Origin of the sequence: Pseudomonas frederiksbergensis, from assembly GCF_003732275.1 — a bacterium.
Taxonomy (GTDB): Bacteria; Pseudomonadota; Gammaproteobacteria; order Pseudomonadales; family Pseudomonadaceae; genus Aquipseudomonas; species Aquipseudomonas frederiksbergensis_H.
This window is the reverse complement of record NZ_MOBM01000044.1, coordinates 1-57432: the sequence shown is the minus strand read 5'-3', so window position 1 is coordinate 57432 and position 57432 is coordinate 1. Positions and strand designations below refer to the sequence as shown.

At 59.4% G+C, this 57432-nt stretch carries 53 protein-coding genes (1 of these 53 only partly in view); 30 read left to right on the top strand and 23 right to left on the bottom strand.

Going from position 1 to position 57432, the window contains the following annotated elements:
* A protein-coding gene (locus BK662_RS34255) for a tetratricopeptide repeat protein (protein WP_123361257.1) crosses the window boundary here: on the bottom strand, positions 1-491 show its 5' portion. It extends 244 nt beyond the left edge of the window; only the first 491 of its 735 coding nucleotides appear in the window; its start codon is at positions 489-491; its stop codon lies beyond the left edge, outside the window.
* A gap of 16 nt (positions 492-507) precedes the next feature.
* Complete coding sequence (mrcB, locus tag BK662_RS34260) at positions 508-2832, bottom strand: penicillin-binding protein 1B (protein ID WP_123361258.1); 2325 nt, start codon at positions 2830-2832, stop codon at positions 508-510.
* Between the two features lie 118 nt (positions 2833-2950).
* Here mrcB (BK662_RS34260) and BK662_RS34265 point away from each other — a divergent pair, with 118 nt between their 5' ends.
* From BK662_RS34265 to BK662_RS34275, 3 genes are all read left to right on the top strand, one after another.
* Positions 2951-4507, top strand: a complete 1557-nt coding sequence (locus BK662_RS34265) for a bifunctional aminoglycoside phosphotransferase/ATP-binding protein (protein WP_123361259.1) — start codon at positions 2951-2953, stop codon at positions 4505-4507.
* A gap of 91 nt (positions 4508-4598) precedes the next feature.
* A complete protein-coding gene (locus BK662_RS34270) occupies positions 4599-4943 on the top strand; it encodes a pentapeptide repeat-containing protein (RefSeq protein WP_123361260.1) in 345 nt (114 codons plus the stop codon).
* A gap of 240 nt (positions 4944-5183) precedes the next feature.
* Positions 5184-5456, top strand: a complete 273-nt coding sequence (locus tag BK662_RS34275) for a TfoX/Sxy family protein (RefSeq protein WP_007902045.1) — start codon at positions 5184-5186, stop codon at positions 5454-5456.
* Between the two features lie 265 nt (positions 5457-5721).
* Here BK662_RS34275 and BK662_RS34280 read toward each other — a convergent pair whose 3' ends face one another.
* Genes BK662_RS34280 through BK662_RS34290 form a run of 3 tightly spaced genes read right to left on the bottom strand, consistent with a single transcriptional unit; the run spans position 5722 to position 8360 of the window.
* Complete coding sequence (locus tag BK662_RS34280) at positions 5722-6588, bottom strand: ChaN family lipoprotein (RefSeq protein ID WP_123361261.1); 867 nt, start codon at positions 6586-6588, stop codon at positions 5722-5724.
* A 21-nt stretch (positions 6589-6609) separates the two neighbouring features.
* Positions 6610-7377, bottom strand: a complete 768-nt coding sequence (locus BK662_RS34285) for a heme ABC transporter ATP-binding protein (RefSeq protein ID WP_123361262.1) — start codon at positions 7375-7377, stop codon at positions 6610-6612.
* On the bottom strand, positions 7377-8360 hold the full coding sequence (locus BK662_RS34290; protein WP_185047228.1) for a FecCD family ABC transporter permease: 984 nt from the start codon (positions 8358-8360) through the stop codon (positions 7377-7379). Before BK662_RS34290 ends, BK662_RS34285 begins: the two co-directional genes overlap by 1 nt.
* A 278-nt stretch (positions 8361-8638) precedes the next feature.
* On the opposite strand from BK662_RS34290, the gene BK662_RS34295 reads away from it, so the two are divergent.
* Complete coding sequence (locus tag BK662_RS34295; RefSeq protein WP_123361264.1) at positions 8639-8956, top strand: Rieske (2Fe-2S) protein; 318 nt, start codon at positions 8639-8641, stop codon at positions 8954-8956.
* Here BK662_RS34295 and sfsA (BK662_RS34300) read toward each other — a convergent pair.
* Entirely contained in the window at positions 8953-9666 is a 714-nt protein-coding gene (sfsA, locus tag BK662_RS34300; protein ID WP_123361265.1) for a DNA/RNA nuclease SfsA, read from the bottom strand. The two genes, BK662_RS34295 and sfsA (BK662_RS34300), sit on opposite strands and share 4 nt — an antisense overlap.
* Positions 9666-10838, bottom strand: coding sequence for a pyridoxal phosphate-dependent aminotransferase (locus BK662_RS34305; protein WP_052967680.1), 1173 nt, complete (start codon positions 10836-10838; stop codon positions 9666-9668). The genes sfsA (BK662_RS34300) and BK662_RS34305 overlap by 1 nt, the downstream gene beginning before the upstream one ends.
* A gap of 333 nt (positions 10839-11171) precedes the next feature.
* On the opposite strand from BK662_RS34305, the gene dksA (BK662_RS34310) reads away from it, so the two are divergent.
* From dksA (BK662_RS34310) to pgi (BK662_RS34365), 11 genes are all read left to right on the top strand, one after another.
* Positions 11172-11615: an RNA polymerase-binding protein DksA gene (dksA, locus tag BK662_RS34310; protein WP_030130357.1), complete on the top strand. Its 444-nt coding sequence runs from the start codon at positions 11172-11174 to the stop codon at positions 11613-11615.
* A 204-nt stretch (positions 11616-11819) separates the two neighbouring features.
* Positions 11820-12716, top strand: a complete 897-nt coding sequence (gluQRS, locus tag BK662_RS34315; protein ID WP_123361266.1) for a tRNA glutamyl-Q(34) synthetase GluQRS — start codon at positions 11820-11822, stop codon at positions 12714-12716.
* 76 nt (positions 12717-12792) lie between these two features.
* A complete protein-coding gene (locus BK662_RS34320; RefSeq protein WP_003176118.1) occupies positions 12793-12969 on the top strand; it encodes a hypothetical protein in 177 nt (58 codons plus the stop codon).
* Complete coding sequence (locus tag BK662_RS34325) at positions 12953-15907, top strand: sensor histidine kinase (RefSeq protein ID WP_185047227.1); 2955 nt, start codon at positions 12953-12955, stop codon at positions 15905-15907. Before BK662_RS34320 ends, BK662_RS34325 begins: the two co-directional genes overlap by 17 nt.
* A 22-nt stretch (positions 15908-15929) precedes the next feature.
* Complete coding sequence (locus BK662_RS34330; RefSeq protein WP_123361268.1) at positions 15930-17366, top strand: sigma-54-dependent transcriptional regulator; 1437 nt, start codon at positions 15930-15932, stop codon at positions 17364-17366.
* A gap of 843 nt (positions 17367-18209) precedes the next feature.
* Positions 18210-19610, top strand: a complete 1401-nt coding sequence (locus BK662_RS34335) for a polynucleotide adenylyltransferase PcnB (RefSeq protein WP_123361269.1) — start codon at positions 18210-18212, stop codon at positions 19608-19610.
* Positions 19611-19613: 3 nt separating this feature from the next.
* Positions 19614-20099, top strand: coding sequence for a 2-amino-4-hydroxy-6-hydroxymethyldihydropteridine diphosphokinase (gene folK / locus BK662_RS34340; protein WP_123361270.1), 486 nt, complete (start codon positions 19614-19616; stop codon positions 20097-20099).
* A gap of 380 nt (positions 20100-20479) precedes the next feature.
* Positions 20480-21280 carry a 3-methyl-2-oxobutanoate hydroxymethyltransferase gene (gene panB, locus BK662_RS34350; protein ID WP_123361272.1) on the top strand — a complete coding sequence of 267 codons (801 nt, stop codon included), beginning with the start codon at positions 20480-20482 and terminating at the stop codon, positions 21278-21280.
* On the top strand, positions 21277-22137 hold the full coding sequence (gene panC / locus BK662_RS34355) for a pantoate--beta-alanine ligase (protein WP_123361273.1): 861 nt from the start codon (positions 21277-21279) through the stop codon (positions 22135-22137). The genes panB (BK662_RS34350) and panC (BK662_RS34355) overlap by 4 nt, the downstream gene beginning before the upstream one ends.
* Positions 22138-22333: 196 nt before the next feature.
* Positions 22334-22714 (top strand): aspartate 1-decarboxylase, encoded by a 381-nt coding sequence (gene panD, locus BK662_RS34360; protein ID WP_003228271.1) that lies wholly within the window; start codon positions 22334-22336, stop codon positions 22712-22714.
* Between the two features lie 231 nt (positions 22715-22945).
* Entirely contained in the window at positions 22946-24610 is a 1665-nt protein-coding gene (gene pgi / locus BK662_RS34365) for a glucose-6-phosphate isomerase (RefSeq protein WP_038981528.1), read from the top strand.
* A gap of 218 nt (positions 24611-24828) precedes the next feature.
* Here the strand turns inward: pgi (BK662_RS34365) and pgi (BK662_RS34370) are convergent, their stop codons facing one another.
* The 11 genes from pgi (BK662_RS34370) to dksA (BK662_RS34425) all read right to left on the bottom strand — a co-directional run bounded on the left by pgi (BK662_RS34370) (position 24829) and on the right by dksA (BK662_RS34425) (position 38267).
* On the bottom strand, positions 24829-26493 hold the full coding sequence (gene pgi / locus BK662_RS34370; RefSeq protein ID WP_038981528.1) for a glucose-6-phosphate isomerase: 1665 nt from the start codon (positions 26491-26493) through the stop codon (positions 24829-24831).
* Between the two features lie 231 nt (positions 26494-26724).
* On the bottom strand, positions 26725-27105 hold the full coding sequence (gene panD, locus BK662_RS34375) for an aspartate 1-decarboxylase (protein WP_003228271.1): 381 nt from the start codon (positions 27103-27105) through the stop codon (positions 26725-26727).
* 196 nt (positions 27106-27301) lie between these two features.
* The gene (gene panC / locus BK662_RS34380) at positions 27302-28162 is read right to left on the bottom strand and encodes a pantoate--beta-alanine ligase (RefSeq protein WP_123361273.1); all 861 of its coding nucleotides are present in this window, start codon (positions 28160-28162) and stop codon (positions 27302-27304) included.
* Entirely contained in the window at positions 28159-28959 is an 801-nt protein-coding gene (gene panB / locus BK662_RS34385; RefSeq protein WP_123361272.1) for a 3-methyl-2-oxobutanoate hydroxymethyltransferase, read from the bottom strand. Before panB (BK662_RS34385) ends, panC (BK662_RS34380) begins: the two co-directional genes overlap by 4 nt.
* 380 nt (positions 28960-29339) lie before the next feature.
* Complete coding sequence (folK, locus tag BK662_RS34395) at positions 29340-29825, bottom strand: 2-amino-4-hydroxy-6-hydroxymethyldihydropteridine diphosphokinase (protein WP_123361270.1); 486 nt, start codon at positions 29823-29825, stop codon at positions 29340-29342.
* 3 nt (positions 29826-29828) lie between these two features.
* Complete coding sequence (locus BK662_RS34400; RefSeq protein ID WP_123361269.1) at positions 29829-31229, bottom strand: polynucleotide adenylyltransferase PcnB; 1401 nt, start codon at positions 31227-31229, stop codon at positions 29829-29831.
* Positions 31230-32072: 843 nt separating this feature from the next.
* Complete coding sequence (locus tag BK662_RS34405; protein WP_123361268.1) at positions 32073-33509, bottom strand: sigma-54-dependent transcriptional regulator; 1437 nt, start codon at positions 33507-33509, stop codon at positions 32073-32075.
* Positions 33510-33531: 22 nt separating this feature from the next.
* Positions 33532-36486 carry a sensor histidine kinase gene (locus BK662_RS34410; protein WP_185047227.1) on the bottom strand — a complete coding sequence of 985 codons (2955 nt, stop codon included), beginning with the start codon at positions 36484-36486 and terminating at the stop codon, positions 33532-33534.
* Positions 36470-36646, bottom strand: a complete 177-nt coding sequence (locus BK662_RS34415) for a hypothetical protein (protein ID WP_003176118.1) — start codon at positions 36644-36646, stop codon at positions 36470-36472. The genes BK662_RS34410 and BK662_RS34415 overlap by 17 nt, the downstream gene beginning before the upstream one ends.
* Positions 36647-36722: 76 nt before the next feature.
* Positions 36723-37619 (bottom strand): tRNA glutamyl-Q(34) synthetase GluQRS, encoded by an 897-nt coding sequence (gene gluQRS / locus BK662_RS34420; RefSeq protein ID WP_123361266.1) that lies wholly within the window; start codon positions 37617-37619, stop codon positions 36723-36725.
* Between the two features lie 204 nt (positions 37620-37823).
* The gene (gene dksA / locus BK662_RS34425; RefSeq protein WP_030130357.1) at positions 37824-38267 is read right to left on the bottom strand and encodes an RNA polymerase-binding protein DksA; all 444 of its coding nucleotides are present in this window, start codon (positions 38265-38267) and stop codon (positions 37824-37826) included.
* A gap of 333 nt (positions 38268-38600) precedes the next feature.
* On the opposite strand from dksA (BK662_RS34425), the gene BK662_RS34430 reads away from it, so the two are divergent.
* Positions 38601-39773 carry a pyridoxal phosphate-dependent aminotransferase gene (locus tag BK662_RS34430; protein WP_052967680.1) on the top strand — a complete coding sequence of 391 codons (1173 nt, stop codon included), beginning with the start codon at positions 38601-38603 and terminating at the stop codon, positions 39771-39773.
* Positions 39773-40486 (top strand): DNA/RNA nuclease SfsA, encoded by a 714-nt coding sequence (gene sfsA / locus BK662_RS34435; protein WP_123361265.1) that lies wholly within the window; start codon positions 39773-39775, stop codon positions 40484-40486. Before BK662_RS34430 ends, sfsA (BK662_RS34435) begins: the two co-directional genes overlap by 1 nt.
* Here the strand turns inward: sfsA (BK662_RS34435) and BK662_RS34440 are convergent.
* The gene (locus BK662_RS34440; protein ID WP_123361264.1) at positions 40483-40800 is read right to left on the bottom strand and encodes a Rieske (2Fe-2S) protein; all 318 of its coding nucleotides are present in this window, start codon (positions 40798-40800) and stop codon (positions 40483-40485) included. The two genes, sfsA (BK662_RS34435) and BK662_RS34440, sit on opposite strands and share 4 nt — an antisense overlap.
* Positions 40801-41078: 278 nt before the next feature.
* On the opposite strand from BK662_RS34440, the gene BK662_RS34445 reads away from it, so the two are divergent.
* The 3 genes from BK662_RS34445 to BK662_RS34455 are packed head-to-tail and all read left to right on the top strand — an operon-like array spanning position 41079 to position 43717.
* Positions 41079-42062 carry a FecCD family ABC transporter permease gene (locus tag BK662_RS34445; protein WP_185047228.1) on the top strand — a complete coding sequence of 328 codons (984 nt, stop codon included), beginning with the start codon at positions 41079-41081 and terminating at the stop codon, positions 42060-42062.
* On the top strand, positions 42062-42829 hold the full coding sequence (locus BK662_RS34450) for a heme ABC transporter ATP-binding protein (protein WP_123361262.1): 768 nt from the start codon (positions 42062-42064) through the stop codon (positions 42827-42829). Before BK662_RS34445 ends, BK662_RS34450 begins: the two co-directional genes overlap by 1 nt.
* 21 nt (positions 42830-42850) lie before the next feature.
* Entirely contained in the window at positions 42851-43717 is an 867-nt protein-coding gene (locus BK662_RS34455) for a ChaN family lipoprotein (protein ID WP_123361261.1), read from the top strand.
* A gap of 265 nt (positions 43718-43982) precedes the next feature.
* On the opposite strand, the gene BK662_RS34460 is transcribed toward BK662_RS34455, so the two are convergent.
* The 3 genes from BK662_RS34460 to BK662_RS34470 form a co-directional block, all read right to left on the bottom strand.
* Entirely contained in the window at positions 43983-44255 is a 273-nt protein-coding gene (locus BK662_RS34460) for a TfoX/Sxy family protein (RefSeq protein WP_007902045.1), read from the bottom strand.
* 240 nt (positions 44256-44495) lie between these two features.
* On the bottom strand, positions 44496-44840 hold the full coding sequence (locus tag BK662_RS34465; protein WP_123361260.1) for a pentapeptide repeat-containing protein: 345 nt from the start codon (positions 44838-44840) through the stop codon (positions 44496-44498).
* Positions 44841-44931: 91 nt separating this feature from the next.
* Positions 44932-46488: a bifunctional aminoglycoside phosphotransferase/ATP-binding protein gene (locus tag BK662_RS34470; RefSeq protein ID WP_123361259.1), complete on the bottom strand. Its 1557-nt coding sequence runs from the start codon at positions 46486-46488 to the stop codon at positions 44932-44934.
* Positions 46489-46606: 118 nt separating this feature from the next.
* Between BK662_RS34470 and mrcB (BK662_RS34475) the strand changes: the two genes are divergently transcribed.
* The 3 genes from mrcB (BK662_RS34475) to BK662_RS34485 are packed head-to-tail and all read left to right on the top strand — an operon-like array spanning position 46607 to position 50017.
* Complete coding sequence (gene mrcB, locus BK662_RS34475; protein ID WP_123361258.1) at positions 46607-48931, top strand: penicillin-binding protein 1B; 2325 nt, start codon at positions 46607-46609, stop codon at positions 48929-48931.
* Positions 48932-48947: 16 nt separating this feature from the next.
* Entirely contained in the window at positions 48948-49682 is a 735-nt protein-coding gene (locus BK662_RS34480; RefSeq protein ID WP_123361257.1) for a tetratricopeptide repeat protein, read from the top strand.
* Positions 49682-50017, top strand: a complete 336-nt coding sequence (locus BK662_RS34485; protein ID WP_123361256.1) for a YqcC family protein — start codon at positions 49682-49684, stop codon at positions 50015-50017. The genes BK662_RS34480 and BK662_RS34485 overlap by 1 nt, the downstream gene beginning before the upstream one ends.
* Before the next feature lie 125 nt (positions 50018-50142).
* On the opposite strand, the gene BK662_RS34490 is transcribed toward BK662_RS34485, so the two are convergent.
* Complete coding sequence (locus BK662_RS34490; RefSeq protein ID WP_123361255.1) at positions 50143-50565, bottom strand: DUF4124 domain-containing protein; 423 nt, start codon at positions 50563-50565, stop codon at positions 50143-50145.
* A gap of 401 nt (positions 50566-50966) precedes the next feature.
* On the opposite strand from BK662_RS34490, the gene BK662_RS34495 reads away from it, so the two are divergent.
* The 7 genes from BK662_RS34495 to BK662_RS35070 all read left to right on the top strand — a co-directional run.
* The gene (locus BK662_RS34495; RefSeq protein WP_123361275.1) at positions 50967-52691 is read left to right on the top strand and encodes an acetolactate synthase 3 large subunit; all 1725 of its coding nucleotides are present in this window, start codon (positions 50967-50969) and stop codon (positions 52689-52691) included.
* Between the two features lie 2 nt (positions 52692-52693).
* Positions 52694-53185, top strand: a complete 492-nt coding sequence (ilvN, locus tag BK662_RS34500) for an acetolactate synthase small subunit (protein WP_003176102.1) — start codon at positions 52694-52696, stop codon at positions 53183-53185.
* Between the two features lie 48 nt (positions 53186-53233).
* Positions 53234-54250, top strand: a complete 1017-nt coding sequence (ilvC, locus tag BK662_RS34505) for a ketol-acid reductoisomerase (RefSeq protein WP_007948647.1) — start codon at positions 53234-53236, stop codon at positions 54248-54250.
* A gap of 146 nt (positions 54251-54396) precedes the next feature.
* Positions 54397-55254: a CDP-diacylglycerol--serine O-phosphatidyltransferase gene (pssA, locus tag BK662_RS34510; protein ID WP_008006914.1), complete on the top strand. Its 858-nt coding sequence runs from the start codon at positions 54397-54399 to the stop codon at positions 55252-55254.
* Positions 55255-55317: 63 nt separating this feature from the next.
* The gene (msrP, locus tag BK662_RS34515; RefSeq protein ID WP_123361254.1) at positions 55318-56331 is read left to right on the top strand and encodes a protein-methionine-sulfoxide reductase catalytic subunit MsrP; all 1014 of its coding nucleotides are present in this window, start codon (positions 55318-55320) and stop codon (positions 56329-56331) included.
* A complete protein-coding gene (gene msrQ, locus BK662_RS34520) occupies positions 56331-56951 on the top strand; it encodes a protein-methionine-sulfoxide reductase heme-binding subunit MsrQ (RefSeq protein ID WP_123361253.1) in 621 nt (206 codons plus the stop codon). The genes msrP and msrQ overlap by 1 nt, the downstream gene beginning before the upstream one ends.
* Before the next feature lie 271 nt (positions 56952-57222).
* Positions 57223-57432: hypothetical protein (locus BK662_RS35070; protein ID WP_221179123.1), on the top strand; the 210-nt coding region annotated here is incomplete at its 3' end.

The window sequence follows — 57432 nt, the reverse complement described above, 5'->3', positions numbered from 1 at the left end:
CTGGAGGATGCGCCATTAAGGTCGCCGCTGGCCTGTTGCTGCTGGGCAGTGGTCAACAACGCCAGGACTGGACCGTCCAACTGCTCATCGGCAGACAGCCCGCCGGAGCTCGCCGAAGGAATCCCGCTCGGCGTCGATGGCATGCTGTAGCTGCCCTGGTTGATCGGTGCCGACTGGACCGGCGAGGTATCGATCGGCCCCGGAGTGATCGGGCCAGGGGTAATCGGCGAAGTGCTGATCGGGGCCGAGGAAACCGCGCCACCACCCGGCACCATCACCACAACGCCAGTGTCGCCTTGCGGGATTGCCTGAGTCTGGCCTTGCACAGGACGTTTTACCGTCGTCTGACGGTAACCGCCATTTGTCTGTATCCGTTCACTGTTCGAAACGGCGCTGCCGGAATCCACAACCGGAATCGAACCGCGCTGTACGGTGGAGCAACCGCTGAGCAAAGCCACGGCGGTAACCGCTGGAATCAACCACTTGTTCACTTGAAACCCTCTTTGCTTAATTCATCCAGCCCTTGACCCAATCCATCACCGATTCGCCGGAAGCTGGACTTTCGCCACCGCAAGCAGCACCGGGAGGCGGTTCGCTGCCGCGAATATACGGCATCTGCACCGCGCCTGGGCAGCTGCCTTCAGAACCTTGCCCGGTGCGCGAATCGACCCAGGCCTGAACAATGTTGTCCGGCTGCGGCATGTCCAGCGGCAGCGGATCGGCCTTGCGCATGAAACTGGTCCAGACCTGCAACGCACCGGTGGCACCGGTGAACGGCGTCTTGCCGTTATCATCGCGCCCCAGCCAGACCACTGCCAGCAGATCCTGACTGAAACCGGCGAACCAGCTGTCCCGCGAATCGTTACTGGTACCGGTCTTGCCGGCCAGGGTCAGGGTTTTCGGCAACACGTTATAAACCGAACTACCGGTGCCTTCACGCATGACTCGTTGCATGGCGCTCTGGATCAGGTAAATGGACGCTGGATCGAATTGCTGCTGAATCTGGAACGGATAACGCTTGAGCGGTTCGCCCTCGGCGGTCAGCACGCTGCGAATCCCGCGCATCGGCGTATTGAATCCGCCGTTGGCCAGTGTCTGGTACATGGTCGCCACTTCGATCGGGGTCAAGCCACCGGCACCCAGCAACATCGACGGGAACGCCGCGAACTCGCGACTCACCCCCAGACGCGCCAGGGTCTTCAGGACATTCGGTACACCCACCGCCAACCCGAGACGCGCGGTCGACAGGTTGTAGGAATGTGCCAACCCTTGATAAAGGAACACCGTACCGTGGGAACGACGATCATAGTTCTGCGGTTTCCAGACCTGACCGTCCGCGCCTTTGACCGAGAAGGATTCGTCTGACAGCCAACTGGTCAGCGTGTACTGGCTCGGCTTCTCAAGCGCTGTCAGATAAACCGCCGGTTTGATCAACGACCCGATCGGTCGTACCGCATCCAGCGCCCGGTTGAAGCCGGCAAAACTCGCCTGACGACTGCCGATCATGGCCTGGACTTCTCCGGTTTCCGGATTGGTCACGACCATCGCAGCCTCAACCTCATCGGCCCCTTTGCGCCCGGACAGACGCTTGAAGGTGTCGTTGACCGACGCTTCGGCTTTCATCTGCAGGATCGGGTCGAAACTGGTGAAGATCCGCAGACCTTCTTCGGTCAAGTCTTCGTCGCGATAGTCTTCGCGCAACTGACGTTTAACCAGGTCGAGGAAGCCCGGGAACGAGCTGTCGGCCAACTTGCCGCGAGTGGTCACACCCAGTGGCATTTTCTTCGCCGCCTCAACCTGCTCGGCGGTGGCAACGCCTTGCTCACCCAGAACATCGAGCACCAGATTGCGCCGCTCCAGCGCCCGCTCAGGGTTGCGACGCGGGTTGTAATAGGACGGCCCCTTGACCATGCCCACCAACAAAGCGACTTGATGCAGTTTCAGTTCGGACAATGGCTGCCCGAAGAAGAATTGGCTGGCCAGACCGAAACCATGCACCGCGCGCTGACCATCCTGGCCGACGAACACTTCATTGAGGTAAGCCTCAAGAATTTCGCGCTTGTCGTAATGCAGCTCAAGCAACAACGCCATCATGGCTTCGGTGAGCTTACGGGTCAGGCTGCGTTCGCTGGTGAGGTAGAAGTTCTTGACCAACTGTTGCGTCAGCGTACTGCCGCCCTGGGTCATCTTGCCGCCCGAGGTGTTGACGTAGATGGCTCGGGCAATCGACTTCGGCGATACACCCCAGTGGCTGTAGAAGTCCCGGTCTTCTACGGCAACTAGGGTTTCGAGCAGATACGGCGGAACCTGATCGATCTTGATCAGGATGCGGTCTTCAAGGTTTTTCGGGTAAATCCCGCCGATCAGCAGCGGTTCCAGTCGCACCACAGAAAGCTTCGAACCGTTGGTCGCCGAGAGCTCGGCCACGTAATCGCCGGAGAAGCGCACACGCACGGGCTGGGCCTGCTCCATGCCTTCATAGAACTGGAAGCCTCGGGTATTCAAGTCGACGGTATTGCCATTGACCGCCGCCGCGCCGGGGCCGTTGCTGACGGCTTCGCGTCGGTAACCCAAGGCATCGAGCTCGGTGAGGAAGTCTTCCTTGCTCAGCTTTTGGCCAGTGAACAGTTCAAGCGGGCGCGCGTACACCTTGGCCGGGATGGTCCAGCGCTTGCCGGAGAACTTCTCCTGGACCACAGCGTCGAGGTAAACCGCGAACCCGGCAAGCACCACAAGGCCGACCAGGCTGAGTTTAAGGGCCCAGCCCAGCCAGGGGCGCAGGCCCTTGGAAGGTGGTTTTTTGGGGGTGCGGGGGGATCGAGTACGAGTCATGGCGGCGGATTATACGCACTTTATTCATCCTCAACAGAAGCCCGCTGAGGTTTGCGTCGGGCGGACTTGCGGCCATAATGACGGCCTTGAATTTTCCCCAGACTCTGAAGGATCGCCTGTGAGCCAGTCCCTGATCGCTGCCCTGCAAAACCCGGCCCTCTACCCGCATCCCGTAGAAGGGTTTCAGGTCATCGAAACCCATATTTCCTGGGTGCTGCTCACCGGCCCCTATGCTTATAAAGTGAAGAAGCCAGTGAATTTCGGCTTCCTCGACTTCACCAGCCTCCAGGCTCGCGAGCATTTCTGCGCTGAAGAGCTGCGCCTGAACCAGCGCCTGACCCATGATTTGTATCTTGAAGTGTTGCCGATCACTGGTAGCGCCGAGGCGCCACAACTGGGTGGCGATGGTCCGGTTGTCGATTACGCCCTGAAAATGCGTCAATTCCCACAAAGCCAATTGCTCAGCACCTTGCAAGCCAACGGTGAATTGACCACCACGCACATCGACGAGATGGCCGCGCAGATCGCTCAATTCCACCTCAGCGCGCCGAAAGTACCTGCCGAACATGAAGCTGGCACACCGGACAGCGTCATGGCGCCGGTACGGCAGAACTTCGAACAGATCCGCCCGTTCCTCAGCGACAAGGCCGATCTGCTGCAACTCGAGGCGCTGCAAGCCTGGGCCGAAAGCAGCTTCGAACGCCTCAAGCCGCTGTTCGCCCAGCGCAAGGCCGACGGTTTCATTCGTGAATGCCACGGTGACATTCACTTGGGCAACGCCACCGTCATCGACGGCAACGTGGTGATCTTCGACTGCATCGAGTTCAACGAACCGTTCCGCTTCACCGACGTTTACGCCGATACCGGCTTCCTGGCCATGGACCTGGAAGACCGTGGCCTGAAGTGCCTGGCGCGCCGTTTCATCAGCCAATACCTGGAACTGACCGGCGACTATCAGGGCCTTGAGCTGCTGAACTTCTACAAAGCCTACCGCGCACTGGTTCGCGCCAAGGTCAGCCTGTTCAGCATGCCCGCCGAGGCCGATCCGGTGCAGCGCGCCACCACCCTGCGTCAGTACCGCAACTACGCCAACCTAGCGGAAAGCTATAGCACCATTCCTTTGCGCTTCCTGGCGATTACTCATGGTGTTTCCGCTGTCGGCAAGAGTCACGTGGCCATGCGCCTGGTGGAAGCGCTGGGCGCCATTCGCTTGCGTTCCGATGTCGAACGCAAGCGTATGTTCGGCGAGCAAACCGTACCGAATGACCCGCAGGCCGGCATCTATAGTGCTGACGCCAGCGCTGCCACCTACAGCCGTCTGCATGAAGTTGCCGGTGTGATTCTGCGGGCCGGTTTTCCGGTGGTGGTCGATGCCACGTACCTCAAGCGCGACCAACGCGATGGCGCGGCAAAAATCGCCGAAGCCACGGGCGCGCCGTTCCTGATCCTCGACTGCGACGCACCGCAAGCGGTGATCGAGAGCTGGTTGAAGCAACGTCAAGCAGACAATAACGATCCGTCCGACGCCAACCTGACCGTTATCGCCGCCCAGCAAGCCAGCCGCGAGGCCCTGACGCCAGCAGAAATCCTCTGCAGTAAACGCGTCCAGACCAATGAAAGCGGCACGCTCGATACCGTCGTTGCGCAGATTCGCCAACGTCTGCCAGGCCTGTAAGAAACTATTTCAACCGTGAAGCCTTTACCGGCTTCACGGCCGTCAAATAGTGGCACTATACTGGCGTCATAAAACCATCAGGTGATGCGACATGAGCCAGCCGAAACTTCTCGACACCCCGCTTTATGCCTTGCTGCACAAAGACGACATCACAGGCTTTAACAATGAACGCCCGAAAGATGGACCTATCGACATGGTCGGTGGCGACTTCCGTGGTCTCGATCTTCGTGAGCTGAACGCCGACGGTATTGACTTCACAGATGCCTATTTCCGCTCTGCCGACTTGCGCGGTATCGACTTTCGCAACTCGTCCCTGGAAGGTGCGAGCCTGGCTCACGCGCAGATCTCAGGCGCCTACTTTCCGCCTGAGCTGAGTGCCGATGAGATTCTGATGTCGATGAATTTCGGGACGCGACTGCGTTATCGCACCCACTGAAAGCGACGTTCTATCAAGTCCGGCGCCCCTGCTTTGCGCCGGACTCTGTACTTTTTTACCCTGAAACTCAATCCTCCGCCCGTCTTCCGACGGCACTCGCAGCCTTTTCACGCCGCTTCTTGAGCCCGCTTCTTAGAAGCTTTTGCGTCGAAACCGACCAAACAATCACGCTTTTCTTACTGATGGCTACACTGCTGAGAGGCTCGCCCACGCACCGTTCGGCTGTCGCAAGGAGGCTTGATGAATGATGAACTGCAACACCTGAAAAATCTTGGCAAGACGTCGGCGCAATGGCTGCATGCCGTGGGCATCCACAGTGCCTCGGACTTGCGTCGGCTGGGAGCTGTGGATGCTTATCGGGCTGTGCGCACGCGCGGTTTTCGGGCTTCCAAGGTGTTGTTGTATGCGATCGAAGGCGCATTGATGGATGTTCACTGGAACGACATTCCCGCCGAACGCAAGGAAGCCTTGAACAAACAGCTGGACGCTATCTCGTCACGCCACAAGATTTGAATAGGTAATTACGCTTACACACAGCCTGAAGACTAATGATTGCAGGGCCTTCACCAAGGGAACTGGTGAGATCCACAGAAATTAAAAATCAGCGGTTGACTTGGTAATGAGAATCGCTATGATTATCACAACTGGTCGCGAGACTGGTCGATATTCTGAAAAGCCCTTGGTTCGGACTCTCAGATTATCTCCTCATCAGGCTAATCACGGTTATTTGACCCGGCTCTTGCCGGGTCTTTTTTTGCCTGTGGAAACTTGCCAGGTTTTACTGCCCTGACTGCTTGCCGAACTGTTTACGCATTTGCGCGCAGTAATCCTGCGGTGGCGTGGCGGGCGTATACCAGACGTAATCGGCCATGACCGGCGTGACCTCAGCACCTTCCTCTGCCAGCATCAATACCGTTGGCGCTTCAGGTCCACCCAGATCCAGCACATGGATCGGCACCCCGACATCCTTGCGTGCGTGGTACGCGCCGGCAAACAGCAGTGAAGGCGTCGGTGCGGCCAGGAATCGCCCGGCCATCCGCCGATCACGCTGCTGCTGGACGGCCAGCATCGCGGGCATTTGCGATGTGGGCAGCAAGCCGCAGTGGGAATCGCTGATTTGTGCCAGCAACGCCTCCTTGACCATCGGGGCGTTGGAGCGCGAACCGCTCAATGTCGGCGGTTTGACATAGACAGCACGGACTTCAAGCGAATCCAGATTGGCCGCCAGCAACGGGTACGGCTGAGTCAGGGCAAAACCAACAATCGGCCCGTACAGATTCCAGTCCCAACCCGATTGCCAGGCCAATGCATTGGGCAAGTCAGCGGGTAGCGGTGAAGAGTGCCTGACGTGATCGACGCGCGCTTGCTGATCCGGCGTGAGCATTTCCAGCAGCAAACTGCCTTGGGGGCGCCGCTCACCCAGTGCCTGTAATAACCACAATTGCAGTTGATGGTGATCACGATTGTCATGCTGCTCGCCGACGATCAACCGCGAAGGCTTGGCTAACCGTGCAAGCAGTTCCTGCGCGGTCAGGGTTTGACCGCTGCGCAGGTCCCGGATCTCACCGCTGACGGGTGGCGGTACCACCGGCACATGCTGACAAGCACTCAGTAACAGCACAGCCAGGATCACCATCACACGCATGTTCTCACCTCGATGGAATGCTCAGCGGGCGATGATCAACGGATGCCCACGCTCCGGGTGCGGTTGCACCAGTACTTCCAGCCCGAACACGGCCTTGAGCGGTTCCGGACGCAATACCTGCTCCGGCGTATCCAGCGCCACGGGACGCCCACCTTCGAGCAGTAACAGACGATCACAATAGCGTGCCGCCAGGTTCAGATCATGCAGGATCACCAGCACCGCCGCACCACGATCGGCGAACTCGCGCACCGCTTGCAGCGTGGTGTGTTGATGCAGCGGGTCGAGCATCGATGTCGGTTCATCGAGCAATAGCGTTTGCCCCGCCGCCCCCGGCCAGAGCTGCGCCAGGACCCGTGCCAGATGCACCCGCTGACGCTCACCGCCAGACAGCGCCAGATAGCTGCGACCACTCAGGTGCCGCGCATCGGCCGCATGCAGCGCGGCGGCGACGATCTCGTCATCCCGGACCCGGCCGCTTTGATAAGGCAGACGGCCCATGCCGACCACTTCTTCGACGCGAAAGGCAAAGTCCAGGGTCGACACCTGCGGCAACACCGCCAATCGTTGGGCTCGCTGCGCCCCGGCCCAATGCCTCAGCTCGCGCTCATCGAGCCAGACACTGCCGTGGTCGGCATGCAATTCGCCGCATAGGGCGCCGAGCAAAGTGCTTTTGCCGGCACCGTTGGGGCCCAGCACGCCGAGGACTTCGCCCGGTTTGAGTTCAAGGGTGATGTCTGTGAGAACAATCTTTCGACCGCGCCGGATTTGCAGGTTCTGCGCTCGCAACATCAGGCGCGCCCTCTGAGCAGTAGATACAGAAAGAACGGTGCGCCGATGAAGGCCGTGACGATCCCGATCGGCAACTCGGCCGGCGCCAGGGCCAGTCGCGCCACCAGATCGGCAAACAGTAAGAGACTGGCCCCTGCCAATACCGACGCCGGCAACAGCACCCGATGATCGGGGCCGGCCAGCAACCGCACCAGATGCGGCACCACCAGTCCGACAAACCCGATCATCCCCGCCGCCGCGACTGCCGCGCCGACCCCCAGCGCCGTGCAAAACACCAATTCGCGCTTGAGGCTTTCGACGTCGATACCCAAATGACCAGCCTCCGACTCCCCCAGCAGCATTGCATTCAAGGCCTTGGCCCGACGCGGCAACCACAGCGCCACACCGGCGCTCACCAGCAGCAACGGCCAAAGTCGCGAATAACTGGCGCCGTTCAGGCTGCCCAGGTTCCAGAACATCAGGGTACGCAGGGTCGCGTCATCCGCCAGATAGGTGAATAGCCCGACCGCTGAACCGGCCAGGGCAGTCAATGCAATACCGGCCAGCAGCATGGTGGCGACGTTGGTCTGACCATTGCGCCGCCCGAGCCGATAAACCAGCGCCGTCACACCCAGCCCACCAATAAACGCGCACACCGACAACAGATAAGGGCCGAAGGATTCAGGCAGACCGCCGAACACCGAACCGCCGACAATTGCGATGGCTGCGCCCAATGCCGCGCCACTGGACACCCCCACCAACCCCGGATCGGCCAGAGGGTTGCGAAACAAGCCCTGCATCGCCACGCCGGACAGCGCCAGCACGCCGCCCACGGCCAAGCCCAGCAAGGTTCGCGGCAAGCGAATCTGCCCCAGGATCAGCTCGGCCTGCTCCAGCCCGTCGGGCGCGATTGGTAAACCAATCACTCGCAACGCCGCGCGCAACGTGTCGAACAACGGCAGACTCACCGGCCCCAACGCCAGCGACAACCAGATCGCCAGCAAACACAACAGGCTCAGGCCAATGAACAACGCACGGGGTTTAACCAGAAAGATCATTGGCCTGTCGTACCGGGGGGATAGAACGCACAGAACGCAGCAACGCGGGTACTCAGGCGCATAAACAGCTTCCTTTAAAGGTTTCCCGGGCATCGAGATGACAGGCCAAGTATCCTCGGCATCCGGCAGTCGCCCTGTGGGCGAGCGGCCATTTGATGATTGCTTGCATTTGAACGTCAAGCTCGGACATATCGGGTCACGAGCCGTGGGACTTGAGGATAGACATGAAGTTTCTTTGCGCGGGGGCCGAATTGGCCGATGCCAGCAGTCGCGGTTTCGACGTCGACGGCCAGAAGCTCCTGGCCGTGCGCCGGGGCGGTCGGGTGTATGTGTATGAAAATCGCTGCCCGCACCGGGGTGTCGGACTGGAATGGAAACCCGACCAGTTTCTCGACCCCAGCAACAGTCTGATCCAGTGCGCCACCCATGGCGCACTGTTTCTGATCGAAGACGGCGAATGCGTTGCCGGTCCTTGCGCCGGGCAATCCCTGACCACCATCCCCTGCCGCGAAGACGAGCAAGGCATCTGGGTCACGCTCTAACCGTTTAACAAAACATCCAGCCGCCGATCGACCACCATCTCTTCGTGGGTCAAATGCACGCCATACGCCAGCACTTCGACCCCACACGCCACCGCTTCGCGTAACGCCGCCGCGTAGGCCGAATCGATTTCTTCAGCAGGACGCACGGAGTCGATGCCGGTCAGGTTCACGCAATACAACTGCACGGCACGAATCCCGTCCCGGGCCAAATGCGCCAACTCGCGCAAATGCTTGGCTCCGCGCTGGGTCACCGCATCGGGAAACGCCGCCACCAACGAGCCATCGAAGCCCAGGGTGACGCTTTTGACTTCCACATACGCTGGCCCGCTCGGGTAATCGAGACGGAAATCGATACGGCTGCTTTCCTGACCGTAGGCCACTTCGCGCTTCAGCTCGGTAAAGCCGTTCAGCTCGGTGATGACATTGGCCCGCAACGCCTCCTCGATCAAACCGTTGGCGCGCCCGGTGTTTACGCAAAACAGCCGCCCCTGTGGGGTTTCCCCGACTTCCCAGGTGCCGGGCAGCTTACGCTTGGGGTCATTGGAACGGCTGAACCAGACCTGCCCGCCTTCGACTTGGCAATTAAGCATCGAACCGGTGTTAGGGCAGTGAATGGTCAGCAACTCGCCGCTAACGGTTTCAATATCGGCAAGAAAACGTTTGTAGCGACGAATCAAGCGACCTTCTTCGAGGGGAGGATGAAAACGCATCAGCCTTGCCAGCTCCGCAAACCACGAGCGATACGCTCAACCGCTTCCTGCAAGCGTGGAAGACTTTGGGTGTAGGCAAACCGCACATGATGCCCGGCCTGATAGCGCCCGAAGTCCAGGCCAGGCGTAATCGCAACGTGCTCGGTTTCGAGGAAATGCCGGCAGAACGCGAAGGCATCGCCGCCGAATTTGCTGATATCAGCGTACAAGTAGAACGCACCTTCCGGTTCTACAGCGATACCGAACCCCAACTCCCTCAAGGCCGGCAGCAGGAAATCACGACGTCGGCCGAACTCGGCGCGGCGCTCCTCGAAAATTTGGATGGTGGCGGGTTCGAAGCAAGCCAAGGCGGCGTGCTGGGCCATGCTCGGCGCGCTGATGTAGAGGTTTTGGGCGAGCTTCTCCAGCTCACCGACCGCCGCTTCTGGCGCTACCAGCCAACCGAGGCGCCAGCCAGTCATGCCGAAATACTTGGAAAAACTATTGAGGACGAAGGCGCTGTCATCGACTTCCAGCACACTGGCCGCATCCGTGCCGTAAGTCAGGCCATGGTAGATCTCGTCGACCACCAAATGGCCGTGGCGGGCCTTGATCGCTGCAGAGAGCCCGGCCAACTCGTCGCGGGTCAGGATGGTCCCGGTCGGGTTGGCCGGCGATGCCACCAGGGCGCCGACGCTGTCGTGATCCCAGTGACGTGCGACCAGGTCCGGAGTCAGCTGATAACGCACGTCCGGGCCGACCGGCACCAGTTGCGCCGCGCCTTCCACCAACCGCAGGAAGTGCCGGTTGCACGGGTAACCCGGGTCTGCCAGCAGCCAATGCTTGCCTGGGTCCACCAACAATGCACTGGCCAACAGCAACGCGCCTGAACCGCCGGGCGTGATGAGAATGCGTTGCGGATCGATGTTCAGCCCGTAACGCTGCTGATAAAACCCCGAAATGGCCTCGCGCAGCTCGGGAATGCCGCGGGCAGCGGTGTAACGGGTCTTCCCCGCCGTCAGCGCGGCTTGGCCGGCCTGGATGATCGGCTCGGCGGTGGTGAAGTCCGGCTCGCCGATTTCCAGGTGAATCACGTCGTGGCCGGCTGCTTGCAGCTCGTTGGCCCGCGCCAGCAGGGCCATAACGTGAAATGGTTCGATAGCGCGACTGCGCGCACTGTAGGACAGAGCCATTAGCCTTCCTTACAACGGGAAAAGAATCGATTCTACCCAAGCGCAGGAACGAGCGAGAACCTAAAGCGGTCAGAGCCCATATAACGCTGGTCTCAAACGGTTCAAGCGTATGCTCCAGGTTTGACTAAAATCAATAATTGATCAGGTCTCCAGAGCCACCAGGCAAGGCTTTGCAATCTTTTGCAAGCGCCACGGGCCGCGGGCTCGACATCCGGGAGTAGCGCGGTCCGATTTGATCTGGTAAGTTCGCCCGCTTGCAGCCGCAGGGCCGGCAGGTGTCGGTGATGGAGCAATCCTGCGCAATGGATTACAAGAGTAGAGGCGGTCCATTTCATGCCCACCCAAGCAAAGCAACAGCAGAACCAGTCGATCAGCGGCTTCGAACCCTACAAAGAAGTGAAGGGCGAAGAGTACATGGGCAAGCCCATGCGCGCTCACTTCACCAAGATCCTGAACAAGTGGAAACAGGACTTGATGCAGGAAGTCGACCGTACTGTTGATCACATGAAAGACGAAGCGGCCAACTTCCCTGACCCGGCAGATCGTGCCAGCCAGGAAGAAGAATTCAGCCTCGAATTGCGCGCCCGCGACCGCGAGCGCAAGCTGATCAAGAAAATCGACAAAACCCTGCAATTGATCGAAGACGAAGAATACGGCTGGTGCGAGTCCTGCGGCGTCGAAATCGGCGTCAAGCGACTGGAAGCCCGCCCTACCGCCGACATGTGCGTTGACTGCAAGACCCTGGCGGAAATCAAGGAAAAGCAAGTCGGCAAGTAATCTTTGCGACTTGAACGAAGAACGGAGCGTGCGAACGCTCCGTTTTTTGTTTCTGAATTTCGCCTCGGCAGAAAACCTGTGGGAGCTAGCCTGCTCGCGAATGCGGTGTGTCAGGCAACGCTAATGTTGGAGCTGATGACCCCTTCGCGAGCAGGCTCGCTCCCACAGGGACTTGCGCACGACCAGAGAAAGTAACATTCGTCCATGACTGCCACGACTTCCCCTCTCTACATCGGGCGTTTCGCTCCCACACCCAGCGGGCATCTGCATTTCGGTTCGCTGGTCGCAGCCTTGGCCTCCTATCTCGACGCCCGTTCGGTCGGCGGTCGCTGGCTGGTGCGCATGGAAGACCTTGATCCGCCACGGGAAGAACCCGGCGCTCAGGCGGCGATTCTCAAGGCCCTGGAAAGCTACGGCTTCGAGTGGGATGGCGACATGGTCCGACAGAGCGAGCGGCACGCGGCCTATGACGAAGTCATCAATCGCCTGTTCAATCAAGGCCTGGCCTACGCCTGCACCTGCTCGCGCAAGCAACTGGAGCCGTATCACGGCATCTATCCCGGGTTCTGCCGCAATGCGGGGCACGGCACCGAGAACGCCGCGATCCGCCTGCGTGTACCGGAGCTGGAATACCACTTCATCGACCGGGTGCAGGGCGAGTTCCGTCAACACCTGGGCCGGGAAGTCGGCGATTTCGTGATTCGTCGCCGCGACGGGCTCTACGCCTATCAATTGGCGGTGGTGCTGGACGACGCTTGGCAAGGCATCACCGATATCGTACGAGGCGCCGATTTGCTGGATTCCACGCCGCGCCAGCTCTATCTGCAAGAACTGCTGGGCCTGCCGCAACCACGCTACCTGCACATCCCGCTGATTACCCAGCCGGACGGCCACAAACTCGGCAAATCCTATCGCTCGCCGCCGCTGACCGAAGATCAGGCCACGCCGCTGTTGCTGCGCGCACTGCGGGCGCTGGGGCACCAACCTGCGATCGAACTGAATGACGCCACGCCACGGGAAGTGCTGAACTGGGGAATTGCCCACTGGGATGCATCGCTGATCCCGCGCACACTGACGTTGCCTGAAGCGCAACTGCAGTGATGCCACTTGCAGTGGCGCGCCCATCCGTTACCATCGCCGCACGTTTTCGGGCACGCGCATAAAAAGAGAGGCCGGGATGTACATCTATCGCTTGGTCCTGCTCCTGGTAGTGGGGATTTATCTGTTCTCCCCGGCCATCATGGATTGGTGGATCGACGCCACGGGCGCCTGGTATCGCCCTTATTTGCTCTGGCTGATTCTGATTGTCGTGACCTTCATTCTGCAGAGCCAAAAAGATGCCGATGAGCTTTAGCCTGACCCAGATGATCCTGATCAGCGCCGCGTACCTGGCGGTGCTGTTCGGCGTGGCCTGGATCAGCGAACGGGGCATGATCCCTCGGGCGATCATTCGCCACCCGCTGACGTACACCCTGTCGCTGGGCGTTTACGCCAGTGCCTGGGCTTTTTACGGCACGGTGGGCCTGGCCTATCAGTACGGCTACGGTTTTCTGTCCAGCTACCTCGGGGTTTCCGGGGCCTTTCTGCTGGCACCGGTGCTGTTGTACCCGATCCTGAAAATCACCCGCACTTATCAGCTCTCGTCCCTGGCCGACTTGTTCGCGTTTCGGTTCCGCAGCACCTGGGCCGGCGCACTGACGACAATTTTCATGTTGATCGGCGTGCTGCCGTTGCTGGCGTTGCAGATTCAGGCAGTGGCCGATTCCATCAGCATCCTCACCCGCGAGCCGGTGCAGCATCGCGTGGCCTTGAGCTTCTGCGCACTGATTACGCTGTTCACGATTTTCTTCGGCTCGCGCCACATCGCTACCCGCGAGAAACATGAAGGCCTGGTGTTTGCGATTGCCTTCGAGTCGGTGATCAAACTGATCGCGATTGGCGGCGTCGGTCTGTATGCGCTTTATGGCGTGTTCGACGGCCCGCAGCAGCTGGAGCTGTGGCTGCTGCAAAACCAGACCGCCCTCGCCGCCCTGCATACGCCTTTGCAGGAAGGCCCGTGGCGCACGCTGCTGCTGGTGTTCTTCGCCTCGGCGATCGTGATGCCGCACATGTACCACATGACCTTTACCGAAAACCTCAACCCGCGCTCGCTGGTCAGTGCGAGCTGGGGTTTGCCGCTGTTTCTGCTGTTGATGAGCCTCGCCGTACCGCTGATTCTCTGGGCCGGGCTGAAACTCGGCGCCACGACCAATCCGGAATACTTCACCCTGGGCATCGGCATCGCCGCCAACAGCAAAGCCCTGGCGCTACTGGCGTATGTCGGCGGATTGTCGGCGGCCAGCGGCCTGATCATCGTCACCACGCTGGCGCTGTCCGGCATGGCGCTGAACCATCTGGTGCTGCCGCTCTATCAGCCGCCGGCCGAAGGCAATATTTACCGTTGGCTGAAATGGACCCGCCGGGCGCTGATCGTCGCGATCATCATGGCCGGCTACGGTTTCTACCTGATGCTGGGTGCCGAGCAGGATCTGGCCAACCTCGGCATCGTCGCCTTCGTCGCCACGTTGCAGTTCCTGCCGGGCGTGTTGTCGGTGTTGTACTGGCCGACCGCCAACCGTCGCGGCTTCATCGCAGGCCTGTTGGCGGGGATTCTGGTGTGGCTGGTGACCATGCTGCTGCCGCTGGTCGGCAATCTGCAAGGCTTCTACATTCCGCTGTTGAACATGATTTACGTGCTGGACGACACCAGTTGGCACATGGCAGCAATCGCCTCGCTGGCCGCCAACGTGCTGATGTTCACCCTGATCTCGTTGTTCACCAACGCCAGCCCCGAAGAGGCCAGCGCCGCCGAAGCCTGCGCGGTGGACAACGTTCGTCGCCCGCAACGCCGCGAACTGCATGCCGCCTCGCCCCAGGAATTTGCCACACAGCTTGCAAAACCATTGGGCGCCAAGGCCGCGCAGAAAGAAGTCGAACAGGCGCTGCGTGACCTCTATCTGCCGTTCGATGAACGCCGGCCATACGCCTTGCGCCGCCTGCGTGACCGTATCGAAGCCAACCTCTCCGGCCTGATGGGGCCGAGCGTGGCGCAGGACATGGTCGAAACCTTCCTGCCCTACAAGGCTGGCGGCGAAAACTACGTCACCGAAGACATCCACTTCATCGAAAGCCGCCTTGAGGACTACCACTCGCGCCTCACCGGTCTTGCCGCCGAACTCGATGCCCTGCGCCGCTACCACCGCCAGACCTTGCAGGAATTGCCGATGGGCGTGTGCTCGCTGGCCAAGGATCAGGAAATCCTCATGTGGAACAAAGCCATGGAGGAACTGACCGGAATCGCCGCGCAGCGTGTGGTTGGTTCGCGCCTGAGTACCATTGCCGATCCGTGGAAAGAGCTGCTGCAGGGCTTCATCAATTTGCCGGACGAGCATTTGCACAAACAACACCTGGCCCTCGACGGCCAGACCCGCTGGCTGAACCTGCACAAAGCGGCGATCGATGAACCGTTGGCGCCAGGTAACAGCGGCCTGGTGCTGCTGGTGGAAGACTTGACCGAAACCCAGATGCTCGAAGACAAACTGGTGCACTCCGAGCGCCTGGCCAGCATCGGTCGACTGGCAGCCGGCGTGGCTCATGAAATCGGCAACCCGATCACCGGCATTGCCTGTCTCGCGCAAAACTTGCGCGAAGAGCGTGAGGAGGATGCCGAACTCACGGAGATCAGTGGGCAAATTCTCGAGCAGACCAAACGCGTATCACGCATTGTTCAGTCGCTGATGAGCTTCGCCCACGCCGGCAGTCATCAGCACAGCGACGAGCCCGTCTGTCTGGCGGAAGTGGCCCAGGACGCCATCGGCCTGCTGGCCCTGAACCGGCGCAATTTCGAAGTACAGTTCTACAACCTGTGCGACCCCGATCACTGGGTCGAAGGCGACCCGCAGCGTCTGGCCCAGGTATTGATCAATCTGCTCTCAAACGCACGCGATGCCTCGCCTCCAGGCAGTGCGGTGCGAGTCAAGAGCGAAGCCGGCGAACACACGGTCGATCTGATCGTCGAAGACGAAGGCAGCGGTATTCCCTCGAGCATCATGGACCGATTGTTCGAACCTTTCTTCACCACCAAAGACCCTGGCGAAGGCACCGGTCTGGGCCTTGCACTGGTCTATTCCATCGTTGAAGAGCATTATGGACAAATCACCATCGACAGCCCGGCTGATGTTCAAAGCCAACGCGGCACCCGTATCCGGGTAACTTTGCCGCGTCATGTCGAAGCGACGTCCGCTGTGAACTGAGACCGTCGAGAGTATCGAATCAATGCCGCACATTTTGATCGTCGAAGACGAAACAATTATCCGCTCCGCCTTGCGCCGTCTGCTGGAACGTAACCAGTACCAGGTCAGCGAAGCCGGATCCGTGCAGGAAGCACAAGAGCGTTTCAGCATCCCCACATTTGACCTGATCGTCAGCGACCTGCGTCTGCCGGGCGCCCCCGGTACCGAGTTGATCAAACTTGGCCAGGGCACTCCAGTGCTGATCATGACCAGTTACGCCAGCCTGCGTTCGGCTGTCGACTCCATGAAGATGGGCGCGGTGGATTACATCGCCAAGCCTTTCGATCACGACGAAATGCTCCAGGCCGTCGCGCGAATCCTGCGTGACCGGCAATCGGCGCAAGTCAGCGGTGAACCGGTCGTCGGCAAAACGACCAATGGCGCCGCGAAAAACGGTGTCGACAACAGTAACGGCGAGATCGGCATTATCGGCTCATGCCCGCCGATGCAAGACCTGTACAGCAAGATCCGCAAAGTCGCGCCGACCGATTCCAATGTCCTGATCCAGGGTGAATCCGGTACCGGTAAAGAACTGGTAGCACGCGCCCTGCACAACCTGTCCAAACGCGCCAAGGCACCGATGATCTCGGTGAACTGCGCGGCCATTCCGGAAAGCCTGATCGAGTCCGAACTGTTCGGCCACGAAAAAGGCGCGTTCACCGGCGCCAGCGCCGGGCGTGCCGGGTTGGTGGAAGCGGCGGACGGCGGCACCTTGTTCCTCGATGAAATCGGTGAACTGCCACTGGAAGCCCAGGCCCGCCTGCTGCGTGTGTTGCAGGAAGGGGAAATCCGCCGGGTCGGTTCGGTACAGTCGCAGAAGGTTGATGTACGCCTGATTGCCGCGACCCACCGGGACCTCAAGAGCCTGGCGAAGATCGGCCAGTTCCGTGAAGACTTGTATTACCGCCTTCACGTGATCGCCTTGAAGCTGCCGGCCCTTCGTGAGCGCGGCGCGGACGTCAATGAAATTGCCACTGCATTCCTCGCGCGGCAGAGCGCACGGGTCAACCGCACCGATCTGAAATTCGCCCTGGACGCGGAACAGGCGATTCGGCATTACTCCTGGCCGGGTAACGTTCGCGAACTGGAAAACGCGGTCGAACGCGCGGTGATCCTGTGCGAAAGCCCGGAGATTTCCGCCGAGCTGCTGGGCATCGACATCGAACTGAGCGATCTGGATGACGACGACTTCATTGGCCTGGCGCCCCAGCAGGGCAACGGCGCCGGTAACACCAGCCACGAACCGACCGAAGATTTGTCCCTGGAAGACTACTTCCAGCATTTCGTTCTCGAGCATCAAGACCACATGACCGAAACCGAACTGGCCCGCAAACTCGGGGTCAGCCGCAAATGCCTGTGGGAACGCCGTCAGCGCCTGGGCATTCCGCGGCGCAAGACCGGGGTGGCCAGCGAGAGCTGAACCGCACCTGTCGGATGTGCGGGTAACACATGACATTGTGAAAAAACTGTTACCTCAGCTTTTTCGCGTAACAGAAGCCGGGGCTTACGGTAACGAAGCCCCGGTTTTTTTGGGCCTCGAAAAACACCATCAGTCCGCCTAACCCCTTGTTTTACTGGGCCTCACAAAAGTTGGCACGCACCCTGCTATATGTTTGGTACAAGAACAATAACAAGCAATGTACAAGACAATAAAAATAAGACGAATCGACTCACGCACAATAAAAACAAGACGGCGAGAGGCGTAGCTAACTGATTCTTTTGGAGAGGCGTTGCATTTGGGGCTTGCCCCACGACCAGGCCGAGAACAATAAAAACTGTCCCGAGACAGTGCCTGAACTGGTTGGATCGAACGATCACAGCAACACAGCGACCAAAGCAATCCGTTTGCTCTTGGCTCCCGATTGGGAGGGTCATGAAGGAAAACTTCATGGCGAGGGCGCTCAACAAAAACAAGAAGCCCGAAACCAATAATAAAAATAGAGCATGCAACTACTTCTTGGGGAGCTTCGGCTCCCCTTGTGGTTTCTTGTGGCGAGGGGGCTTGTCGGAACGCCGCATCGCCCCGTTGGGTTGCGAAGCAGCCCCAAGCTCTTGAGCGTTTCCGAAATCATGCCAGTGCTGCGCACTGGAACGGGGGCAAGCCCCCTCGCCACACGGCAGTTGCTACAAAACCCCATGCCAGACATCCCCTTCACACGCTTGCGCAGCTTCCTACACCATCCCCCGACTAAATGCTAGAATCCCCGCCCATCATGCGGTCATTCTTCGTTATGGCCGAACATTCCTTCAAACAGTGCATCCCATGCTGAAGAAGTTGTTCCAGTCATTCCGTTCTCCCAAGCGTCATACGCAACACATTCGCAGTACGCCTGAAGTGCTCAACAGCGGCCAACATTCGCTGCAAAAGGCACAATTCAGCCGTTACGCGGTGAATATCGTCGAACGCCTGCAGAACGCCGGTTACCAGGCTTACCTGGTCGGCGGCTGTGTGCGTGACATGCTGCTCGGCATCACGCCGAAAGATTTCGACGTCGCCACCAGCGCCACGCCTGAACAGGTACGCGCCGAATTCCGCAATGCGCGGATCATCGGTCGGCGTTTCAAACTGGTGCATATCCACTTTGGCCGCGAAATCATTGAAGTCGCGACCTTCCGCGCCAACCACCCGCAAAACGACGAAGACGAAGACAGCAACCAATCGTCTCGTAACGAAAGCGGGCGCATTCTGCGCGACAACGTCTACGGCACCCTGGAAGAAGACGCGCAACGTCGCGACTTCACCATCAACGCCTTGTATTACGATCCGGTCAGCGAGCGCATTCTCGACTACGCCAACGGCGTACACGACATCCGCAATCATCTGATCCGCCTGATCGGCGACCCGAAGCAACGCTACCAGGAAGACCCGGTGCGGATGCTGCGGGCCGTGCGTTTCGCCGCCAAGCTGAATTTCGGCATCGAAAAACACAGCGCCACGCCGATCCGCGAACTGGCGCCGTTGCTGCGCGAGATCCCGTCGGCTCGTCTGTTCGAAGAAGTGCTCAAGTTGTTCCTCTCCGGCTATGCCGCGGACACCTTCGAAATGCTGGTCGACCTGCAGTTGTTCGATCCGCTGTTCCCGGCCAGTGCGGCAGCGTTGGAGTACAACCCGACCTACACGCACACGCTGATCAGTGAAGCGCTGATCAACACGGACCTGCGAATCAAGCAGAACAAGCCGGTCACCCCGGCATTCCTGTTTGCCGCCCTGCTCTGGCCTGCCCTGCCGGCTCGCGTGTTGCGCCTGCAAGAGCGCGGCATGCCGCCGATTCCGGCGATGCAGGAAGCCGCTCACGAATTGATCGCCGAACAGTGCCAGCGCATTGCCATTCCGAAACGCTTCACCATGCCGATTCGCGAGATCTGGGACATGCAGGAGCGTTTGCCACGACGCAGCGGCAAACGCGCCGACCTGTTGCTGGACAACCCGCGGTTCCGCGCCGGTTACGACTTCCTGCTGCTGCGCGAAAGCGCCGGCGAGCAGACCGATGGCCTGGGCGAATGGTGGACCGACTATCAAGACGCCAACGACAGCGAACGCCGGGACATGATCCGCGACCTCAGCGGCAAGGACGAAGGTACCGGTGCTCCGCGCAAACGTCGCCGCAGCGGCGGCGCCAAGCGCAAGCGCGCTGCCGGCGCACCGAGCGCTACAGGCGAGTAAGTCATGGAACGCATCTACATCGGCATGGGCAGCAATCTGGCTGACCCCGCCGAACAGTTGCGCAGCGCTGTCGAAGCGCTGGCGCAATTGCCGCAGACCGAACTGATCGGGGTTTCCGGGTTTTATCAAAGCGACTCGCTGCTACCCGGCCAACCACGTTACACCAACGCGGTCGCCGCGCTCGACAGCAGCCTCGCGCCGCTGGACCTGCTGGATGCGCTGCAAGCCATCGAGAATGGCCAAGGCCGCGAGCGCCTTGAACGCTGGGGCCCGCGCACGCTGGATCTGGACATCGTGCTATTTGGCGATCGACTGATCGACGAACCTCGCCTCAAAGTCCCCCACTATCACCTGCAGGAACGGGCCTTTGTGCTCTATCCGCTGGCCGAGCTGGCACCGGCTGATCTGCGCCTGGCCGATGGCCGGACCCTCACAGCATTGCTCGCCGCCTGCCCGTTCGTCGGGCTGGAACGCATTTCTCACGCCTGACAAATATCCCCTGTGGGAGCGAGCCTGCTCGCGATAACGGACTGACATTCAACAATGTTGACTGAATGACCGCTATCGCGAGCAGGCTCGCTCCCACATTGGTTTTTTGTCGGACAAGAAATCTGCAAATCATCCCTGCCATCCTGCTGAATCGCATCAGTAACGCCGGTAACACCCCACGCGTAACAATGCGGTAACACACACAATTGACTTCCCGGGTTCTCCTCACGACTATAGGCGTCCCGCTGCCGCCAACGCGGCGCCAAAGGGCGCAATCCAGGCCTTACAAGCACCACGAAAGAAGGTGCGCCTGTATAAATGACGAATCACGCGCGTTACTCGCAGTAGTTTCCATAGCGCCTGTAATGAGGATTTTTTTCATGCCAGCCATCACCCTGACCACGCTCCAGAGCCTCAAGCAGAAAGGTGAAAAGATCACCATGCTGACCTGCTATGACGCGACCTTCGCCCATGCCTGCAATGAGGCCGGGGTTGAAGTGCTGCTGGTGGGCGACTCCCTCGGCATGGTCTTGCAAGGTCACGACAGTACTCTGCCGGTGACCACCGCTGAAATGGCCTACCATGTGGCGGCCGTCAAACGTGGCAACGCCGATGCCCTGATCCTCGCCGACCTGCCCTTCATGGCCTACGCCACCATCGAACAAACCATGACCAACAGCGCCCTGTTGATGCAGGCCGGTGCGCACATGGTCAAGGTTGAAGGGGCATTGTGGCTCGCGGACTCGATCCGTCTGCTGGCCGAACGTGGTATCCCGGTGTGCGCGCACATGGGGCTGACACCGCAATCGGTCAACATCCTCGGCGGCTATAAAGTCCAGGGCCGCAACGAGAACCAGGCGCGGCAAATGCGTGCCGATGCCATCTCCCTGGAACAGGCCGGCGCAGCCATGCTGTTGCTCGAATGCGTGCCCAGCGAACTGGCCGAAGAAATCACCCAGGCGGTGAAGATCCCGGTAATCGGCATCGGCGCCGGCAGTGGCACCGACGGCCAGGTACTGGTCCTGCACGACATGCTTGGCTTGTCCATTACCGGCCGCGTGCCAAAATTCGTGAAGAACTTCATGACTGGCCAAACCAGCATTCAAGCCGCCTTGAGCGCTTACGTCACTGAAGTCAAAGCGGCGACTTTCCCTGGCATCGAACACGGATTCTCTGCATGAACACCGTAAAAACCGTACGCGAACTGCGGGCCGCCGTGGCCCGTGCCCGTAGCGAAGGCAAGCGCATCGGCTTCGTGCCGACCATGGGTAACCTGCACAGCGGGCATATCGCGCTGATTACCAAAGCTACTCAACGGGTGGATTTCGTGGTCGCGAGCATTTTCGTCAACCCGCTGCAGTTCGGCGCCGGTGAAGACCTCGACAAGTACCCGCGAACCCTGGCCGCCGATCAGGAGAAACTGCTCCAGGCCGGTTGCCATCTACTGTTCGCACCGACCGTCGAAGAAATGTACCCCGACGGCATGGCCGGCCAGACCCGCGTCAGCGTTCCGCAACTGTCCGAAGGCCTGTGCGGCGCCAGCCGTCCAGGGCATTTCGAAGGCGTGGCGACGGTGGTCAGCAAGCTGTTCAACATGGTCCAGCCGGACTTGGCGATCTTCGGCCAGAAAGACTTCCAGCAACTGGCGGTGATCCGCGCCCTGGTGCATGACCTGAACATGCCAATCCAGATCATCGGCGAACCCACCGTGCGTGCCGCCGACGGTCTGGCGCTGTCGTCGCGCAATGGTTTCCTCAGCGAAGAACAACGGGCCGTCGCGCCAGTGGTCTACCGCACCCTGACCCATATTGCCGATGCAATTAAACAGGGTCAGCGGGATTACCCGACGTTGATCAACGAGCAGATCAAACAGCTTGAAGCCGCCGGCCTGCGTGCGGACTATCTGGAAATTCGCCATGCGCTGACCTTGCGTCCGGCGACGGCGGAAGATCGGGATCTGGTGATTCTGGTGGCGGCGTTCCTGGGCACGACGCGGTTGATCGACAACCTGCATCTGAATCTCGACGCACCAGCCTGAGCACCGCAAAACCAATGTGGGAGCGAGCCTGCTCGCGATAAGGGAATGACATTCAACATCTGAGTTGACTGGCAGTCCGCCATCGCGAGCAGGCTCGCTCCCACATTGGATCTGCGACAGTTTTTACATCGTATTGCTGCCTCTAAAGCCTTCGGGCAAACTGCCCGTCGTTCGATTCCGACCTGGGGAAACACTCATGCACGCCATCATGCTCAAGGCCAAGCTGCATCGCGCCGAAGTCACCCACGCTGTACTCGATTACGAAGGCTCTTGCGCCATCGACGGCGAATGGCTGGACCTGTCCGGCATCCGTGAGTACGAACAGATCCAGATCTACAACGTCGACAACGGCGAACGCTTCACCACCTACGCGATTCGTGGCGAAGAAGGTTCGCGCATGATTTCGGTCAACGGTGCCGCGGCGCACAAGGCCAAGGTCGGCGACCGCGTGATCATCTGCGCCTATGCCCATTACAGCGAAGCCGAGCTGCTCAACTTCAAACCGCGCATGCTCTACATGGCGCCGGGTAACGAGTTGAGCCACACCAGCAATGCGATTCCGGTTCAGGTCGCCTGATTGAGCCTCTCCTCCTGTCAGCCTTCCGTTTGTCGGACCGCTCCCGGTTTAAATGTTAAAAAAGTACCGGGAGCAGGTCAGACAAAGTCAAGACAGATTGCAGCGCGAGGTTTACTGTATTCGCCCTGCGCCATGAAATCGTGTCGACGCAGTTGACCGGACGCCCACCCACAGCGCTCCGGGATTTTTAGTGTTCAAAAGGCCGTTCAAGTAAAAAGGAAAACCGCAGCGATGGCGTACTACCGCACTCCTCACGACGTTACCGCTCTGCCCGCCTGGCAAGCGCTGAATGACCACCGCCAAGCCATGCAGGATTTCAGCATGCGCGAAGCCTTTAATGCCGATCCGCAGCGTTTTACTCAATTCACCCTCAGTAGTTGCGGCCTGTTTCTCGACTACTCGAAGAACCTGATCAACGCCGAGACCCGCAATCTGCTGGTAGGCCTGGCCAACGAAGTCGACCTCAAGGGCGCGATCAAAGCGCTGTTCGATGGCGAAATCGTCAACTCTTCCGAAGGGCGCCCGGCCCTGCACACCGCACTGCGCCGCCCGGTGGGCGACAAGCTGTCGGTCAACGGCGTCAACGTGATGCCCGATGTACACAAGGTGCTGAACCAGATCACCGACCTCGTGGGCCGCATCCACGATGGTTTGTGGCGCGGTTACACCGAGAAGCCGATCACTGACGTGGTGAACATCGGCATCGGTGGCTCATTCCTCGGCCCTGAGCTGGTGTCCGAAGCGCTGCTGTCCTACGCCCAGAAAGGCGTGCGCTGCCATTACCTGGCGAACATCGACGGCAGTGAATTCCACGAACTGACCATGAAGCTGCGCGCCGAGACCACGCTGTTCATCGTCTCGTCGAAATCCTTCAACACCCTCGAAACCCTGAAAAACGCCCAGGCCGCACGTGCCTGGTATCTGGCTCAGGGTGGTTCGGAAGCCGAGCTGTACCGTCACTTCATCGCCGTTTCCAGCAACAACGCGGCAGCGGTAGCGTTCGGTATTCGCGAAGAAAACATCTTCCCGATGTGGGACTGGGTCGGCGGGCGTTACTCGCTGTGGTCGGCTATCGGTTTGCCGATTGCATTGGCTATCGGCATGTCGAACTTCAAGGAGCTGCTGTCCGGTGCCTACACCATGGACCAGCACTTCCAGAGCGCGCCATTCGAACAGAACATGCCGGTGCTGCTGGCGTTGCTCGGCGTCTGGTACGGCAACTTCTGGGGCGCGCAGAGTCACGCGATCCTGCCGTACGACCACTACCTGCGCAACATCACCAAACACTTGCAACAGCTGGACATGGAATCCAACGGCAAGAGCGTGCGCCAGGACGGCACGCCAGTGTCCACCGATACCGGCCCGGTGATCTGGGGCGGCGTCGGCTGCAACGGTCAGCACGCCTATCACCAGTTGCTGCACCAAGGCACCCAGTTGATTCCGGCTGACTTTATCGTGCCGATCGTCAGCTTCAACCCGGTGTCCGACCACCACCAGTGGCTGTACGCCAACTGCCTGTCGCAAAGCCAGGCACTGATGCTGGGCAAGACCCGCGCCGAGGCCGAAGCCGAGCTGCGTGACAAAGGCATGAGCGAGGACGAAGTGCAGAAGCTGGCGGCACACAAGGTGATCCCGGGCAACCGTCCGAGCAACACCCTGGTGGTCGAACGCATCAGCCCGCGTCGTCTTGGCGCACTGGTGGCGCTGTACGAACACAAAGTCTTCGTGCAAAGCGTGGTCTGGGGCATCAATGCCTTCGACCAGTGGGGCGTGGAACTGGGTAAAGAGCTGGGCAAAGGCGTCTACAACCGCCTGGTCGGCAGCGAAGAAACCCCGGCCGACGATGCCTCCACCCAAGGCCTGATCAACTACTTCCGCGGTCGTCACCGCGGGTGATTTGAGACTCTTTCCCACAGGTCATCACTGACCCTGTGGGAGCGGGCTTGCTCGCGAAAGCGGTGTATCAGTCGACACCAATGTTGAATGACAAACCGCTTTCGCGAGNNCTCGCGAAAGCGGTTTGTCATTCAACATTGGTGTCGACTGATACACCGCTTTCGCGAGCAAGCCCGCTCCCACAGGGTCAGTGATGACCTGTGGGAAAGAGTCTCAAATCACCCGCGGTGACGACCGCGGAAGTAGTTGATCAGGCCTTGGGTGGAGGCATCGTCGGCCGGGGTTTCTTCGCTGCCGACCAGGCGGTTGTAGACGCCTTTGCCCAGCTCTTTACCCAGTTCCACGCCCCACTGGTCGAAGGCATTGATGCCCCAGACCACGCTTTGCACGAAGACTTTGTGTTCGTACAGCGCCACCAGTGCGCCAAGACGACGCGGGCTGATGCGTTCGACCACCAGGGTGTTGCTCGGACGGTTGCCCGGGATCACCTTGTGTGCCGCCAGCTTCTGCACTTCGTCCTCGCTCATGCCTTTGTCACGCAGCTCGGCTTCGGCCTCGGCGCGGGTCTTGCCCAGCATCAGTGCCTGGCTTTGCGACAGGCAGTTGGCGTACAGCCACTGGTGGTGGTCGGACACCGGGTTGAAGCTGACGATCGGCACGATAAAGTCAGCCGGAATCAACTGGGTGCCTTGGTGCAGCAACTGGTGATAGGCGTGCTGACCGTTGCAGCCGACGCCGCCCCAGATCACCGGGCCGGTATCGGTGGACACTGGCGTGCCGTCCTGGCGCACGCTCTTGCCGTTGGATTCCATGTCCAGCTGTTGCAAGTGTTTGGTGATGTTGCGCAGGTAGTGGTCGTACGGCAGGATCGCGTGACTCTGCGCGCCCCAGAAGTTGCCGTACCAGACGCCGAGCAACGCCAGCAGCACCGGCATGTTCTGTTCGAATGGCGCGCTCTGGAAGTGCTGGTCCATGGTGTAGGCACCGGACAGCAGCTCCTTGAAGTTCGACATGCCGATAGCCAATGCAATCGGCAAACCGATAGCCGACCACAGCGAGTAACGCCCGCCGACCCAGTCCCACATCGGGAAGATGTTTTCTTCGCGAATACCGAACGCTACCGCTGCCGCGTTGTTGCTGGAAACGGCGATGAAGTGACGGTACAGCTCGGCTTCCGAACCACCCTGAGCCAGATACCAGGCACGTGCGGCCTGGGCGTTTTTCAGGGTTTCGAGGGTGTTGAAGGATTTCGACGAGACGATGAACAGCGTGGTCTCGGCGCGCAGCTTCATGGTCAGTTCGTGGAATTCACTGCCGTCGATGTTCGCCAGGTAATGGCAGCGCACGCCTTTCTGGGCGTAGGACAGCAGCGCTTCGGACACCAGCTCAGGGCCGAGGAATGAGCCACCGATGCCGATGTTCACCACGTCAGTGATCGGCTTCTCGGTGTAACCGCGCCACAAACCATCGTGGATGCGGCCCACGAGGTCGGTGATCTGGTTCAGCACCTTGTGTACATCGGGCATCACGTTGACGCCGTTGACCGACAGCTTGTCGCCCACCGGGCGGCGCAGTGCGGTGTGCAGGGCCGGGCGCCCTTCGGAAGAGTTGACGATTTCGCCATCGAACAGCGCTTTGATCGCGCCCTTGAGGTCGACTTCGTTGGCCAGGCCTACCAGCAGATTGCGGGTCTCGGCGTTGATCAGGTTCTTCGAGTAGTCGAGAAACAGGCCGCAACTACTGAGGGTGAATTGAGTAAAACGCTGCGGATCGGCATTAAAGGCTTCGCGCATGCTGAAATCCTGCATGGCTTGGCGGTGGTCATTCAGCGCTTGCCAGGCGGGCAGAGCGGTAACGTCGTGAGGAGTGCGGTAGTACGCCATCGCTGCGGTTTTCCTTTTTACTTGAACGGCCTTTTGAACACTAAAAATCCCGGAGCGCTGTGGGTGGGCGTCCGGTCAACTGCGTCGACACGATTTCATGGCGCAGGGCGAATACAGTAAACCTCGCGCTGCAATCTGTCTTGACTTTGTCTGACCTGCTCCCGGTACTTTTTTAACATTTAAACCGGGAGCGGTCCGACAAACGGAAGGCTGACAGGAGGAGAGGCTCAATCAGGCGACCTGAACCGGAATCGCATTGCTGGTGTGGCTCAACTCGTTACCCGGCGCCATGTAGAGCATGCGCGGTTTGAAGTTGAGCAGCTCGGCTTCGCTGTAATGGGCATAGGCGCAGATGATCACGCGGTCGCCGACCTTGGCCTTGTGCGCCGCGGCACCGTTGACCGAAATCATGCGCGAACCTTCTTCGCCACGAATCGCGTAGGTGGTGAAGCGTTCGCCGTTGTCGACGTTGTAGATCTGGATCTGTTCGTACTCACGGATGCCGGACAGGTCCAGCCATTCGCCGTCGATGGCGCAAGAGCCTTCGTAATCGAGTACAGCGTGGGTGACTTCGGCGCGATGCAGCTTGGCCTTGAGCATGATGGCGTGCATGAGTGTTTCCCCAGGTCGGAATCGAACGACGGGCAGTTTGCCCGAAGGCTTTAGAGGCAGCAATACGATGTAAAAACTGTCGCAGATCCAATGTGGGAGCGAGCCTGCTCGCGATGGCGGACTGCCAGTCAACTCAGATGTTGAATGTCATTCCCTTATCGCGAGCAGGCTCGCTCCCACATTGGTTTTGCGGTGCTCAGGCTGGTGCGTCGAGATTCAGATGCAGGTTGTCGATCAACCGCGTCGTGCCCAGGAACGCCGCCACCAGAATCACCAGATCCCGATCTTCCGCCGTCGCCGGACGCAAGGTCAGCGCATGGCGAATTTCCAGATAGTCCGCACGCAGGCCGGCGGCTTCAAGCTGTTTGATCTGCTCGTTGATCAACGTCGGGTAATCCCGCTGACCCTGTTTAATTGCATCGGCAATATGGGTCAGGGTGCGGTAGACCACTGGCGCGACGGCCCGTTGTTCTTCGCTGAGGAAACCATTGCGCGACGACAGCGCCAGACCGTCGGCGGCACGCACGGTGGGTTCGCCGATGATCTGGATTGGCATGTTCAGGTCATGCACCAGGGCGCGGATCACCGCCAGTTGCTGGAAGTCTTTCTGGCCGAAGATCGCCAAGTCCGGCTGGACCATGTTGAACAGCTTGCTGACCACCGTCGCCACGCCTTCGAAATGCCCTGGACGGCTGGCGCCGCACAGGCCTTCGGACAGTTGCGGAACGCTGACGCGGGTCTGGCCGGCCATGCCGTCGGGGTACATTTCTTCGACGGTCGGTGCGAACAGTAGATGGCAACCGGCCTGGAGCAGTTTCTCCTGATCGGCGGCCAGGGTTCGCGGGTACTTGTCGAGGTCTTCACCGGCGCCGAACTGCAGCGGGTTGACGAAAATGCTCGCGACCACGAAATCCACCCGTTGAGTAGCTTTGGTAATCAGCGCGATATGCCCGCTGTGCAGGTTACCCATGGTCGGCACGAAGCCGATGCGCTTGCCTTCGCTACGGGCACGGGCCACGGCGGCCCGCAGTTCGCGTACGGTTTTTACGGTGTTCATGCAGAGAATCCGTGTTCGATGCCAGGGAAAGTCGCCGCTTTGACTTCAGTGACGTAAGCGCTCAAGGCGGCTTGAATGCTGGTTTGGCCAGTCATGAAGTTCTTCACGAATTTTGGCACGCGGCCGGTAATGGACAAGCCAAGCATGTCGTGCAGGACCAGTACCTGGCCGTCGGTGCCACTGCCGGCGCCGATGCCGATTACCGGGATCTTCACCGCCTGGGTGATTTCTTCGGCCAGTTCGCTGGGCACGCATTCGAGCAACAGCATGGCTGCGCCGGCCTGTTCCAGGGAGATGGCATCGGCACGCATTTGCCGCGCCTGGTTCTCGTTGCGGCCCTGGACTTTATAGCCGCCGAGGATGTTGACCGATTGCGGTGTCAGCCCCATGTGCGCGCACACCGGGATACCACGTTCGGCCAGCAGACGGATCGAGTCCGCGAGCCACAATGCCCCTTCAACCTTGACCATGTGCGCACCGGCCTGCATCAACAGGGCGCTGTTGGTCATGGTTTGTTCGATGGTGGCGTAGGCCATGAAGGGCAGGTCGGCGAGGATCAGGGCATCGGCGTTGCCACGTTTGACGGCCGCCACATGGTAGGCCATTTCAGCGGTGGTCACCGGCAGAGTACTGTCGTGACCTTGCAAGACCATGCCGAGGGAGTCGCCCACCAGCAGCACTTCAACCCCGGCCTCATTGCAGGCATGGGCGAAGGTCGCGTCATAGCAGGTCAGCATGGTGATCTTTTCACCTTTCTGCTTGAGGCTCTGGAGCGTGGTCAGGGTGATGGCTGGCATGAAAAAAATCCTCATTACAGGCGCTATGGAAACTACTGCGAGTAACGCGCGTGATTCGTCATTTATACAGGCGCACCTTCTTTCGTGGTGCTTGTAAGGCCTGGATTGCGCCCTTTGGCGCCGCGTTGGCGGCAGCGGGACGCCTATAGTCGTGAGGAGAACCCGGGAAGTCAATTGTGTGTGTTACCGCATTGTTACGCGTGGGGTGTTACCGGCGTTACTGATGCGATTCAGCAGGATGGCAGGGATGATTTGCAGATTTCTTGTCCGACAAAAAACCAATGTGGGAGCGAGCCTGCTCGCGATAGCGGTCATTCAGTCAACATTGTTGAATGTCAGTCCGTTATCGCGAGCAGGCTCGCTCCCACAGGGGATATTTGTCAGGCGTGAGAAATGCGTTCCAGCCCGACGAACGGGCAGGCGGCGAGCAATGCTGTGAGGGTCCGGCCATCGGCCAGGCGCAGATCAGCCGGTGCCAGCTCGGCCAGCGGATAGAGCACAAAGGCCCGTTCCTGCAGGTGATAGTGGGGGACTTTGAGGCGAGGTTCGTCGATCAGTCGATCGCCAAATAGCACGATGTCCAGATCCAGCGTGCGCGGGCCCCAGCGTTCAAGGCGCTCGCGGCCTTGGCCATTCTCGATGGCTTGCAGCGCATCCAGCAGGTCCAGCGGCGCGAGGCTGCTGTCGAGCGCGGCGACCGCGTTGGTGTAACGTGGTTGGCCGGGTAGCAGCGAGTCGCTTTGATAAAACCCGGAAACCCCGATCAGTTCGGTCTGCGGCAATTGCGCCAGCGCTTCGACAGCGCTGCGCAACTGTTCGGCGGGGTCAGCCAGATTGCTGCCCATGCCGATGTAGATGCGTTCCATGACTTACTCGCCTGTAGCGCTCGGTGCGCCGGCAGCGCGCTTGCGCTTGGCGCCGCCGCTGCGGCGACGTTTGCGCGGAGCACCGGTACCTTCGTCCTTGCCGCTGAGGTCGCGGATCATGTCCCGGCGTTCGCTGTCGTTGGCGTCTTGATAGTCGGTCCACCATTCGCCCAGGCCATCGGTCTGCTCGCCGGCGCTTTCGCGCAGCAGCAGGAAGTCGTAACCGGCGCGGAACCGCGGGTTGTCCAGCAACAGGTCGGCGCGTTTGCCGCTGCGTCGTGGCAAACGCTCCTGCATGTCCCAGATCTCGCGAATCGGCATGGTGAAGCGTTTCGGAATGGCAATGCGCTGGCACTGTTCGGCGATCAATTCGTGAGCGGCTTCCTGCATCGCCGGAATCGGCGGCATGCCGCGCTCTTGCAGGCGCAACACGCGAGCCGGCAGGGCAGGCCAGAGCAGGGCGGCAAACAGGAATGCCGGGGTGACCGGCTTGTTCTGCTTGATTCGCAGGTCCGTGTTGATCAGCGCTTCACTGATCAGCGTGTGCGTGTAGGTCGGGTTGTACTCCAACGCTGCCGCACTGGCCGGGAACAGCGGATCGAACAACTGCAGGTCGACCAGCATTTCGAAGGTGTCCGCGGCATAGCCGGAGAGGAACAACTTGAGCACTTCTTCGAACAGACGAGCCGACGGGATCTCGCGCAGCAACGGCGCCAGTTCGCGGATCGGCGTGGCGCTGTGTTTTTCGATGCCGAAATTCAGCTTGGCGGCGAAACGCACGGCCCGCAGCATCCGCACCGGGTCTTCCTGGTAGCGTTGCTTCGGGTCGCCGATCAGGCGGATCAGATGATTGCGGATGTCGTGTACGCCGTTGGCGTAGTCGAGAATGCGCTCGCTGACCGGATCGTAATACAAGGCGTTGATGGTGAAGTCGCGACGTTGCGCGTCTTCTTCCAGGGTGCCGTAGACGTTGTCGCGCAGAATGCGCCCGCTTTCGTTACGAGACGATTGGTTGCTGTCTTCGTCTTCGTCGTTTTGCGGGTGGTTGGCGCGGAAGGTCGCGACTTCAATGATTTCGCGGCCAAAGTGGATATGCACCAGTTTGAAACGCCGACCGATGATCCGCGCATTGCGGAATTCGGCGCGTACCTGTTCAGGCGTGGCGCTGGTGGCGACGTCGAAATCTTTCGGCGTGATGCCGAGCAGCATGTCACGCACACAGCCGCCGACCAGGTAAGCCTGGTAACCGGCGTTCTGCAGGCGTTCGACGATATTCACCGCGTAACGGCTGAATTGTGCCTTTTGCAGCGAATGTTGGCCGCTGTTGAGCACTTCAGGCGTACTGCGAATGTGTTGCGTATGACGCTTGGGAGAACGGAATGACTGGAACAACTTCTTCAGCATGGGATGCACTGTTTGAAGGAATGTTCGGCCATAACGAAGAATGACCGCATGATGGGCGGGGATTCTAGCATTTAGTCGGGGGATGGTGTAGGAAGCTGCGCAAGCGTGTGAAGGGGATGTCTGGCATGGGGTTTTGTAGCAACTGCCGTGTGGCGAGGGGGCTTGCCCCCGTTCCAGTGCGCAGCACTGGCATGATTTCGGAAACGCTCAAGAGCTTGGGGCTGCTTCGCAACCCAACGGGGCGATGCGGCGTTCCGACAAGCCCCCTCGCCACAAGAAACCACAAGGGGAGCCGAAGCTCCCCAAGAAGTAGTTGCATGCTCTATTTTTATTATTGGTTTCGGGCTTCTTGTTTTTGTTGAGCGCCCTCGCCATGAAGTTTTCCTTCATGACCCTCCCAATCGGGAGCCAAGAGCAAACGGATTGCTTTGGTCGCTGTGTTGCTGTGATCGTTCGATCCAACCAGTTCAGGCACTGTCTCGGGACAGTTTTTATTGTTCTCGGCCTGGTCGTGGGGCAAGCCCCAAATGCAACGCCTCTCCAAAAGAATCAGTTAGCTACGCCTCTCGCCGTCTTGTTTTTATTGTGCGTGAGTCGATTCGTCTTATTTTTATTGTCTTGTACATTGCTTGTTATTGTTCTTGTACCAAACATATAGCAGGGTGCGTGCCAACTTTTGTGAGGCCCAGTAAAACAAGGGGTTAGGCGGACTGATGGTGTTTTTCGAGGCCCAAAAAAACCGGGGCTTCGTTACCGTAAGCCCCGGCTTCTGTTACGCGAAAAAGCTGAGGTAACAGTTTTTTCACAATGTCATGTGTTACCCGCACATCCGACAGGTGCGGTTCAGCTCTCGCTGGCCACCCCGGTCTTGCGCCGCGGAATGCCCAGGCGCTGACGGCGTTCCCACAGGCATTTGCGGCTGACCCCGAGTTTGCGGGCCAGTTCGGTTTCGGTCATGTGGTCTTGATGCTCGAGAACGAAATGCTGGAAGTAGTCTTCCAGGGACAAATCTTCGGTCGGTTCGTGGCTGGTGTTACCGGCGCCGTTGCCCTGCTGGGGCGCCAGGCCAATGAAGTCGTCGTCATCCAGATCGCTCAGTTCGATGTCGATGCCCAGCAGCTCGGCGGAAATCTCCGGGCTTTCGCACAGGATCACCGCGCGTTCGACCGCGTTTTCCAGTTCGCGAACGTTACCCGGCCAGGAGTAATGCCGAATCGCCTGTTCCGCGTCCAGGGCGAATTTCAGATCGGTGCGGTTGACCCGTGCGCTCTGCCGCGCGAGGAATGCAGTGGCAATTTCATTGACGTCCGCGCCGCGCTCACGAAGGGCCGGCAGCTTCAAGGCGATCACGTGAAGGCGGTAATACAAGTCTTCACGGAACTGGCCGATCTTCGCCAGGCTCTTGAGGTCCCGGTGGGTCGCGGCAATCAGGCGTACATCAACCTTCTGCGACTGTACCGAACCGACCCGGCGGATTTCCCCTTCCTGCAACACACGCAGCAGGCGGGCCTGGGCTTCCAGTGGCAGTTCACCGATTTCATCGAGGAACAAGGTGCCGCCGTCCGCCGCTTCCACCAACCCGGCACGCCCGGCGCTGGCGCCGGTGAACGCGCCTTTTTCGTGGCCGAACAGTTCGGACTCGATCAGGCTTTCCGGAATGGCCGCGCAGTTCACCGAGATCATCGGTGCCTTGGCGCGTTTGGACAGGTTGTGCAGGGCGCGTGCTACCAGTTCTTTACCGGTACCGGATTCACCCTGGATCAGGACATTGGAATCGGTCGGCGCGACTTTGCGGATCTTGCTGTACAGGTCTTGCATCGGCGGGCATGAGCCGATAATGCCGATCTCGCCGTTACTGTTGTCGACACCGTTTTTCGCGGCGCCATTGGTCGTTTTGCCGACGACCGGTTCACCGCTGACTTGCGCCGATTGCCGGTCACGCAGGATTCGCGCGACGGCCTGGAGCATTTCGTCGTGATCGAAAGGCTTGGCGATGTAATCCACCGCGCCCATCTTCATGGAGTCGACAGCCGAACGCAGGCTGGCGTAACTGGTCATGATCAGCACTGGAGTGCCCTGGCCAAGTTTGATCAACTCGGTACCGGGGGCGCCCGGCAGACGCAGGTCGCTGACGATCAGGTCAAATGTGGGGATGCTGAAACGCTCTTGTGCTTCCTGCACGGATCCGGCTTCGCTGACCTGGTACTGGTTACGTTCCAGCAGACGGCGCAAGGCGGAGCGGATAATTGTTTCGTCTTCGACGATCAAAATGTGCGGCATTGATTCGATACTCTCGACGGTCTCAGTTCACAGCGGACGTCGCTTCGACATGACGCGGCAAAGTTACCCGGATACGGGTGCCGCGTTGGCTTTGAACATCAGCCGGGCTGTCGATGGTGATTTGTCCATAATGCTCTTCAACGATGGAATAGACCAGTGCAAGGCCCAGACCGGTGCCTTCGCCAGGGTCTTTGGTGGTGAAGAAAGGTTCGAACAATCGGTCCATGATGCTCGAGGGAATACCGCTGCCTTCGTCTTCGACGATCAGATCGACCGTGTGTTCGCCGGCTTCGCTCTTGACTCGCACCGCACTGCCTGGAGGCGAGGCATCGCGTGCGTTTGAGAGCAGATTGATCAATACCTGGGCCAGACGCTGCGGGTCGCCTTCGACCCAGTGATCGGGGTCGCACAGGTTGTAGAACTGTACTTCGAAATTGCGCCGGTTCAGGGCCAGCAGGCCGATGGCGTCCTGGGCCACTTCCGCCAGACAGACGGGCTCGTCGCTGTGCTGATGACTGCCGGCGTGGGCGAAGCTCATCAGCGACTGAACAATGCGTGATACGCGTTTGGTCTGCTCGAGAATTTGCCCACTGATCTCCGTGAGTTCGGCATCCTCCTCACGCTCTTCGCGCAAGTTTTGCGCGAGACAGGCAATGCCGGTGATCGGGTTGCCGATTTCATGAGCCACGCCGGCTGCCAGTCGACCGATGCTGGCCAGGCGCTCGGAGTGCACCAGTTTGTCTTCGAGCATCTGGGTTTCGGTCAAGTCTTCCACCAGCAGCACCAGGCCGCTGTTACCTGGCGCCAACGGTTCATCGATCGCCGCTTTGTGCAGGTTCAGCCAGCGGGTCTGGCCGTCGAGGGCCAGGTGTTGTTTGTGCAAATGCTCGTCCGGCAAATTGATGAAGCCCTGCAGCAGCTCTTTCCACGGATCGGCAATGGTACTCAGGCGCGAACCAACCACACGCTGCGCGGCGATTCCGGTCAGTTCCTCCATGGCTTTGTTCCACATGAGGATTTCCTGATCCTTGGCCAGCGAGCACACGCCCATCGGCAATTCCTGCAAGGTCTGGCGGTGGTAGCGGCGCAGGGCATCGAGTTCGGCGGCAAGACCGGTGAGGCGCGAGTGGTAGTCCTCAAGGCGGCTTTCGATGAAGTGGATGTCTTCGGTGACGTAGTTTTCGCCGCCAGCCTTGTAGGGCAGGAAGGTTTCGACCATGTCCTGCGCCACGCTCGGCCCCATCAGGCCGGAGAGGTTGGCTTCGATACGGTCACGCAGGCGGCGCAAGGCGTATGGCCGGCGTTCATCGAACGGCAGATAGAGGTCACGCAGCGCCTGTTCGACTTCTTTCTGCGCGGCCTTGGCGCCCAATGGTTTTGCAAGCTGTGTGGCAAATTCCTGGGGCGAGGCGGCATGCAGTTCGCGGCGTTGCGGGCGACGAACGTTGTCCACCGCGCAGGCTTCGGCGGCGCTGGCCTCTTCGGGGCTGGCGTTGGTGAACAACGAGATCAGGGTGAACATCAGCACGTTGGCGGCCAGCGAGGCGATTGCTGCCATGTGCCAACTGGTGTCGTCCAGCACGTAAATCATGTTCAACAGCGGAATGTAGAAGCCTTGCAGATTGCCGACCAGCGGCAGCAGCATGGTCACCAGCCACACCAGAATCCCCGCCAACAGGCCTGCGATGAAGCCGCGACGGTTGGCGGTCGGCCAGTACAACACCGACAACACGCCCGGCAGGAACTGCAACGTGGCGACGAAGGCGACGATGCCGAGGTTGGCCAGATCCTGCTCGGCACCCAGCATCAGGTAGAAACCGTAGCCGGCCATGATGATCGCGACGATCAGCGCCCGGCGGGTCCATTTCAGCCAACGGTAAATATTGCCTTCGGCCGGCGGCTGATAGAGCGGCAGCACCAGATGGTTCAGCGCCATGCCGGACAGCGCCAGCGTGGTGACGATGATCAGGCCGCTGGCCGCCGACAATCCGCCGACATACGCCAGTAGCGCCAGGGCTTTGCTGTTGGCGGCGATGCCGATGCCCAGGGTGAAGTATTCCGGATTGGTCGTGGCGCCGAGTTTCAGCCCGGCCCAGAGAATCAGCGGTACGGCGAGGCTCATCAACAGCAGAAACAGCGGCAAACCCCAGCTCGCACTGACCAGCGAGCGCGGGTTGAGGTTTTCGGTAAAGGTCATGTGGTACATGTGCGGCATCACGATCGCCGAGGCGAAGAACACCAGCAGCAGCGTGCGCCACGGGCCTTCCTGCAAAGGCGTATGCAGGGCGGCGAGGGCGGTCTGGTTTTGCAGCAGCCACAGCTCCAGCTGCTGCGGGCCGTCGAACACGCCATAAAGCGCATACAGACCGACGCCGCCAATCGCGATCAGTTTGATCACCGACTCGAAGGCAATCGCAAACACCAGGCCTTCATGTTTCTCGCGGGTAGCGATGTGGCGCGAGCCGAAGAAAATCGTGAACAGCGTAATCAGTGCGCAGAAGCTCAAGGCCACGCGATGCTGCACCGGCTCGCGGGTGAGGATGCTGATGGAATCGGCCACTGCCTGAATCTGCAACGCCAGCAACGGCAGCACGCCGATCAACATGAAAATTGTCGTCAGTGCGCCGGCCCAGGTGCTGCGGAACCGAAACGCGAACAAGTCGGCCAGGGACGAGAGCTGATAAGTGCGGGTGATTTTCAGGATCGGGTACAACAGCACCGGTGCCAGCAGAAAGGCCCCGGAAACCCCGAGGTAGCTGGACAGAAAACCGTAGCCGTACTGATAGGCCAGGCCCACCGTGCCGTAAAAAGCCCAGGCACTGGCGTAAACGCCCAGCGACAGGGTGTACGTCAGCGGGTGGCGAATGATCGCCCGAGGGATCATGCCCCGTTCGCTGATCCAGGCCACGCCGAACAGCACCGCCAGGTACGCGGCGCTGATCAGGATCATCTGGGTCAGGCTAAAGCTCATCGGCATCTTTTTGGCTCTGCAGAATGAAGGTCACGACAATCAGAATCAGCCAGAGCAAATAAGGGCGATACCAGGCGCCCGTGGCGTCGATCCACCAATCCATGATGGCCGGGGAGAACAGATAAATCCCCACTACCAGGAGCAGGACCAAGCGATAGATGTACATCCCGGCCTCTCTTTTTATGCGCGTGCCCGAAAACGTGCGGCGATGGTAACGGATGGGCGCGCCACTGCAAGTGGCATCACTGCAGTTGCGCTTCAGGCAACGTCAGTGTGCGCGGGATCAGCGATGCATCCCAGTGGGCAATTCCCCAGTTCAGCACTTCCCGTGGCGTGGCGTCATTCAGTTCGATCGCAGGTTGGTGCCCCAGCGCCCGCAGTGCGCGCAGCAACAGCGGCGTGGCCTGATCTTCGGTCAGCGGCGGCGAGCGATAGGATTTGCCGAGTTTGTGGCCGTCCGGCTGGGTAATCAGCGGGATGTGCAGGTAGCGTGGTTGCGGCAGGCCCAGCAGTTCTTGCAGATAGAGCTGGCGCGGCGTGGAATCCAGCAAATCGGCGCCTCGTACGATATCGGTGATGCCTTGCCAAGCGTCGTCCAGCACCACCGCCAATTGATAGGCGTAGAGCCCGTCGCGGCGACGAATCACGAAATCGCCGACTTCCCGGCCCAGGTGTTGACGGAACTCGCCCTGCACCCGGTCGATGAAGTGGTATTCCAGCTCCGGTACACGCAGGCGGATCGCGGCGTTCTCGGTGCCGTGCCCCGCATTGCGGCAGAACCCGGGATAGATGCCGTGATACGGCTCCAGTTGCTTGCGCGAGCAGGTGCAGGCGTAGGCCAGGCCTTGATTGAACAGGCGATTGATGACTTCGTCATAGGCCGCGTGCCGCTCGCTCTGTCGGACCATGTCGCCATCCCACTCGAAGCCGTAGCTTTCCAGGGCCTTGAGAATCGCCGCCTGAGCGCCGGGTTCTTCCCGTGGCGGATCAAGGTCTTCCATGCGCACCAGCCAGCGACCGCCGACCGAACGGGCGTCGAGATAGGAGGCCAAGGCTGCGACCAGCGAACCGAAATGCAGATGCCCGCTGGGTGTGGGAGCGAAACGCCCGATGTAGAGAGGGGAAGTCGTGGCAGTCATGGACGAATGTTACTTTCTCTGGTCGTGCGCAAGTCCCTGTGGGAGCGAGCCTGCTCGCGAAGGGGTCATCAGCTCCAACATTAGCGTTGCCTGACACACCGCATTCGCGAGCAGGCTAGCTCCCACAGGTTTTCTGCCGAGGCGAAATTCAGAAACAAAAAACGGAGCGTTCGCACGCTCCGTTCTTCGTTCAAGTCGCAAAGATTACTTGCCGACTTGCTTTTCCTTGATTTCCGCCAGGGTCTTGCAGTCAACGCACATGTCGGCGGTAGGGCGGGCTTCCAGTCGCTTGACGCCGATTTCGACGCCGCAGGACTCGCACCAGCCGTATTCTTCGTCTTCGATCAATTGCAGGGTTTTGTCGATTTTCTTGATCAGCTTGCGCTCGCGGTCGCGGGCGCGCAATTCGAGGCTGAATTCTTCTTCCTGGCTGGCACGATCTGCCGGGTCAGGGAAGTTGGCCGCTTCGTCTTTCATGTGATCAACAGTACGGTCGACTTCCTGCATCAAGTCCTGTTTCCACTTGTTCAGGATCTTGGTGAAGTGAGCGCGCATGGGCTTGCCCATGTACTCTTCGCCCTTCACTTCTTTGTAGGGTTCGAAGCCGCTGATCGACTGGTTCTGCTGTTGCTTTGCTTGGGTGGGCATGAAATGGACCGCCTCTACTCTTGTAATCCATTGCGCAGGATTGCTCCATCACCGACACCTGCCGGCCCTGCGGCTGCAAGCGGGCGAACTTACCAGATCAAATCGGACCGCGCTACTCCCGGATGTCGAGCCCGCGGCCCGTGGCGCTTGCAAAAGATTGCAAAGCCTTGCCTGGTGGCTCTGGAGACCTGATCAATTATTGATTTTAGTCAAACCTGGAGCATACGCTTGAACCGTTTGAGACCAGCGTTATATGGGCTCTGACCGCTTTAGGTTCTCGCTCGTTCCTGCGCTTGGGTAGAATCGATTCTTTTCCCGTTGTAAGGAAGGCTAATGGCTCTGTCCTACAGTGCGCGCAGTCGCGCTATCGAACCATTTCACGTTATGGCCCTGCTGGCGCGGGCCAACGAGCTGCAAGCAGCCGGCCACGACGTGATTCACCTGGAAATCGGCGAGCCGGACTTCACCACCGCCGAGCCGATCATCCAGGCCGGCCAAGCCGCGCTGACGGCGGGGAAGACCCGTTACACCGCTGCCCGCGGCATTCCCGAGCTGCGCGAGGCCATTTCGGGGTTTTATCAGCAGCGTTACGGGCTGAACATCGATCCGCAACGCATTCTCATCACGCCCGGCGGTTCAGGCGCGTTGCTGTTGGCCAGTGCATTGTTGGTGGACCCAGGCAAGCATTGGCTGCTGGCAGACCCGGGTTACCCGTGCAACCGGCACTTCCTGCGGTTGGTGGAAGGCGCGGCGCAACTGGTGCCGGTCGGCCCGGACGTGCGTTATCAGCTGACTCCGGACCTGGTCGCACGTCACTGGGATCACGACAGCGTCGGCGCCCTGGTGGCATCGCCGGCCAACCCGACCGGGACCATCCTGACCCGCGACGAGTTGGCCGGGCTCTCTGCAGCGATCAAGGCCCGCCACGGCCATTTGGTGGTCGACGAGATCTACCATGGCCTGACTTACGGCACGGATGCGGCCAGTGTGCTGGAAGTCGATGACAGCGCCTTCGTCCTCAATAGTTTTTCCAAGTATTTCGGCATGACTGGCTGGCGCCTCGGTTGGCTGGTAGCGCCAGAAGCGGCGGTCGGTGAGCTGGAGAAGCTCGCCCAAAACCTCTACATCAGCGCGCCGAGCATGGCCCAGCACGCCGCCTTGGCTTGCTTCGAACCCGCCACCATCCAAATTTTCGAGGAGCGCCGCGCCGAGTTCGGCCGACGTCGTGATTTCCTGCTGCCGGCCTTGAGGGAGTTGGGGTTCGGTATCGCTGTAGAACCGGAAGGTGCGTTCTACTTGTACGCTGATATCAGCAAATTCGGCGGCGATGCCTTCGCGTTCTGCCGGCATTTCCTCGAAACCGAGCACGTTGCGATTACGCCTGGCCTGGACTTCGGGCGCTATCAGGCCGGGCATCATGTGCGGTTTGCCTACACCCAAAGTCTTCCACGCTTGCAGGAAGCGGTTGAGCGTATCGCTCGTGGTTTGCGGAGCTGGCAAGGCTGATGCGTTTTCATCCTCCCCTCGAAGAAGGTCGCTTGATTCGTCGCTACAAACGTTTTCTTGCCGATATTGAAACCGTTAGCGGCGAGTTGCTGACCATTCACTGCCCTAACACCGGTTCGATGCTTAATTGCCAAGTCGAAGGCGGGCAGGTCTGGTTCAGCCGTTCCAATGACCCCAAGCGTAAGCTGCCCGGCACCTGGGAAGTCGGGGAAACCCCACAGGGGCGGCTGTTTTGCGTAAACACCGGGCGCGCCAACGGTTTGATCGAGGAGGCGTTGCGGGCCAATGTCATCACCGAGCTGAACGGCTTTACCGAGCTGAAGCGCGAAGTGGCCTACGGTCAGGAAAGCAGCCGTATCGATTTCCGTCTCGATTACCCGAGCGGGCCAGCGTATGTGGAAGTCAAAAGCGTCACCCTGGGCTTCGATGGCTCGTTGGTGGCGGCGTTTCCCGATGCGGTGACCCAGCGCGGAGCCAAGCATTTGCGCGAGTTGGCGCATTTGGCCCGGGACGGGATTCGTGCCGTGCAGTTGTATTGCGTGAACCTGACCGGCATCGACTCCGTGCGTCCTGCTGAAGAAATCGATTCGGCCTACGCGGCGGCGTTACGCGAAGCGGTGGCGTGTGGGGTCGAAGTGCTGGCGTATGGCGTGCATTTGACCCACGAAGAGATGGTGGTCGATCGGCGGCTGGATGTTTTGTTAAACGGTTAGAGCGTGACCCAGATGCCTTGCTCGTCTTCGCGGCAGGGGATGGTGGTCAGGGATTGCCCGGCGCAAGGACCGGCAACGCATTCGCCGTCTTCGATCAGAAACAGTGCGCCATGGGTGGCGCACTGGATCAGACTGTTGCTGGGGTCGAGAAACTGGTCGGGTTTCCATTCCAGTCCGACACCCCGGTGCGGGCAGCGATTTTCATACACATACACCCGACCGCCCCGGCGCACGGCCAGGAGCTTCTGGCCGTCGACGTCGAAACCGCGACTGCTGGCATCGGCCAATTCGGCCCCCGCGCAAAGAAACTTCATGTCTATCCTCAAGTCCCACGGCTCGTGACCCGATATGTCCGAGCTTGACGTTCAAATGCAAGCAATCATCAAATGGCCGCTCGCCCACAGGGCGACTGCCGGATGCCGAGGATACTTGGCCTGTCATCTCGATGCCCGGGAAACCTTTAAAGGAAGCTGTTTATGCGCCTGAGTACCCGCGTTGCTGCGTTCTGTGCGTTCTATCCCCCCGGTACGACAGGCCAATGATCTTTCTGGTTAAACCCCGTGCGTTGTTCATTGGCCTGAGCCTGTTGTGTTTGCTGGCGATCTGGTTGTCGCTGGCGTTGGGGCCGGTGAGTCTGCCGTTGTTCGACACGTTGCGCGCGGCGTTGCGAGTGATTGGTTTACCAATCGCGCCCGACGGGCTGGAGCAGGCCGAGCTGATCCTGGGGCAGATTCGCTTGCCGCGAACCTTGCTGGGCTTGGCCGTGGGCGGCGTGCTGGCGCTGTCCGGCGTGGCGATGCAGGGCTTGTTTCGCAACCCTCTGGCCGATCCGGGGTTGGTGGGGGTGTCCAGTGGCGCGGCATTGGGCGCAGCCATCGCAATTGTCGGCGGTTCGGTGTTCGGCGGTCTGCCTGAATCCTTCGGCCCTTATCTGTTGTCGGTGTGCGCGTTTATTGGTGGGCTGGGTGTGACGGCGCTGGTTTATCGGCTCGGGCGGCGCAATGGTCAGACCAACGTCGCCACCATGCTGCTGGCCGGTATTGCATTGACTGCCCTGGCCGGTTCAGCGGTCGGGCTATTCACCTATCTGGCGGATGACGCGACCCTGCGTACCCTGATGTTCTGGAACCTGGGCAGCCTGAACGGCGCCAGTTATTCGCGACTTTGGCCGTTGCTGCTGGTGAGCGCCGGTGTGGCGCTGTGGTTGCCGCGTCGGGCCAAGGCCTTGAATGCAATGCTGCTGGGGGAGTCGGAGGCTGGTCATTTGGGTATCGACGTCGAAAGCCTCAAGCGCGAATTGGTGTTTTGCACGGCGCTGGGGGTCGGCGCGGCAGTCGCGGCGGCGGGGATGATCGGGTTTGTCGGACTGGTGGTGCCGCATCTGGTGCGGTTGCTGGCCGGCCCCGATCATCGGGTGCTGTTGCCGGCGTCGGTATTGGCAGGGGCCAGTCTCTTACTGTTTGCCGATCTGGTGGCGCGACTGGCCCTGGCGCCGGCCGAGTTGCCGATCGGGATCGTCACGGCCTTCATCGGCGCACCGTTCTTTCTGTATCTACTGCTCAGAGGGCGCGCCTGATGTTGCGAGCGCAGAACCTGCAAATCCGGCGCGGTCGAAAGATTGTTCTCACAGACATCACCCTTGAACTCAAACCGGGCGAAGTCCTCGGCGTGCTGGGCCCCAACGGTGCCGGCAAAAGCACTTTGCTCGGCGCCCTATGCGGCGAATTGCATGCCGACCACGGCAGTGTCTGGCTCGATGAGCGCGAGCTGAGGCATTGGGCCGGGGCGCAGCGAGCCCAACGATTGGCGGTGTTGCCGCAGGTGTCGACCCTGGACTTTGCCTTTCGCGTCGAAGAAGTGGTCGGCATGGGCCGTCTGCCTTATCAAAGCGGCCGGGTCCGGGATGACGAGATCGTCGCCGCCGCGCTGCATGCGGCCGATGCGCGGCACCTGAGTGGTCGCAGCTATCTGGCGCTGTCTGGCGGTGAGCGTCAGCGGGTGCATCTGGCACGGGTCCTGGCGCAGCTCTGGCCGGGGGCGGCGGGGCAAACGCTATTGCTCGATGAACCGACATCGATGCTCGACCCGCTGCATCAACACACCACGCTGCAAGCGGTGCGCGAGTTCGCCGATCGTGGTGCGGCGGTGCTGGTGATCCTGCATGATCTGAACCTGGCGGCACGCTATTGTGATCGTCTGTTACTGCTCGAAGGTGGGCGTCCCGTGGCGCTGGATACGCCGGAGCAGGTATTGCGTCCGGAACCGCTCAAGGCCGTGTTCGGGCTGGAAGTACTGGTGCAACCGCACCCGGAGCGTGGGCATCCGTTGATCATCGCCCGCTGAGCATTCCATCGAGGTGAGAACATGCGTGTGATGGTGATCCTGGCTGTGCTGTTACTGAGTGCTTGTCAGCATGTGCCGGTGGTACCGCCACCCGTCAGCGGTGAGATCCGGGACCTGCGCAGCGGTCAAACCCTGACCGCGCAGGAACTGCTTGCACGGTTAGCCAAGCCTTCGCGGTTGATCGTCGGCGAGCAGCATGACAATCGTGATCACCATCAACTGCAATTGTGGTTATTACAGGCACTGGGTGAGCGGCGCCCCCAAGGCAGTTTGCTGCTGGAAATGCTCACGCCGGATCAGCAAGCGCGCGTCGATCACGTCAGGCACTCTTCACCGCTACCCGCTGACTTGCCCAATGCATTGGCCTGGCAATCGGGTTGGGACTGGAATCTGTACGGGCCGATTGTTGGTTTTGCCCTGACTCAGCCGTACCCGTTGCTGGCGGCCAATCTGGATTCGCTTGAAGTCCGTGCTGTCTATGTCAAACCGCCGACATTGAGCGGTTCGCGCTCCAACGCCCCGATGGTCAAGGAGGCGTTGCTGGCACAAATCAGCGATTCCCACTGCGGCTTGCTGCCCACATCGCAAATGCCCGCGATGCTGGCCGTCCAGCAGCAGCGTGATCGGCGGATGGCCGGGCGATTCCTGGCCGCACCGACGCCTTCACTGCTGTTTGCCGGCGCGTACCACGCACGCAAGGATGTCGGGGTGCCGATCCATGTGCTGGATCTGGGTGGACCTGAAGCGCCAACGGTATTGATGCTGGCAGAGGAAGGTGCTGAGGTCACGCCGGTCATGGCCGATTACGTCTGGTATACGCCCGCCACGCCACCGCAGGATTACTGCGCGCAAATGCGTAAACAGTTCGGCAAGCAGTCAGGGCAGTAAAACCTGGCAAGTTTCCACAGGCAAAAAAAGACCCGGCAAGAGCCGGGTCAAATAACCGTGATTAGCCTGATGAGGAGATAATCTGAGAGTCCGAACCAAGGGCTTTTCAGAATATCGACCAGTCTCGCGACCAGTTGTGATAATCATAGCGATTCTCATTACCAAGTCAACCGCTGATTTTTAATTTCTGTGGATCTCACCAGTTCCCTTGGTGAAGGCCCTGCAATCATTAGTCTTCAGGCTGTGTGTAAGCGTAATTACCTATTCAAATCTTGTGGCGTGACGAGATAGCGTCCAGCTGTTTGTTCAAGGCTTCCTTGCGTTCGGCGGGAATGTCGTTCCAGTGAACATCCATCAATGCGCCTTCGATCGCATACAACAACACCTTGGAAGCCCGAAAACCGCGCGTGCGCACAGCCCGATAAGCATCCACAGCTCCCAGCCGACGCAAGTCCGAGGCACTGTGGATGCCCACGGCATGCAGCCATTGCGCCGACGTCTTGCCAAGATTTTTCAGGTGTTGCAGTTCATCATTCATCAAGCCTCCTTGCGACAGCCGAACGGTGCGTGGGCGAGCCTCTCAGCAGTGTAGCCATCAGTAAGAAAAGCGTGATTGTTTGGTCGGTTTCGACGCAAAAGCTTCTAAGAAGCGGGCTCAAGAAGCGGCGTGAAAAGGCTGCGAGTGCCGTCGGAAGACGGGCGGAGGATTGAGTTTCAGGGTAAAAAAGTACAGAGTCCGGCGCAAAGCAGGGGCGCCGGACTTGATAGAACGTCGCTTTCAGTGGGTGCGATAACGCAGTCGCGTCCCGAAATTCATCGACATCAGAATCTCATCGGCACTCAGCTCAGGCGGAAAGTAGGCGCCTGAGATCTGCGCGTGAGCCAGGCTCGCACCTTCCAGGGACGAGTTGCGAAAGTCGATACCGCGCAAGTCGGCAGAGCGGAAATAGGCATCTGTGAAGTCAATACCGTCGGCGTTCAGCTCACGAAGATCGAGACCACGGAAGTCGCCACCGACCATGTCGATAGGTCCATCTTTCGGGCGTTCATTGTTAAAGCCTGTGATGTCGTCTTTGTGCAGCAAGGCATAAAGCGGGGTGTCGAGAAGTTTCGGCTGGCTCATGTCGCATCACCTGATGGTTTTATGACGCCAGTATAGTGCCACTATTTGACGGCCGTGAAGCCGGTAAAGGCTTCACGGTTGAAATAGTTTCTTACAGGCCTGGCAGACGTTGGCGAATCTGCGCAACGACGGTATCGAGCGTGCCGCTTTCATTGGTCTGGACGCGTTTACTGCAGAGGATTTCTGCTGGCGTCAGGGCCTCGCGGCTGGCTTGCTGGGCGGCGATAACGGTCAGGTTGGCGTCGGACGGATCGTTATTGTCTGCTTGACGTTGCTTCAACCAGCTCTCGATCACCGCTTGCGGTGCGTCGCAGTCGAGGATCAGGAACGGCGCGCCCGTGGCTTCGGCGATTTTTGCCGCGCCATCGCGTTGGTCGCGCTTGAGGTACGTGGCATCGACCACCACCGGAAAACCGGCCCGCAGAATCACACCGGCAACTTCATGCAGACGGCTGTAGGTGGCAGCGCTGGCGTCAGCACTATAGATGCCGGCCTGCGGGTCATTCGGTACGGTTTGCTCGCCGAACATACGCTTGCGTTCGACATCGGAACGCAAGCGAATGGCGCCCAGCGCTTCCACCAGGCGCATGGCCACGTGACTCTTGCCGACAGCGGAAACACCATGAGTAATCGCCAGGAAGCGCAAAGGAATGGTGCTATAGCTTTCCGCTAGGTTGGCGTAGTTGCGGTACTGACGCAGGGTGGTGGCGCGCTGCACCGGATCGGCCTCGGCGGGCATGCTGAACAGGCTGACCTTGGCGCGAACCAGTGCGCGGTAGGCTTTGTAGAAGTTCAGCAGCTCAAGGCCCTGATAGTCGCCGGTCAGTTCCAGGTATTGGCTGATGAAACGGCGCGCCAGGCACTTCAGGCCACGGTCTTCCAGGTCCATGGCCAGGAAGCCGGTATCGGCGTAAACGTCGGTGAAGCGGAACGGTTCGTTGAACTCGATGCAGTCGAAGATCACCACGTTGCCGTCGATGACGGTGGCGTTGCCCAAGTGAATGTCACCGTGGCATTCACGAATGAAACCGTCGGCCTTGCGCTGGGCGAACAGCGGCTTGAGGCGTTCGAAGCTGCTTTCGGCCCAGGCTTGCAGCGCCTCGAGTTGCAGCAGATCGGCCTTGTCGCTGAGGAACGGGCGGATCTGTTCGAAGTTCTGCCGTACCGGCGCCATGACGCTGTCCGGTGTGCCAGCTTCATGTTCGGCAGGTACTTTCGGCGCGCTGAGGTGGAATTGAGCGATCTGCGCGGCCATCTCGTCGATGTGCGTGGTGGTCAATTCACCGTTGGCTTGCAAGGTGCTGAGCAATTGGCTTTGTGGGAATTGACGCATTTTCAGGGCGTAATCGACAACCGGACCATCGCCACCCAGTTGTGGCGCCTCGGCGCTACCAGTGATCGGCAACACTTCAAGATACAAATCATGGGTCAGGCGCTGGTTCAGGCGCAGCTCTTCAGCGCAGAAATGCTCGCGAGCCTGGAGGCTGGTGAAGTCGAGGAAGCCGAAATTCACTGGCTTCTTCACTTTATAAGCATAGGGGCCGGTGAGCAGCACCCAGGAAATATGGGTTTCGATGACCTGAAACCCTTCTACGGGATGCGGGTAGAGGGCCGGGTTTTGCAGGGCAGCGATCAGGGACTGGCTCACAGGCGATCCTTCAGAGTCTGGGGAAAATTCAAGGCCGTCATTATGGCCGCAAGTCCGCCCGACGCAAACCTCAGCGGGCTTCTGTTGAGGATGAATAAAGTGCGTATAATCCGCCGCCATGACTCGTACTCGATCCCCCCGCACCCCCAAAAAACCACCTTCCAAGGGCCTGCGCCCCTGGCTGGGCTGGGCCCTTAAACTCAGCCTGGTCGGCCTTGTGGTGCTTGCCGGGTTCGCGGTTTACCTCGACGCTGTGGTCCAGGAGAAGTTCTCCGGCAAGCGCTGGACCATCCCGGCCAAGGTGTACGCGCGCCCGCTTGAACTGTTCACTGGCCAAAAGCTGAGCAAGGAAGACTTCCTCACCGAGCTCGATGCCTTGGGTTACCGACGCGAAGCCGTCAGCAACGGCCCCGGCGCGGCGGCGGTCAATGGCAATACCGTCGACTTGAATACCCGAGGCTTCCAGTTCTATGAAGGCATGGAGCAGGCCCAGCCCGTGCGTGTGCGCTTCTCCGGCGATTACGTGGCCGAGCTCTCGGCGACCAACGGTTCGAAGCTTTCTGTGGTGCGACTGGAACCGCTGCTGATCGGCGGGATTTACCCGAAAAACCTTGAAGACCGCATCCTGATCAAGATCGATCAGGTTCCGCCGTATCTGCTCGAAACCCTAGTTGCCGTAGAAGACCGGGACTTCTACAGCCACTGGGGTGTATCGCCGAAGTCGATTGCCCGAGCCATCTACGTCAACACCTCGGGCGGCAAGATGACCCAGGGCGGCAGTACGCTGACGCAACAGTTGGTCAAGAACTTCTACCTCACCAGCGAACGCAGCCTGACCCGTAAGCTCACCGAAGCCATGATGGCGTTGTTGCTTGAGCTGCATTACGACAAGCGCGAAATTCTTGAGGCTTACCTCAATGAAGTGTTCGTCGGCCAGGATGGTCAGCGCGCGGTGCATGGTTTCGGTCTGGCCAGCCAATTCTTCTTCGGGCAGCCATTGTCCGAACTGAAACTGCATCAAGTCGCTTTGTTGGTGGGCATGGTCAAGGGGCCGTCCTATTACAACCCGCGTCGCAACCCTGAGCGGGCGCTGGAGCGGCGCAATCTGGTGCTCGATGTTCTGGGTGAGCAAGGCGTTGCCACCGCCGAGCAGGTTGAGGCGGCGAAGAAAATGCCACTGGGTGTGACCACTCGCGGCAAGTTGGCCGACAGCTCGTTCCCGGGCTTCCTCGACCTGGTTAAACGTCAGTTGCGCGAAGACTATCGCGACGAAGACTTGACCGAAGAAGGTCTGCGGATCTTCACCAGTTTCGACCCGATCCTGCAGATGAAAGCCGAAGCGTCGGTCAACGACACCTTCAAGCGTCTGTCCGGGCGCAAAGGGGCCGATGAGGTTGAGGCTGCGATGGTCGTGACCAATCCGGAAACCGGAGAAGTCCAGGCCATGATCGGCAGTCGTCAGGCGAGTTTTGCCGGCTTCAACCGGGCGCTGGATGCGGTACGACCGATCGGGTCGTTGATCAAACCGGCGGTTTATCTGACAGCGCTTGAGAAGCCGAGCCAGTACACGCTGACCAGTTGGCTGTCAGACGAATCCTTCTCGGTCAAAGGCGCGGACGGTCAGGTCTGGAAACCGCAGAACTATGATCGTCGTTCCCACGGTACGGTGTTCCTTTATCAAGGGTTGGCACATTCCTACAACCTGTCGACCGCGCGTCTCGGGTTGGCGGTGGGTGTACCGAATGTCCTGAAGACCCTGGCGCGTCTGGGGGTGAGTCGCGAGTTCGCGGCGTTCCCGTCGATGTTGCTGGGTGCCGGTGGCTTGACCCCGATCGAAGTGGCGACCATGTACCAGACACTGGCCAACGGCGGATTCAATACGCCGATGCGCGGGATTCGCAGCGTGCTGACCGCCGAGGGCGAACCGCTCAAGCGTTATCCGTTCCAGATTCAGCAGCAATTCGATCCAGCGTCCATTTACCTGATCCAGAGCGCCATGCAACGAGTCATGCGTGAAGGCACCGGTAGTTCGGTTTATAACGTGTTGCCGAAAACCCTGACCCTGGCCGGCAAGACCGGTACCAGTAACGATTCGCGGGACAGCTGGTTCGCCGGTTTCAGTCAGGATCTGCTGGCAGTGGTCTGGCTGGGGCGCGATGATAACGGCAAGACGCCGTTCACCGGTGCCACCGGTGCGTTGCAGGTCTGGACCAGTTTCATGCGCAAGGCCGATCCGCTGCCGCTGGACATGCCGCAGCCGGACAACATTGTTCAGGCCTGGGTCGATTCGCGCACCGGGCAAGGTTCTGAAGGCAGCTGCCCAGGCGCGGTGCAGATGCCGTATATTCGCGGCAGCGAACCGCCTCCCGGTGCTGCTTGCGGTGGCGAAAGTCCAGCTTCCGGCGAATCGGTGATGGATTGGGTCAAGGGCTGGATGAATTAAGCAAAGAGGGTTTCAAGTGAACAAGTGGTTGATTCCAGCGGTTACCGCCGTGGCTTTGCTCAGCGGTTGCTCCACCGTACAGCGCGGTTCGATTCCGGTTGTGGATTCCGGCAGCGCCGTTTCGAACAGTGAACGGATACAGACAAATGGCGGTTACCGTCAGACGACGGTAAAACGTCCTGTGCAAGGCCAGACTCAGGCAATCCCGCAAGGCGACACTGGCGTTGTGGTGATGGTGCCGGGTGGTGGCGCGGTTTCCTCGGCCCCGATCAGCACTTCGCCGATTACCCCTGGCCCGATCACTCCGGGGCCGATCGATACCTCGCCGGTCCAGTCGGCACCGATCAACCAGGGCAGCTACAGCATGCCATCGACGCCGAGCGGGATTCCTTCGGCGAGCTCCGGCGGGCTGTCTGCCGATGAGCAGTTGGACGGTCCAGTCCTGGCGTTGTTGACCACTGCCCAGCAGCAACAGGCCAGCGGCGACCTTAATGGCGCATCCTCCAGTCTCGAGCGCGCCCAGCGTGTCGCGCCGCGTGAGCCGCAAGTGCTTTATCGCCTGGCCCAGGTGCGCATGGCTCAAGGTGATGCGGCACAGGCCGAGCAATTCGCTCGTCGTGGTTTGACGTTCGCCAGTGGTCGTCCGGCCCTTCAGGCCAGCCTGTGGGAATTGATTGCCCAGGCTCGTGAGAAGCAGGGTGACTCCGCCGGTGCAGCGTTGGCGCGTCAGAAGGCCAAGGTTTCGCTGTGATGGATGCACGCTTCCCGAAGATTGCCGAGCAGTTGCTGTTGATCGAACGCGAACTGCGTGTCCAGGGCTGGTGGGACGAAGTCGCGCCGTCCGCTGAGGCGCTATCCAGCGTCGAGCCGTTTTCGGTGGATACGCTGGATTTCGAGCAATGGCTGCAATGGATTTTCCTGCCGCGGATGAAGACTATCCTTGAACAGGATCTGCCGCTGCCCAACGCATCGGGGATCCAGGAGATGGCCGAAATGGTCTTCGCCGCCCGTAACGTCCAGGGCAAGGATCGGCAGCTTCAGGTCTTGCTCAAAGAGTTCGACCTGTTGATCACCGCCTCTCGCTAACTCCGCTCCGTTGTAGGAGCCGTAGGAGTTGTCGAGTGAAACGAGGCTGCGATCTTTTGATTTTGTTTTTAAAAGCAACGTCAAAAGATCGCAGCCTCGTTGCACTCGACAGCTCCTACAGGTACCTACATGCAGTTTTTCGCAATCTGTTTCTGTGCTTCGGTGATGCGCTCCTGACGTTGTTGGTCGGTAAGGCGGCGCGTCTCACCGTCGACATCCTCCCGTAGTCGCGGATTATTCTGCAGTTGAGCCAGGTTCGTACGGGCCTGTTCGCAGAATACCTTTAGCTGGGCTTGCTGCTCGGCGACCTGCTTTTTCACTTTGTTGTCGATGGCCCGTTGATCGCCTATGACGTTGCTGCGCGTTGGCGTACTTGGTTTGCCGACGGGCGGGGCGGGCGTCACCACGAGGGTGGGCTCCTGGCCTGGGGGCGGTTGCGCATCGAAATGGGTAACGCCCTGGGCATCGACCCATTTATAGATCTGACCCGCCATGCACAAAGGGCTCAGGCTGATCAGCAAGCCGGCGGTGAAGAAGAACGTTCGCATGCCATTTCCTTGTCATGGGTGCGCAATCGAAGCTAACACAGTTGCGGTTTAAAGGTTTTTTCTTGCGTTCTCATGCGCTTAGTTCGAATAAAGCACATTGACGGCTTGACTTGCGATGGGCGAAACAGAAGAATCCAAAGTCCGCTGTAGAGGGACTGCCAGAAGCAGACCCACTCGGTAGATCATGAGGCGCACATCCGCGCCGACCTGTTACACCCGCAACGCGTTACCTCGCGCTGGGTGGGAAAGGCCCGCAACACTTGGGACGATCCCAATACTTGCTCAGTCAGTGCTGACGTAGTCGGCGACCACCGTCGCTCATGCTCTGCCGAGAAGTAAACCTATTAAGACCCGTCCTCTTTGAATGTGGGCGGTATTCTGGCGTTTTAGAGGTGAACAACGTGGAGCTTTTATCTGGCGGTGAGATGCTCGTCCGCTTTTTGCGTGACGAAGGCGTCAAATATATCTACGGGTACCCGGGTGGTGCTCTTCTTCATGTCTATGATGCCTTGTTCAAAGAACCGGAAGTGACTCACATCCTGGTTCGTCACGAGCAGGCTGCGACCCATATGGCCGACGGCTATGCCCGTGCCACCGGTAAAGCCGGTGTGGTACTGGTAACCTCCGGCCCGGGCGCAACCAACGCCATCACCGGTATTGCCACTGCCTACATGGACTCCATTCCGATGGTGGTCATTTCCGGCCAGGTGCCTAGCACCATGGTAGGCACCGATGCATTCCAGGAAACCGACATGATCGGTATCTCCCGGCCGATCGTGAAGCACAGCTTCATGATCAAGCATGCGTCGGAAATCCCGGAAGTCATGAAGAAAGCGTTCTACCTGGCGCAATCCGGTCGTCCTGGTCCGGTCGTTGTCGATATCCCGAAAGACATGACCAACCCGGCCGAGAAGTTCGAATACATCTTCCCGAAAAAAGCCAAGCTGCGTTCCTACAGCCCGGCCGTTCGCGGTCACTCCGGGCAAATCCGCAAGGCAGCTGAAATGCTCCTGGCGGCCAAGCGTCCTGTGCTTTATGCAGGCGGCGGCGTGATTCTCGGTGGTGGCTCCGCGCCGCTGACCGAACTGGCGAAGATGCTCAACCTGCCAGTGACCAATACCCTGATGGGTTTGGGTGCCTACCCTGGCACCGACCGTCAGTTCATTGGCATGCTCGGCATGCACGGCAGCTACACCGCCAACCTGGCGATGCACCATGCCGATGTGATCCTTGCAGTCGGCGCGCGCTTCGATGACCGCGTGATCAACGGCCCGGCCAAGTTCTGTCCGAATGCCAAGATCATTCACATCGACATCGACCCGGCTTCGATCTCCAAGACCATCAAGGCAGACGTGCCTATCGTCGGTCCGGTCGAGAGTGTCCTGACCGAAATGGTCGCGATCCTCAAGGAAATCGGCGAGACCCCGAACAAGGAGTCCGTTGCCAGCTGGTGGAAGCAAGTCGATGAGTGGCGCGGTGACCGCGGCCTGTTCCCTTATGACAAGGGCGACGGCAGCGTGATCAAGCCGCAGACCGTAATCGAAACCCTGTGCGAAGTGACCAAGGGCGACGCCTTTGTGACCTCCGACGTGGGCCAGCACCAAATGTTCGCCGCGCAGTACTACACGTTCAACAAGCCAAACCGCTGGATCAACTCCGGTGGCCTGGGCACCATGGGCTTCGGTTTTCCGGCGGCCATGGGCATCAAGCTGAGCTTCCCGGATGAAGACGTCGCCTGCGTAACGGGCGAGGGCAGCATCCAGATGAACATTCAGGAACTGTCGACCTGCCTGCAATACGGTTTGCCGGTGAAGATCGTCATTCTGAACAACGGTGTGCTGGGTATGGTTCGCCAGTGGCAGGACATGAGTTATGGCAGCCGCCACTCGCACTCCTACATGGAATCGTTGCCTGACTTCGTCAAGCTGGCCGAGGCCTATGGTCACGTTGGTGTGCGCATCACCGAATCGAAAGATTTGAAGTCGAAGATGGAAGAGGCGTTCGCCATGAAAGATCGCCTGGTGGTTATCGATATTTCGGTCGACACCAGCGAGCACGTCTACCCGATGCAGATCAAAGACGGCTCCATGCGCGATATGTGGCTGAGCAAGACGGAGCGTACTTAATCATGCGACACATTATTTCCTTGCTTCTGGAAAACGAACCGGGCGCTCTGTCTCGTGTAGTCGGCCTGTTCTCGCAGCGCAACTACAACATCGAAAGCCTGACCGTGGCACCCACCGAAGACCCGACTCTGTCGCGTCTGACGCTGACCACTGTCGGCCATGATGAGGTCATCGAACAGATCACCAAGAACCTGAACAAGCTGATCGAAGTGGTAAAACTGGTCGACCTGTCGGAGAGTGCTCACATCGAGCGCGAACTGATGCTGGTCAAGGTCAAGGCCACCGGCGCCCAGCGCGCCGAGATCAAGCGCACCACCGATATTTATCGTGGGCAGATCGTTGATGTCAGCGCTAGCGTGTATACCGTTCAATTGACCGGTACCAGCGACAAGCTCGACAGCTTCATTCAATCGATCGGCACTGCCTCGATTCTGGAAACCGTACGCAGTGGCGTCACCGGGATTGCCCGCGGCGACAAAGTACTGAGCATCTAAACCAAATTAGCGAATGGCCTGAACGGCCAGGATATAGAGGGGAATTTCATGAAAGTTTATTACGAAAAAGACTGCGACCTGTCGATCATCCAGGGCAAGAAAGTTGCCATCATCGGTTACGGTTCCCAGGGCCACGCTCAAGCGTGCAACCTGAAAGACTCCGGCGTTGACGTTACTGTTGGTCTGCGTAAAGGTTCGGCCACCGTTGCCAAAGCCGAAGCCCACGGCCTGAAGGTGACTGACGTTGCTTCCGCCGTAGCGGCTGCCGACCTGGTCATGATCCTGACCCCGGACGAGTTTCAGTCTGCCCTGTACAAGAACGAAATCGAGCCGAACATCAAGAAAGGCGCCACCCTGGCCTTCTCCCACGGTTTCGCGATTCACTACAACCAGGTTGTGCCACGTGCTGACCTCGACGTGATCATGATCGCGCCGAAAGCTCCGGGCCACACCGTGCGTTCCGAGTTCGTCAAAGGCGGCGGTATCCCTGACCTGATCGCTATCTACCAGGATGCTTCGGGCAACGCCAAAAACGTTGCACTGTCCTACGCCGCTGGCGTTGGTGGCGGTCGTACCGGCATCATCGAAACCACCTTCAAGGACGAGACCGAAACCGACCTGTTCGGCGAACAAGCCGTTCTGTGCGGCGGTACCGTTGAGTTGGTAAAAGCCGGTTTCGAAACCCTGGTTGAAGCTGGCTACGCGCCGGAAATGGCCTACTTCGAATGCCTGCACGAACTGAAGTTGATCGTTGACCTCATGTACGAAGGCGGTATCGCCAACATGAACTACTCGATCTCCAACAACGCCGAGTACGGCGAGTACGTGACCGGCCCGGAAGTGATCAACGCCGAATCCCGTCAGGCCATGCGCAACGCCCTGAAACGTATTCAGGACGGCGAATACGCCAAGATGTTCATCAGCGAAGGCGCCACCGGCTATCCTTCGATGACCGCCAAGCGTCGTAACAACGCCGCTCACGGTATCGAAATCATCGGTGAGCAACTGCGCTCCATGATGCCTTGGATCGGTGCCAACAAGATCGTCGACAAAGCCAAGAACTAAGTCCCGAGCTTGTACGGAAAACGCGGCCTAGGCCGCGTTTTTTCGTTTGGATCCGCCGGTTCTGGTATAAAGCTGCATTGTTTGCGGCCGAACCCTCGTCCCAGACACCTGTCGAAACTTTCCACCCCGTTGCAAGGTAAATGTCCATGAGCGAACGTCCCGAAGAGCCAAAGCAGGCTTCTGACGCCGAAAGCCTTCTGCCCATCGATGAGCACATCGAAGAAGGGCATGACGCTGAAGGTCGTAAAGTCCGGCATCGTGGTATCTATCTTCTGCCGAATCTGTTCACCACTGCGAACCTCTTCGCAGGGTTCTATTCCATCATCAACTCGATGAGCGCCCAGAGTGCCTTGAGTGCCGGTGATGCTATCGGCGCGAGCAAATATTTTGCGTTTGCCGCGATCGCGATTTTCGTCGCCATGGTACTCGATGGCCTCGACGGTCGCGTTGCCCGTATGACCAATACCCAAAGCGCTTTCGGTGCCGAGTATGACTCGCTGTCGGACATGGTTGCCTTTGGTGTGGCGCCGGCATTGCTGGCATTCGGTTGGGCCCTGGGTGACATGGGCAAGGTCGGCTGGATGGTCGCCTTCATCTATGTGGCGGGGGCGGCATTGCGTCTGGCTCGTTTCAACACTCAGGTCGGCACCGCAGACAAACGTTACTTCATCGGTCTGGCCAGCCCGGCCGCCGCCGGTGTGGTCGCGGGCATTGTCTGGGCATTCAGCGACTACGGCATTCAGGGTTCCAAGATGTCGTTCCTGGTTGCACTGATGGTTGCCGCCGCTGGCATGCTGATGGTCAGTAACATCAAGTACAACAGCTTCAAGGAGCTGGACTTGAAAGGGCGCGTTCCTTTTGTCGCGATCCTCGCAGTGGTATTGGTATTCGCCGTTGTGTTCAGTGATCCGCCACGCATCCTGCTGCTGGTTTTCCTTGCCTATGCGGCTTCCGGGCCGGTGCAGTACCTTCTGCGCCTTCGTCGGCACAAAAAAGCCGAGTGATGTAATTTCCCTCATACTCCGCAGTCTATGGGTGCATCTGTCCTCCAAAGCTGCGGAGTTGTCATGCTGATCAAAGTCCCCAAAGCGTCTGACTGTCATGAGTCAGACGTCACGCCTGAATCCCTCTACTTTTCTCGTCGCAGTGTATTAGGTGCCGCCGTCGCCGGTTTGGCGGTGAGCAGTCTGCCGCGCTGGGCGAGTGCCGACGATGTTGCGCGTTATGCTGATGTCGAGCCTGGCAAGGCACCGTCCTGGTTTGCCGAAAAGCTTCCTTCTACCCAATGGGGGGCGGTCAACGTCAAAGACGAGGCGATCACACCTTTCAAGGATGCGACCCACTACAACAACTTCTATGAGTTCGGTACCGATAAAGGTGATCCCGCGGCCAACGCTGGTGCACTGAAAACCCAACCCTGGAGCGTGGTGGTGGACGGGGAGGTGGGTAAGCCGGGGCGGTATGCCCTGGAAGATTTCATGAAGCCTTATCAGCTGGAAGAGCGCATCTATCGTCTTCGCTGTGTGGAAGCCTGGTCGATGGTCATTCCGTGGATCGGGTTTCCTGTTTCGGCTTTGCTCAAGGAAGTCGAGCCGACTTCCAACGCCAGGTTCATTCGCTTCGAAACCTTGCAGGATCCCAAGAGTATGCCCGGGCAGCGTTCCGGCTTTGCCTTGATCGACTGGCCTTATGTAGAAGGGCTGCGTCTGGATGAGGCGATGAATCCGTTGGCGATTCTTGCTGTGGGCATGTACGGGCGTGAGTTGCCGAATCAGAACGGTGCGCCGCTGCGACTGGTTGTGCCTTGGAAGTACGGCTTCAAGAGCATTAAATCCATCGTGCGGATCACCCTGGTCAGCGAGCAGCCGAAAACGACCTGGCAGAGTATCGCCTCGGATGAGTATGGCTTTTATGCGAACGTGAACCCGACAGTCGATCACCCGCGTTGGACCCAGGCGCGGGAAAGGCGTTTGCCGAGCGGACTGTTCAAGCCCAATGTGCGGGACACGCAAATGTTCAACGGCTACTCGGATGAAGTCGCTTCTCTATATACAGGGCTCGATCTGCGGAAGAATTACTGATGCGATATCCGTTCTGGCGTATTGGCGTCTTCATCGCTGCAGCGATTTGGCCGCTGCTTTGGTTGTATCAGGCCTTGGGGGATGTGTTGGGGCCAGATCCGGGCAAGGTGCTGGTTGATCGTCTAGGGCTGGGTACGCTTGTCATGCTGCTCATTACATTGAGCATGACACCTTTGCAAAAGCTCACCGGTTGGCCGGGGTGGATAGCGGTACGGCGGCAGTTGGGGTTGTGGTGCTTCGCTTATGTGGTTCTGCACTTGAGCGGTTACACAGCGTTCATCCTTGGCTTTGATTGGTCGCAGCTGGGTATCGAGTTGCGCAAGCGGCCGTACATTATTGTCGGGGTCCTGGGGTTTCTCTGTTTGTTGGCATTGGCGGTTACCTCCAATCGCTACAGTCAGCGGCGTTTGGGTTCCCGCTGGAAGAAGTTGCATCGGTTGGTCTATGTGGTTCTCGGGCTCGGATTGCTGCATATGTTGTGGATCGTTCGTGCCGATCTGAAGGAGTGGGCGATCTATGCTTCTATAGGTGCGTTGTTATTGGTGTTGAGATTGCCGCCTGTAACCCGCCGGATTCCACGTTTAATGGCCAGAAAGGCACCTTCTGCAAGAAAAGCGTAATTAGAGGTTGACGGCAGATTCTGGAAGTCTATAATTCGCCCCACTTCCGGCGCAGTCGAAACGGAAAACTCCTTGGTAAACAAAGAGTTATGCGGTTTTCGACAGCGGTTACGCTTCAGTTCATCGAGGCCAGAAGGAGTTGGTAAGGCAGTGTGTTTTCGCCTTATTGACGGTTCGATCTTCTCGGTCGAAAGCGGAGAAAAAGAGGTGTTGACAGCAGCGAGTAACGCTGTAGAATTCGCCTCCCGCTAACGAGAGATCGGAAGCGCAAGTGGTTGAAGTTGCAAAGGAAACTTTGAAAACTTCTGAAAATAACCGCTTGACAGCAACAGAGGCTGCTGTAGAATGCGCGCCTCGGTTGAGACGAAAGATCTTAACCAACCGCTCTTTAACAACTGAATCAAGCAATTCGTGTGGGTGCTTGTGGAGTCAGACTGATAGTCAACAAGATTATCAGCATCACAAGTTACTCCGCGAGAAA

Excerpts from the sequence above, each read along its gene's own strand:
- dksA (WP_030130357.1), top strand. The coding sequence starts at position 11,172 with ATGCCCACCCAAGCAAAGCAACAGCAGAACCAGTCGATCAGCGGCTTC.
- folK (WP_123361270.1), bottom strand. The coding sequence starts at position 29,825 with ATGGAACGCATCTACATCGGCATGGGCAGCAATCTGGCTGACCCCGCC.
- BK662_RS34415 (WP_003176118.1), bottom strand. The coding sequence starts at position 36,646 with ATGTACATCTATCGCTTGGTCCTGCTCCTGGTAGTGGGGATTTATCTG.
- BK662_RS34465 (WP_123361260.1), bottom strand. The coding sequence starts at position 44,840 with ATGAGCCAGCCGAAACTTCTCGACACCCCGCTTTATGCCTTGCTGCAC.
- sfsA (WP_123361265.1), bottom strand. The coding sequence starts at position 9,666 with ATGCGTTTTCATCCTCCCCTCGAAGAAGGTCGCTTGATTCGTCGCTAC.
- BK662_RS34485 (WP_123361256.1), top strand. The coding sequence starts at position 49,682 with ATGGATGCACGCTTCCCGAAGATTGCCGAGCAGTTGCTGTTGATCGAA.
- pgi (WP_038981528.1), bottom strand. The coding sequence starts at position 26,493 with ATGGCGTACTACCGCACTCCTCACGACGTTACCGCTCTGCCCGCCTGG.
- panB (WP_123361272.1), top strand. The coding sequence starts at position 20,480 with ATGCCAGCCATCACCCTGACCACGCTCCAGAGCCTCAAGCAGAAAGGT.
- ilvN (WP_003176102.1), top strand. The coding sequence starts at position 52,694 with ATGCGACACATTATTTCCTTGCTTCTGGAAAACGAACCGGGCGCTCTG.
- BK662_RS34325 (WP_185047227.1), top strand. The coding sequence starts at position 12,953 with ATGCCGATGAGCTTTAGCCTGACCCAGATGATCCTGATCAGCGCCGCG.
- BK662_RS34330 (WP_123361268.1), top strand. The coding sequence starts at position 15,930 with ATGCCGCACATTTTGATCGTCGAAGACGAAACAATTATCCGCTCCGCC.
- mrcB (WP_123361258.1), top strand. The coding sequence starts at position 46,607 with ATGACTCGTACTCGATCCCCCCGCACCCCCAAAAAACCACCTTCCAAG.
- BK662_RS34400 (WP_123361269.1), bottom strand. The coding sequence starts at position 31,229 with ATGCTGAAGAAGTTGTTCCAGTCATTCCGTTCTCCCAAGCGTCATACG.
- folK (WP_123361270.1), top strand. The coding sequence starts at position 19,614 with ATGGAACGCATCTACATCGGCATGGGCAGCAATCTGGCTGACCCCGCC.
- dksA (WP_030130357.1), bottom strand. The coding sequence starts at position 38,267 with ATGCCCACCCAAGCAAAGCAACAGCAGAACCAGTCGATCAGCGGCTTC.
- BK662_RS34275 (WP_007902045.1), top strand. The coding sequence starts at position 5,184 with ATGAATGATGAACTGCAACACCTGAAAAATCTTGGCAAGACGTCGGCG.
- panC (WP_123361273.1), bottom strand. The coding sequence starts at position 28,162 with ATGAACACCGTAAAAACCGTACGCGAACTGCGGGCCGCCGTGGCCCGT.
- msrP (WP_123361254.1), top strand. The coding sequence starts at position 55,318 with ATGCTGATCAAAGTCCCCAAAGCGTCTGACTGTCATGAGTCAGACGTC.
- BK662_RS34320 (WP_003176118.1), top strand. The coding sequence starts at position 12,793 with ATGTACATCTATCGCTTGGTCCTGCTCCTGGTAGTGGGGATTTATCTG.
- BK662_RS34305 (WP_052967680.1), bottom strand. The coding sequence starts at position 10,838 with ATGGCTCTGTCCTACAGTGCGCGCAGTCGCGCTATCGAACCATTTCAC.
- gluQRS (WP_123361266.1), bottom strand. The coding sequence starts at position 37,619 with ATGACTGCCACGACTTCCCCTCTCTACATCGGGCGTTTCGCTCCCACA.
- mrcB (WP_123361258.1), bottom strand. The coding sequence starts at position 2,832 with ATGACTCGTACTCGATCCCCCCGCACCCCCAAAAAACCACCTTCCAAG.
- BK662_RS34405 (WP_123361268.1), bottom strand. The coding sequence starts at position 33,509 with ATGCCGCACATTTTGATCGTCGAAGACGAAACAATTATCCGCTCCGCC.
- BK662_RS34335 (WP_123361269.1), top strand. The coding sequence starts at position 18,210 with ATGCTGAAGAAGTTGTTCCAGTCATTCCGTTCTCCCAAGCGTCATACG.
- BK662_RS34285 (WP_123361262.1), bottom strand. The coding sequence starts at position 7,377 with ATGTTGCGAGCGCAGAACCTGCAAATCCGGCGCGGTCGAAAGATTGTT.
- BK662_RS34450 (WP_123361262.1), top strand. The coding sequence starts at position 42,062 with ATGTTGCGAGCGCAGAACCTGCAAATCCGGCGCGGTCGAAAGATTGTT.
- panD (WP_003228271.1), bottom strand. The coding sequence starts at position 27,105 with ATGCACGCCATCATGCTCAAGGCCAAGCTGCATCGCGCCGAAGTCACC.
- gluQRS (WP_123361266.1), top strand. The coding sequence starts at position 11,820 with ATGACTGCCACGACTTCCCCTCTCTACATCGGGCGTTTCGCTCCCACA.
- ilvC (WP_007948647.1), top strand. The coding sequence starts at position 53,234 with ATGAAAGTTTATTACGAAAAAGACTGCGACCTGTCGATCATCCAGGGC.
- sfsA (WP_123361265.1), top strand. The coding sequence starts at position 39,773 with ATGCGTTTTCATCCTCCCCTCGAAGAAGGTCGCTTGATTCGTCGCTAC.
- pgi (WP_038981528.1), top strand. The coding sequence starts at position 22,946 with ATGGCGTACTACCGCACTCCTCACGACGTTACCGCTCTGCCCGCCTGG.
- panB (WP_123361272.1), bottom strand. The coding sequence starts at position 28,959 with ATGCCAGCCATCACCCTGACCACGCTCCAGAGCCTCAAGCAGAAAGGT.
- panD (WP_003228271.1), top strand. The coding sequence starts at position 22,334 with ATGCACGCCATCATGCTCAAGGCCAAGCTGCATCGCGCCGAAGTCACC.
- BK662_RS34460 (WP_007902045.1), bottom strand. The coding sequence starts at position 44,255 with ATGAATGATGAACTGCAACACCTGAAAAATCTTGGCAAGACGTCGGCG.
- pssA (WP_008006914.1), top strand. The coding sequence starts at position 54,397 with ATGAGCGAACGTCCCGAAGAGCCAAAGCAGGCTTCTGACGCCGAAAGC.
- msrQ (WP_123361253.1), top strand. The coding sequence starts at position 56,331 with ATGCGATATCCGTTCTGGCGTATTGGCGTCTTCATCGCTGCAGCGATT.
- panC (WP_123361273.1), top strand. The coding sequence starts at position 21,277 with ATGAACACCGTAAAAACCGTACGCGAACTGCGGGCCGCCGTGGCCCGT.
- BK662_RS34440 (WP_123361264.1), bottom strand. The coding sequence starts at position 40,800 with ATGAAGTTTCTTTGCGCGGGGGCCGAATTGGCCGATGCCAGCAGTCGC.
- BK662_RS34490 (WP_123361255.1), bottom strand. The coding sequence starts at position 50,565 with ATGCGAACGTTCTTCTTCACCGCCGGCTTGCTGATCAGCCTGAGCCCT.
- BK662_RS34430 (WP_052967680.1), top strand. The coding sequence starts at position 38,601 with ATGGCTCTGTCCTACAGTGCGCGCAGTCGCGCTATCGAACCATTTCAC.
- BK662_RS34280 (WP_123361261.1), bottom strand. The coding sequence starts at position 6,588 with ATGCGTGTGATGGTGATCCTGGCTGTGCTGTTACTGAGTGCTTGTCAG.
- BK662_RS34410 (WP_185047227.1), bottom strand. The coding sequence starts at position 36,486 with ATGCCGATGAGCTTTAGCCTGACCCAGATGATCCTGATCAGCGCCGCG.
- BK662_RS34455 (WP_123361261.1), top strand. The coding sequence starts at position 42,851 with ATGCGTGTGATGGTGATCCTGGCTGTGCTGTTACTGAGTGCTTGTCAG.
- BK662_RS34270 (WP_123361260.1), top strand. The coding sequence starts at position 4,599 with ATGAGCCAGCCGAAACTTCTCGACACCCCGCTTTATGCCTTGCTGCAC.
- BK662_RS34295 (WP_123361264.1), top strand. The coding sequence starts at position 8,639 with ATGAAGTTTCTTTGCGCGGGGGCCGAATTGGCCGATGCCAGCAGTCGC.